Here is a 56,937-nt window from a genome sequence, read left to right on the forward strand (position 1 = left end):
CAAGGAAACGCGAAAAACCCCAAAAACCAAAAAAAAACGGGCAACCCACCTAAGAGCCACCCGTCCTCACCAGGCGCTTAACGCGCCCTACAAAACCCGCATCAAGCAGCCAACAACCCATGCGGGTCGATCACAAACTTACGCGGCGCGCCACCATCAAACTTCTTGTACCCTTCAGGCGCCTCATCCAGCGAAATCACCGAAACATTAACGATCTTGGCAATCGGCAAGCGATCAAACAAAATCGCCTGCATCAGGTTACGGTTGTACTTAAGCACGGGCGTCTGCCCGGTATGAAACGTATGCGACTTCGCCCAACCCAACCCAAAGCGAATGCTCAAGCTCCCATGCTGAGCAGCAACGTCCTTAGCACCCGGATCGTCAGTCACATAAAGCCCCGGAATACCGATCATTCCCGCAGGCCGCGTAATCTCCATGAGCGAATTGAGCACCGTAGCCGGCGCCTCTTCCGAGTGCCCGGAAGCCCCATGCCCATGCGCCTCGAAGCCCACACAATCCACCGCGCAATCGATCTCCGGCTTACCGAGAATCTGCTCGATCTGCTCCCCTAGCGAAGCATCTTTAGAGAGATCCACAACTTCAAAACCCATCGCCTTCGCATGCGCGAGACGTTCCGCATTGATATCGCCGACGATCGTGCAAGCCGCGCCAAGCAGACGCGCCGAGGCCGCCGCCGCCATCCCCACCGGTCCCGCGCCCGCGATATAAACCGTGGAGCCCGGCTTCACGCCCGCCGTCACCGCGCCGTGATAGCCGGTGGGCAGAATATCGGAGAGGCAGGTCAGATCGCGGATCTTCGACATCGCCTGATCCTTGTCCGGGAATTTCAGCAGATTGAAATCGGCATACGGCACGAGCACGTACTCGGCCTGGCCGCCAATCCAGCCGCCCATGTCCACATAGCCATAAGCGCCGCCCGCACGCGACGGATTCACGTTCAGGCACACGCCCGTATGCTGCTCGCGGCACATCGCGCAGCGGCCGCAGGCCACGTTGAACGGCACCGAAACCAGGTCGCCGAGCTTTAGCGTTTCGACGTCCTTACCAATCTCGACCACTTCGCCCGTGATCTCGTGGCCCAGCACGAGGCCGACCGGCGCCGTGGTCCGGCCGCGCACCATATGCTGGTCGGAGCCGCAGATATTCGTGCTGACCACCTTGAGAATCACGCCATGGCCGATCGCGCGTCCGGTCGGATCGACCATCTTCGGATAGTCGATCTTTTGCACTTCGACTTTGCCCGGCCCTTGATACACGACTCCACGATTGCTGCTCATCACTTTGTCTCCTGGTGAGTTGACGCTGCGGCGCGCACAGCGATAGAAGGAGCGTAGCCCTCCATGTACACCCTGCGATGTGCAAAAGCCGACGCACGCTTGTCGTGCGCCGACATCGGCGGGTCGCATAAGCGCAAAGGCGAGCGCAGGTGCGGCGCTAGGCGCGCGCCGTCGCGCTCCACTGCAGATAGTCGGCGCGCGTCCAGTCGAGCGACACGCCGATGCGCCGCGTGCCGGGCCGGATCTTCGGCTTGTGGACCTCGATCGTGAGCGAGTCCAGCGCGGGCCACTCGCGAAACGAAAGCGCCGCAATATCGGCCACCAGCGTTTCGAGCAGCCGCGTATGCGGCTTCCTCGCGAGAAACTCGGCAATGCGCGTGCAATAGCTCTCGTAGTCGATCCAGTCGCTCTCTTCTTTCGGCATGGACCGGTAGCCGAGCTGCGCATCGATCACGAGCGGCTGCGGCTGCCCGTGCTCATGCGGATGAATGCCGATGCGCGCGGGCACGCTCAAGCCCTCGACGAACACGCTCCAGCCGCGCCCGCGCGAGGGCGTTGCATCGAGCGCCGGGTGCGAGCCCAGCGCCCGATCGAACGTTCCGTCGACGATCTTCATGATGCGAGCGACGCCGCGGCGTCGAGCAGGATGCGGCAGAAGTAGTCGGCGAAGCTGCGGCGCACCACGATCTCGAAGCGGTTATCGCCCGTGGGGATCAGCACGATTGCGGCCTTGAAGAACACGCTCTGCGCGCATTGCCCCTCTTTGAACAGGCGCGGGTGCAGGTCGAGCGGGCAGCCGCGCGAGAGCACCTCGCGCGAGGCGGCGCCATCGATCTCCACCACGGTGTAGCCGCTGCCCACGTCCACGGCCGCCGCGTAGCTTTCGCCGAACGCGGGAGCGAGCTTCGCTTCGAGCACGCCAACCTGCACGGGCGCGTTCGAGCGCACGAGCCATTCGTCGGGGCCGAGCCACAGCACGTCATGGCCGTCGCCGCGCGCCACCGTGTTGGGCTGCGCGGGCGGCTGGCAGCCGACCACCTGGGCGAACGCGTCGACGAAGGCGGGGTCGCTCAGGTCGCCACGCACGTTCACGAGATCGCGAAACGGCAGCTCGCGCATCGTGAATGCCTTCGATCCGCGGGCCTCCTGGGCCTTGATGAGACCGGCCACGCCGACGAAAGGCGACTCGAGCTGCACTGCTACCGTACGCTCCGCAAGGGGCACCGGATCCATCGTTTCATTCAACATGCTGACGCACCCCTTCAGTGTCATAGAAAATCGGGCTGGCGATCTTCGCCTTCACGCGCCGGCCATCGGCCAGCGAGATCACCACGTGCTCGCCGGTCTTGTTCAGACCGCCCTTCACCACAGCCAGCGCAATCGAGCGGTCGAGAATCGGGCTGTAGTAGCTCGACGTCACGTGGCCCAGCATCGGCGTGGTGCCGTCCGCCTTCTGTTGCGCGTTGACGTCCACGATCTGGCCGCCTTCGGGCAGCACGAACTTCGCATCATCGGTCAGCAGTCCGACGAATTGCTTGCGCCCTTCCTTCGCGGTGTCCGAGCGCTTGAGCGAGCGCCGGCCCAGGAAGTCCTTGGTCTGCGAAACGAGGCCGCCCATGCCCAGGTCGAACGGCGTGATCGAACCGTCGGTGTCCTGGCCCACGATGATGTAGCCCTTCTCCGCACGCAGCACGTGCATCGTTTCCGTGCCGTAGGGCGTGATGTCGAACTCGGCGCCCGCGGCCATCAGCGCTTCCCACACCGCGCGGCCCGCATTGGCCGGCACGTTCACTTCGTAGGCCAGCTCGCCCGAGAAGCTGATGCGCATGACGCGCGACTTCACGCCCGCCACCGTGCCGTTGCGATACGACATGAACGGGAACGCGGCGTTGTCGAAGTCGATGTCCTTGCACACCTTCTGCAGGACCTTGCGGCTCTTCGGGCCCACCACGGCGAAGGTCGCCCAGTGATCGGTCACGGAGGCGAGACGCACCTTCATGTCCGGCCATTCCGTTTGCAGCCAGCGCTCGAGCCACGTGAGCACGCGCGCCGCGCCGCCGGTCGTGGTCGTCATCATGTAGTGCTGCGGTCCGAGGCGCACGGTCACGCCGTCGTCGAACACCATGCCGTTCTCGTCGAGCATCAGGCCATAGCGGCACTTGCCCACTTCGAGCTTGAGCCACGGATTCGTGTAGACCCAGTTCAGCAGCTTCGCGGCGTCCGGTCCCTGAATGTCGATCTTGCCGAGCGTCGAGGCATCGAGGATACCGACACTATTCCGGACTGCGAGGCATTCGCGCTTGAGCGCCGCGTGCATGTCCTCGCCCTTCTTCGGGTAGTACCAGGGGCGCTTCCAGTTGCCCACGTCCTCGAACAGCGCGCCATGCGCCTCGTGCCATTCGTGAATACAGGTCTTGCGGATCGGGTCGAGGAAGTCGCCCAGTTCGCGGCCCGCCACGGTGCCGAACGTCACGGGCGTGTAGTTCGGGCGGAACGTGGTCGTGCCGGTTTCGGGAATCGTCTTGCCGAGCGCGTCCGCGAGAATCGCCATGCCGCTGATGTTGCCGAGCTTGCCCTGGTCGGTGCCGAAGCCCATCGCCGTATAGCGCTTCACGTGCTCGACCGATTCGAAGCCTTCGCGCGCCGCCAGCAAAATGTCCGATGCCGCCACGTCGTTCTGGAAGTCGACGAACTGCTTCGGCCCACGCGGCGCGGCCTTGCGGCTGCCCACGAGCCACAGCGGCTGCAACGGCGTTTCGGTGATCTCGGCGGCCTTGGGCACCGGCGGGCGCGTCGTCGCGAAGCCGAGCGACTTCGTGGCGTCGATGCCCGCATCGACGGCTTGCGTGAGGCCGCGCGCGAGGCTGAATTCGCCCACCGCCGCGCCCACGCTCACTTCCTGCTGCATGCGCTTGCCCGGCATGAAGCAGGCCTTCGCGTCGTTCCAGTGCGCCTTGCCGCCCGACTGCGCGAACAGGTGCAGCACGGGGCTGAAGCCGCCCGACATCGCCACCAGATCGCAGGGCAGGTCGGCCTGCTTCGCGCCGGTCTGCCCGTTCGTGTACGCGACCACCTCGACCGAGCTCACGCGCAGCTTGCCACGCGCGGCCATGATGGCGGCGTTGTTCATGATCTTCACGCCCTGGCGGCGCGCGGCCTCCTGCAAAGCCCCCTTGCCCTGCGCACGCGAATCGACCACGGTCACGTTCGCGCCGCATGCCTTCAGGTCGAGCGCGCAGCGATAACCCGCGTCGTTGTTCGCGAACACCACGGCATTGCGGCCCGGCAGCACGCCATAGCGGTGAATATAGGTGGAGACCGCCGAGGCCATCATGATGCCCGGCAGGTCGTTATTGCCGAACACGATCGGCCGCTCGTGCGCGCCCGTCGCGAGAATCACGCGCTTCGCGCGGATCTTCCAGAGCAGCTCACGCGTGCCCTTGCGCGTCGAGACCGGCAGATGCTCGGTCAGGCGCTGCGTGACGGTCACGAGATTGTGATCCTGATAGCCGAAGGCCGTGCTGCGCGAAAGGACCTTCACGTCCGGCATCGCGGCGAGCTCCGCCTCGATCTTCTCGACCCACTGGATCGCCGAGCGGCCATCGATCTCCGACTTGCACGCCAGCAGGCTGCCGCCCAGTTCGCGCTGGTCGTCGACGAGAATCACGCGCGCGCCGGCGAGGCCCGCCGTATGCGCCGCGAGCAGGCCCGTGGGGCCGCCGCCGATCACGAGCACGTCGCAATGCGCGAAGCACTTGTCGTAGCGGTCGCCGTCGCGCACTTCGGGCGCCTTGCCCAGACCCGCGGCCTCGCGAATCTTCTCCTCGTACTTCGGCCACCACTTGCGCGGCCACATGAAGGTCTTGTAGTAGAAGCCCGCGGGCAGGAAGCGCGAGAACTTCTGGTTCACGGCCATGCGGTCGTGCTCGAGGCTCGGCTCCGCATTCACGCTGGTCGCGACGAGCCCCTGATAGAGCTCGACTTCGGTGGCACGCGCGTTCGGCACGGTGTAGGCGCCGCGCTCGAGCTGCACGACGGCATTCGGCTCGGCCACGTCGGCCGTCACGATGCCGCGCGGGCGGTGGTACTTGAAGCTGCGCGCGACGAAGTGCACGTCGTTGGCGAGCAGCGCCGAGGCGAGCGTGTCGCCCTGGTAGCCCTGATAGGTGCGCCCGTTGAACGTGAAAGTCAGCGGAATCGCGCGGTTGATGCGCCCGCCGGCGCCGAGTCGGTTCTTCTGGCTCATCGCTGCTTGCTCCCTTGCGTGCCCGGCTTTGCGCCTTGCTGTACGCCGTTTTGTACTTTCGCCTGTGCGTTCACGGACGAACCGGCTTTGCCAAATGTTTCGTAACCCTGAATTTCGTAAGAGACCGTATCGCGCGTCACCATGAACCAGCGGCGGCAGCCCTGCGTATGCAGCCACTGCTCCTTGTGCACGCCGCGCGGGTTATCGCGCATGAACAGGTATTCGCCCCATTCGCGGTCGCTCATCGCGTCCGAGTCGAGCGGACGCGCGATTTCCGCCTCGCCCCCGCAGGTGAATTCGATTTCGGCGCGCGGCCCGCACCATGGGCATTCGATCAGCAACATGTGGTGTTCTCCTCTTTACGGTGCGTTAGTGCGCCACGGCGGCCGCGCCGTGTTCGTCGATCAGATGGCCGGTATAGAAGCGGTCCAGCGAGAACGGCGCATTGAGCGGATGCGGCTCGTCGTTCGCGATGGTGTGGGCAAACGTCCAGCCCGAGCCCGGCGTGGCCTTGAAGCCGCCGGTGCCCCAGCCGCAGTTGAAATAGAGGCCCTTCACGTCGGTCTTGCTGATGATCGGGCAGGCGTCGGGCGAGACGTCGACAATGCCGCCCCACTGGCGATTCATGCGCACGCGCGAAAACACCGGGAACATTTCGACGATGGCCTGCAGCGTGCCTTCGATGATGTGGTAGCTGCCGCGCTGGCCAAAGCCCGTGTACTGGTCCACGCCCGCGCCGATCACGAGGTCGCCCTTGTCGGACTGGCTGATGTACGCATGCACCGCGTTGGACATGATGACCGAGTTGACCACGGGCTTGATCGGCTCCGAAACCAGCGCCTGGAGCGGATGGCTTTCGATCGGCAGGCGCACGCCGGCCATGTCGGCGAGCGTCGTGGTGTTGCCCGCGGCCACCACGGCGACCTTCTTCGCCTTGATGAAGCCCTTTACGGTATCCACGCCGGTCACGCGGCCGCCGTCGCGGCGAATGCCCGTTACCTGGCAGTTCTGAATGATGTCCACACCGTGGCGGTCCGCGCCGCGCGCGAAGCCCCAGGCCACCGCATCGTGGCGCGCCACGCCGGCACGGCGCTGAATGGACGCGCCCAGCACCGGATAGCGGCTGTTCAGGTTGATCGTGGGCTCGATCTCCTTGATCTGCTCGGGCGTGAGGAACTCGGCGTCCACGCCGTTCAGGCGGTTCGCGTTCACACGGCGCTCGGTGTCGCGCACGTCCTGCAGCGTGTGCGCGAGATTCATCACGCCGCGCTGGCTGAACATCACGTTGTAGTTGAGATCCTGCGAGAGCCCTTCCCAGAGCTTCATCGCCTTCTCGTAAAGCGCCGCCGACTCGTCCCACAGATAGTTCGAGCGCACGATGGTGGTGTTGCGCGCCGTATTGCCGCCGCCGATCCAGCCCTTCTCCAGAATCGCGACGTTTTTCACGCCGTGCTCTTTCGCGAGGTAGTACGCGGTCGCGAGACCATGCCCGCCGCCGCCGACGATCACGACGTCGTACTCCTTCTTCGGCTCAGGGCTCCTCCACTGCCGCTCCCAGTTCTCGTGATACGACAACCCGTTGCGGAACAGACTGAATATCGAATAGCGGCTCATCTTGCGGACCCCTTGCTCGTTGCCTTGCTCGTTACCATTAGCATTCGATGACGTTCACGGCCAGACCGCCGCGCGACGTCTCCTTGTATTTCGTTTTCATGTCGGCGCCCGTCTCGCGCATCGTCTTGATGACGTTGTCGAGCGTGACGTAGTGCTGGCCGTCGCCCTTGAGCGCCATGCGCGAGGCGTTGAGCGCCTTGATCGCGCCCATCGCGTTGCGCTCGATGCACGGAATCTGCACGAGGCCACCCACCGGATCGCAGGTCATGCCCAGGTTGTGCTCCATGCCGATCTCGGCCGCGTTCTCGACCTGCGAGGGCGTGCCGCCCATCACGGCCGCGAGCGCCGCCGCCGCCATCGAGCACGCCACGCCCACCTCGCCCTGGCAGCCCACTTCGGCGCCCGAGATCGAGGCCGTTTCCTTGTAGATGATGCCGATGGCCGCAGCCGTGAGCAGGAAGTCGATGATCCCCTTCTCGTTGGCGCCCGGCACGAACTTCACGTAGTAGTGGAGCACCGCGGGAATCACGCCGGCCGCGCCGTTGGTGGGCGCCGTGACCACGCGGCCGCCCGCGGCGTTTTCCTCGTTCACGGCCATCGCGTAGAGATTGACCCAGTCGAGCATCGAAAGCGGATCGCGCAGCGACTCCTCCGAACGCGAGCGCAGATGCACCGAAAGATCGGCGGCGCGGCGCTTCACGCCCATCGGGCCCGGGAGCTCGCCGTGCATCTTGCAGCCGCGCTCCACGCAGGCCGCCATCGTCTTCCAGATACCAAGCAGTCCTTCGCGTACTTCTTCGGGCGTGCGCGCCGCACATTCGTTCGCGAGCGTCACTTCGGCGATCGAGAGGCCGCTCTCGCGGCACACGCGCAGCAGGTCGTCGCCGGTGCGGAACGGCCAGGGCATCTCGCGGCCGCTGCGCACGCCGTTCACGCGGTCGCCCTCGCGGTTCACGACGAAGCCGCCGCCCACCGAGTAATACTCTTTCTCGACCAGCAACTGGCCGTTCTCGTCGAAGGCCTGAAAGCGCATGCCGTTCGAATGAAGCGTATTCGCGCCGCCCATGGTCCGGCGAAAGAAGCCGATGCCGTCCTTCTCGTCGAAGCGGATCGAGTGCTTGCCGAGCAGCACGAGCGTTTTCTCGGCGCGAATGGCGGCGAGGCGCGGCTCGATGCGATCGGGATCGATCGTGTCGGGCAGGTTGCCTTCGAGACCGAGCAGCACGGCCTTGTCGGTGCCGTGGCCCTTGCCCGTCGCGCCGAGCGAGCCATAGAGCTCGACCTTCACGCGCCGCACGAAGGCGAGCAGATTGGCGTCCTCGATATGGGATGCGAAGCGGCACGCGGCGACCATGGGGCCGACCGTATGCGAGCTCGACGGACCGATCCCGATCTTGAACAGGTCGAAGACGCTGACGTTCATCTGACTTCCCTCACCTCTGGTTAAAGCGTGGAATGGGCTGGAATAGCTTGAAACTGCTGGGCTGACGTTAGACGCAAGTAAATCAAAAACGCCACCGCGTCAGATAGAACAAAAACGCCATTGCCGTTGGATGGCCCCGCCAGCGGGACTTTCGGGCCGTTCGCAAACGCGTTTTGACGATGGTTCGCGGCCAAAAAACACAAGTCGGCGGGACAGCGGCTCAGGCCGTCCCGCCGACGTTCCAGGGGATTTGCTGCGGCGCAGCGCGAGCAAGCGCACCGCGAAAGCCGGGGTGGAACCCGGCTGGACTTAGAACGAATGGCGCATGCCGATGCGCACGTCGGCCTGCGTGGTGGTCGAAGACGGCGTGAAGCTGTAGCCGATCACGGCGTCCACGCCCTGCGAGGCCTTGAGCCAGTCACCCGAGAGATAGACTTCGGTGCGCTTCGAGAGCAGGTAGTGCAAACCCGCAGAGAGCTGGTTCCAGTGATGACCGTCGAAATGCGTGTACTGGTAGCCGCCGATCAGGCTCACGTCGGGCGTGACCTGCCAGTCCGCGCCGCCTTCGCCCACCTGCATGTGCTCGCTCTGGCCGAACGCCTTGATCTGCGTGTAGGTGAAGTCGCCCATCAGCGTGACGGGGCCGATCACGTAGCTCGCGCCCACGCCGAACGCGCCCTGCTTGTCCACCGGAAACGCCGAGTTCGCATAGAGGTCGGTGACGGCGCCCGTGGCCGGGTCCACGCTCACGGTGGGCCTGCCGAAGAACGAATGCACGCCGATCATCGCGTACGGGTCGAACGCATAGATGCCCGACGGGTTGTTCAACTGCGTGTACGCCGTGCCCGCCGAGAAACCGCCGTTCTGGTATTGCGCGCCCACGCTCCACGCGCTGCCCGTATGAAACTCGCCCGGCGTATTGCTGAACGAGTACATGCCGCCGAACTGGAAGCCGCCATAGGTGTTCGACGTGAATTTCACGGCGTTTTGCAGATGGTCGCCGTTCATGCGGTCGAAGTCGCCCTGGTTGATGGCGTAGCCGCTCGCCCATGCGGTGACGTTGTACTGATACACCATGTCCTGCGTCATGTCGGACTGGTTGCCGAACGTGAGCGTGCCCCAATCGTTCTGGAGACCTACATAGGCTGCTCTGCCGAACAGCGAGCCGCCATTGGCGAGTTCGCCGTTGCCTACGTGAAAGCCGCTTTCGAGTTCGAAGATGGCCTTGTTGCCGCCGCCAAGGTCTTCGGTGCCCTTGATGCCCCAGCGGTTCGCATACGAAATGCCGTCGTCGAACTTCACCTGGTGCGAGCCGCCCGCGTTGGTCGCGTAGGTCACGCCCGCATCGATGATCCCGTACATCGTCACGCTGCTCTGGGCTTCGCTCTGGGTGGAGAGCGTGGCCAACGCGAGCGCGATGCCAGTCAGTGCCGCCGCTTTCACTTTCTTCATGGTGTGGGTCTCTCTTGCCTTGCGTTACGGTTGATGGGCCGCATAAAGCACGGATCCAGCGCGTGCGAAGCCGTGGAGGAAACGCACGCTTTATGCGGATCGTGAGAACGTACAAATCCAGATTTCGGGCCGCTTGTACGAACACGACGCGTACTTGGGGAAAAGCGCCGCCCCGCCATCATTGCGTTTTTCTTGATTGATCGTTCAATAAAAAACGACTAGAGTAGGGACCTTCCAGAAGCGCCTTGAAAGAATCGCCATGCCCAAGATCGGAATGCGCGACGTCCGTCGCGCCCAGCTCATTGATGCGACCCTGCAATCGATCGACCAGTCCGGACTCTCGGGCACGACGCTTGCCACGGTCGCGCAGCACGCGAATATCTCCACGGGGATCGTCAGTCACTATTTCGGCGGCAAGGATGGCCTGCTCGAGGCCACCATGCGCCATATCCTGCGCGATCTCTGGGAAGCCACCATGCGCCGCCGCACGGCGGCGAAGGACGAGCCGCGCGCGCGTTTGCGCGCCATCGTCGCCGCGAATTTCGACGTCTCGCAGGTGAATACGCCGGTGATGAAGACCTGGCTTGCGTTCTGGGCCGAGAGCATGCATCAGCCCGCGCTGCGCCGCCTGCAGCGCGTGAATACGCGGCGGCTCTATTCGAACCTGTGCGCGGAGTTCGAGAAGGTCTTGCCGCGCGCGGCGTCGCGGCGCGCCGCCAGCGGTCTCGCCGCGATGATCGACGGCTTGTGGCTGCGCGGCACGTTGACCGGCGAGCCGTTCGACACCAAGGCCGCCCTGCGCGTCGCCAACGAATACATCGATCTGATGCTCGAAACGCGCGCGAAGGCGCGCTCGAGCAAGTCCGCCTAGCCCGGAGTCACCACCATGTCTGTTTATCCGCTCGAACGCCTCTTCATCGATGGCGCCTTCACCGACGCCACCAGCGGCGAGACCTTCGAAACGCGCGACCCCGCCACGGGCGAAACGCTCGCGACCGTGCAGCAGGCCAGCGCCGCCGACATCGAGCGCGCCGTGCAATCGGCGCGCGCGGGCCAGCGCGTCTGGGCCGCCATGACCGCCATGGAGCGCTCGCGCATCCTGCGCCGCGCGGTCGAGTTGCTGCGCGCGCGCAACGACGAACTGGCCGCGCTCGAAACGCGCGACACCGGCAAGCCCATTGCGGAAACGAGCGCCGTGGACATCGTCACCGGCGCCGACGTGATCGAGTACTACGCCGGCCTCGCCACCGCGATCGAAGGCCAGCAGATTCCGTTGCGCACCGATTCGTTCGTCTATACGCGGCGCGAGCCGCTGGGCGTGACGGCCGGCATCGGCGCATGGAATTACCCCATCCAGATCGCGTGCTGGAAGTCGGCGCCCGCGCTGGCCGCCGGCAACGCGATGATCTTCAAGCCGAGCGAGGTCACGCCGCTCTCGGCCTCGAAGCTCGCCGAAATCTATCTCGAGGCCGGCGTGCCGCCTGGCGTATTCAACGTCGTGCAAGGCGATGCGCGCGTGGGCGCAATGCTGAGCACGCACCCCGGCATCGAGAAAATCTCGTTTACGGGCGGCGTGGAAACGGGCAAGAAAGTCATGGCCGCGGCCGGCGGATCGTCGCTGAAGGAAGTGACGATGGAGCTCGGCGGCAAGTCGCCGTTGATCGTATTCGAAGACGCCAATGTCGACCGCGCCGCCGACATTGCGGTCACGGCCAACTTCTTCAGCTCGGGCCAGGTCTGCACCAACGGCACACGCGTATTCGTGCACGAGTCGGTGCTGCCGGCGTTCGAGGCCTGCGTGCTCGAACGCGTCGCGCGCATCCGCGTCGGCCATCCCGGCGACCCCGCCACCAACTTCGGCCCGCTCGCGAGCGCGGCGCAGCTCGACAAGGTGCTCGGCTACATCGAGAGCGGCAAGCAGGAAGGCGCACGGCTCGTCGCGGGCGGCGCGCGCATAGTGGAAGGCGAATTCGCGCGCGGCCAGTACGTGCAGCCGACCGTATTCTCCGCTTGCCGCGACGACATGAAGATCGTGCGCGAGGAAATCTTCGGCCCGGTCATGAGTATCCTGTCGTTTGCTGAGGAATCCGAAGTCATCGCGCGCGCCAACGACACGATCTACGGTCTTGCCGCCGGTGTCGTCACCGAGAACCTGTCGCGCGCGCATCGCGTGATTCACCGGCTCGAAGCGGGCATCTGCTGGATCAACACCTGGGGCGAGTCGCCCGCCGAAATGCCCGTGGGCGGCTACAAGCAATCGGGCGTGGGACGCGAGAACGGTATCACGACGCTCGAGCACTACACGCGCATCAAATCGGTTCAGGTCGAACTGGGACCGTATCGGCCCGCGTTTTAAGGCATTTCGAGGGAATTTGAGGGGACACGGCATGGCAGCGCAAGAGTACGACTACATCATCATCGGCGCGGGATCGGCGGGCAACGTGCTCGCCACGCGGCTTACCGAGGATCGCGACGTCACGGTCCTGCTGCTGGAAGCGGGCGGTCCCGACTACCGCTTCGACTTCCGCACGCAGATGCCGGCCGCGCTCGCGTATCCGTTGCAAGGCCGCCGCTACAACTGGGCCTACGAAACCGACCCCGAGCCGTTCATGAACAACCGGCGCATGGAGTGCGGGCGCGGCAAGGGTCTCGGCGGCTCTTCGCTCATCAACGGCATGTGCTATATCCGCGGCAACGCGCTCGACTACGACGGCTGGGCCGAGCGCAAAGGGCTGGAAAACTGGAGCTATCTGGATTGCCTGCCCTACTTCCGCAAGGCGGAAACGCGCGACGTGGGCGCGAACGACTATCACGGCGGCGACGGCCCGGTGCACGTGACCACGAGCAAGCCCGGCGTAAACCCGCTGTTCGAAGCGATGGTGGAGGCCGGCGTGCAGGCGGGCTACCCGCGCACCGATGACCTCAACGGCTACCGCCAGGAAGGCTTCGGGCCGATGGACCGCACGGTGACGGCCAAGGGCCGGCGCGCGAGCACCGCGCGCGGCTACCTGGACCAGGCGAAGCAGCGGCCCAACCTCGACATCGTCACGCACGCGACCACGGACCGGATCCTGTTCAGTGGCAAGCGCGCGAACGGCGTGGTCTTTCTCGACGGCAGCGCCCAGGTGACGCGCTACGCGCGCCGCGAAGTGCTGGTGTGCGCGGGCGCGATCGCCTCGCCGCAGCTTCTGCAGCGCTCGGGCGTGGGCCCCGGCGCGTGGCTGCGCGAGCTCGACATTCCGGTCGTGCTCGATCTTCCCGGTGTGGGACAGAATCTTCAGGACCACCTGGAAATGTACATGCAGTACGAGTGCAAGGAACCGGTGTCGCTCTACCCTGCGCTGCTCACGCGCAATCAGCCCGCCATCGGGCTCGAATGGATGCTGCGCGGCACCGGCATCGGCGCGAGCAATCATTTCGAGGCGGGCGGCTTCATCCGCACGCGCGACGACGATCCGTGGCCCAACATCCAGTATCACTTCCTGCCCGTTGCGATCAATTACAACGGCACCAATGCGATCAAAATGCACGGCTTCCAGGCGCACGTCGGGTCGATGCGCTCGCCCAGCCGCGGCCGCGTGAAACTGCGCTCGCGCGACCCGCGCCAGCATCCCTCGATTCTCTTCAACTACATGGCCGAGGCGCTCGACTGGCGCGAGTTCCGCGACTCCATTCGCATCACGCGCGAGATCATCGCGCAGCCGGCGCTCGACCGCTTCCGCGGGCGCGAGCTGAGCCCCGGCGCCGAACTCCAGACCGACGCGCAGATCGACGCCTTCGTGCGCAACCGCGCGGAGACGGCCTATCACCCGTCGTGCTCGTGCGCGATGGGCTACGACGACATGGCTGTCGTGGACGGCGAAGGCCGCGTGCATGGTATCGAGGGATTGCGCGTGGTGGATGCTTCGATCATGCCGCGCATCACCACCGGCAATCTCAACGCGCCGACGATCATGCTCGCGGAGAAGATTGCCGATCGTATTCGCGGGCGAAATGCGCTCGCGCGCTCGACGGCGCCGTATTACGTGGCGAATGGCGCGCCGGCGCGCGGTGGGGATTTGCCGTTGCGGCCGGCGGGCGGCGAGCGGAGGAAAGCGCGCGCGGTGTCGTAATCGTCAGAAATCTATCGGAGACCTGAGTAATCAGGTGTCCGTTGCGGGCCGGAATCGAAGCGCGGCTCGAAGTACAGCGCGGAGATTCCGGCCCGTTTGTGTTTATATGAGTGAAATCCGCAGAGTTTTCCCGCATGCCGCTGCGTACTTGCGCAGCGTCGCCAGCGAAGGCGAATGCTTTTCGCTCGCGAGCGACGATTCCAGGCGGGATACCGCGGATGTAGTGGTGCCCATGCGCTCGGCCACTTGCGCTTGTGTGAGACCCGCTTGCTTGCGGGCGGTGAGCAGCGCATCCAGCGCGGTGAACTCTTCTTCGAGCGCGTCATAGGCGGCCCTGAACTCCGGGTCCTGCATCATCCGCTCAGTGTCGGCTTTCGTGTGCGGTACGGGGTCGTACCGATCTTCGAGGTCGCTACGCCCCCTCGCCTTAGCCATTGTCCAACACCTCCTTCAAGCGTTTGCGGGCAACTCGCAATTCGGCAGCCGGTGTTTCCTGCGTTTTCTTGACGAACGAATGCAGGACGACGATGCGCTGACCCACTTGTGTGCAATAGAAAACTCGTCCGATGCCCTCACGACCGCGCGGGCGCAGCTCGAACAGTCCACCACCCATAGCGCGAGAGTGGGGCATCCTCAGATCAGCACCGAACTTTTCCAGAATGCCCAGCAGCCGCCAGTAGTCGGCTCGAATGCCGATCGGCAAAGAAAACACCTCGTTCTTTACGCGCTCGCTATAGTACGCGATCGTCCACATACCGTCCAAATATTAGCAAATTTGCGAAATTCCAGCAAGTCTGCCTGAGAACTGCCTGTCCAACCATGAGCACGCACAAGGAAGAAGCGAACGCCTGCCACCGGACGTCAAGCACACAAAAACAAAACGGCGTCACGCAGCACCCAGAAATCCGGACACCCGCATGACGCCGCAAAACCAACCACCAAACCAAACCCGCCCGTTACGCCCTCGCCGCCAGATAATGCGAAACCGCAATCGTGAGCGCAGCCCCAATCAACGCAACATAAGGCAACCTGTCGCGCCACTTGCTACGCACAGGAATCTCCACTTCCATATCGAGCGCACTACCCGCAGGAAAATGCCCACGATCCTGCCAGTAGTGGCGATAAGCAAACACCGGCACGATCAGCAGCATCGCGATCAACCCATCGCGCAGCGTATTCTCGCCCTGCAGATTCGCCCCCGCGCCAACAAACACGAGATTCGCATAACCGCACAGCGCGCCAAGCCCCAACAACCAAGTCGGGCACCGAAACGGCCGATCCCAGGCCGGACGATCCATGCGATGAATCCAGCCCGATTGCAGATTGAGAAACACGAACAGCATGTAGCAAACGTTCGAGATAGACAGCACCGTCATGTAGTCGGACATCGCGAGCAACACGAGGTTGAAGCCCAGATCGGTCCACATGGCCGCGGTCGGCGCGCCATGCTCGTTCACGCGCGAAAGATAGCGCGGCAGCCAGCCATCCACCGAAGCCTGATAGAGCGTGCGCGAAGACCCCATCATCGAAGTCATCACGATCAGCAGGATCGAGAGCATCAGCATCACGACGATCGCGTTGCCGACCCATGCGCCGCCGCCCACGATGGACGCCATCGCCATGCCAACGCCGGTGCCATCGCCAATGCGCGGATCGAGCATCGCCTGCATCCCGAGCGAGCCCTGGAACGCGAGCGGCACGAGCGTCATCACGATCAGGCAGAGCGCGCCCGACCAGAAGATCGCGCGCGCGGTGTCGCGGCGCGGATCGCGGAACTCACGCGTGTAGCAGACGGCGGTCTCGAAGCCATACGAGGCCCAGCCGGCCATGAACATGGCGCCCAGCGCCATCACCACGCCCTGCCCGTTCCATGCGCCGAAGAACGAGGCGCTCGGATTGCCCTGCGCATCGTGGCCGAGCGGCAGCAGCGGGAACAGATGTTTCGCGGGCACGTCGCCGGTCACGAACGGCACGAGGCCGACGATCAGGAGCGGCGTGAGCGAGGCGATGCCAAGAATCTTCTGCGTTTTAGCGGCCTTCGATGCGCCGCTATGTTGAAGCCGGAACGTGATGAGCAGGAACGCGGCCGCAATCATGAAGGTCGCGTTGATGCGCAGCGTGAGTCCGGGCTTGATGAAGTCCAGATTCGCGAGCGTCCAGTGCCATTGCAGAATGGCCGCATCGGGCGAGAACAGCGTGGCGAGCGCGTAGTTCGCGGCCAGCCCGCAGCCGAGCGCGAGCATGGGCGACCAGGCGAGCCAGTTGCACCAGACGGAGACCGGCGCAATCATCTTGCCGTAACGCACCCAGCCGATCGCGCCGTACACCGACGCGCCACCCGACTTGTGCGGAAATAGCCCGGAAATCTCGGCGTAGGTGGCGCTCTGCATGAGGCCCATCGTGATCGATGCGATCCAGATGGCCCACGCCGGCTGGCCTATCGTTGCGCATACGCCGCCAATCGTGAAGAGCACACCCGCCGGTACGCCGCTCGTGACCCAAAATGCGTCTTTCCATGTGAGGCCACGCTGCAGCGCATGGCCGTGGTCGCCTCGGGCGGTCTCCTCGCCGCCGCGCGTACGTATTCCAGCTTGCTCCATCCATTTCCTCCTGAGATCTAACGCTAAACAACCAAAAACACCGCGCCTATAGGGGCCATCAGGGATCGTCAAAAACGGCCGGAGATGACGCGGGCGCGGCGAGCGCGCAAGCCGCGTGCCTGCCACGGCGCGCCGGTCTCCTCCGAGGCGCGCGGGCAGGCGTCATGCATGCGGGGCGATGCGCGAATCAACGCAGCGAATCAGTGCACGCCCAGGTAGGCGCGCACGGCCGGCAGGCCGGGCTTGCCGTCGAGCGTCGTCACGCCGGCGAGCCACTTGTCGAGCATTTGCGGGTTCGACTTGAGCCAGTCGGCGGCCGCTTTGTTGGGGTCTTCCTTGGCGGCGATGGGCACCATCAGGTGGTTCTCGATGGCCGTGGTGAATTGCAGGTTCGAGACGAATTTCGCCACGTTCGGGCAGCGCGCGCTGTAATCAGGCGGTTCCGCGGTCATGACTTTCGCCGCGCCGTAGTTAGGTCCGAAAACGTCGTCGCCGCCCGAGAGATAGTCGATCTTCATCTGCACGTTCATCGGATGCGGCTCCCAGCCGAGGAACACGATCCACTGCTTCTCGCGCTCGGCGCGATTCACCTGCACGAGCATGCCGGCCTCGCTCGACTCCACGAGCTTGAACTTGCCGAGGCCGTACTGGTTCGAGCTGATCATCTTCTGGATCAGCTGGTTGCCGTCGTTGCCGGGTTCGATGCCGTAGATCTTGCCCTGCAATTTATCGGCGTACTTCGCGATGTCCTGGAACGAGTGCAGGCCGCCCTGGTACACGTAGTCGGGCACCGCGAGCGTGTATTTCGCGCCGGTGAGATTGGGCGTAGTCAGCACCTTGATCGAGCCCGATTTCGTGAACGGGGCGATGATCGGGTCCATCGTCGGCGACCAGTAGCCGAGGAACACGTCGATCTGTTTGCTCTTCAGACCCGCGAAGGTGATCGGCACGGACGCGATGGTCTTCGTGGGCTCATAGCCGAGGCCGGCGAGTATCGTGGACGCTACCCCCGTGGTCGCCGCGATGTCGGTCCAGCCGACGTCGGCGAAGCGCACCGCCTTGCATTCAGCGGGGTCCGCCGCATAAGCGCTGGAGCAGGCGGCTGCCGCGAACAGCAGCGCGCAGGCTTGCAGGGTCTGGAATCGGCACATCTTCGTCTCCTCGAGGATTGCACAGCGTCGATTGGTTGGGTTCCGCACGTCAAGGGATGGCGGCAAGCTTCGCGAACGGACGGCGGCCGGCCCGGCGCAACGCGCGCGTGCCCTTCTTTTCCCGCCTCGCTGGGGCGACTGTCGACGCGGCTCCAGCGAGGGTTGTGGCGACGACGCGCATCCCATGACCAATAGTCGGCTGGCAAAAAGCCAGGCAACGTAGCAATTGCGACGGGCACTTGCGCAGAAGCGACAACCTACCGCCACCAGGTCCGCGCGACAAGGTTTTAAGTTAATTGAACGATCAATATAGGCTAGGGAAGGACCTGGGATCGAGGTCGTCCGCGCGGCAGCGGGAATGCGCGCACACGCGTGCCCGCGCGCCATCGCATGATGACTTTCAGAGTAATTTCATTCGCATGACTGGAGATTTCGGTCGCTTTCGACTTGATTACACTCTAAGCCGCTTTGGCCTTCCTGCGCGGCGCGCCTTCGGCCATCTCCAGAAACGCGCCCAGCGCGCTGGAAACATGGCCATCGCGCCGCCGGATGAACAAGGTCTGCATGCGCGCCAGCTCCGCGGGCAAGCGATGCACGCTGACCTTGCCCGCGGCGGCCGCTTGCTCGACCACGCCATGCGGCAGCAAGGTCACGCCCACGCCTGCCGCCACGCAGCTCAGAATCGCATCGAGGGAGCCAAACTCCAGCGGCCTCGCCACGACGAGGCCGCGCCCATAGAGAAATGCCTCGAGCCGCTGCCGATACGAACAACCGAACTGGAAAACCACGGTCTTGAGATCGGCGATCTTCGCCAGTGCTTTTAATGAGGACACCGCAGGACTGGCAACGAGCACCAGATCCTCGGTAAAGACGCGCTTCTGCTCGATCTCGGGATGCTCGACAGGACCGGCGACAAACGCGCCGTCGAGCTTGCATTCAACCACGTCGCGCACGAGCTTGCCCGTGTTGCCGGAACTCACCACGAGCCGCACTTGCGGCCATTTGCGGGCGAAGTCGGCGAGAAGCGGAGAAAGCCGCAGCGCCATGGTGGTCTCCAGCGAGCCGAGCATCAGCGTACCGGCCGGTGCGCCATCGTCGCGCGCAGCCGCGCGAGCGTCTTCGACCAGCTTCGCGATGCGCCCCACGAACGGCACCATGCGCTGGCCCGCGGGCGTGGTCACAACGCCGCGTGCGTGACGCTCGAACAGCGCGAGCCCCACGTCCTCCTCCAGCGCACGAATGCGCGCCGTGACGTTGGACTGCACGGTGTTGAGCTCGACCGCGGCCTTGTTCATACTGCCGAGGCGCGCCACGGCCTCGAACGTCTTCAGGTCAGTCAGATCCATGGGCGCCACCTTGAGCGTAGACGAATCGAGCTTAGCATGTATCGAAAATACAGATTGCTGCTATCGAAACAAATCAGTTCTGGAGATCGACATTCGCGCGTAGTCTGTACTCATTCACCCCAACGGAGCAAACCGGCATGAGCACCTCCATTCTTCGCGTGAGCGGCAATGAACAGGCTGACAAGGGCAGCGCACTGGAAGCGCTGGTGGCGTTCTATCGCGCCTTCAACGCGGGCGATCTCGATGCGCTCGCCGCCAACTGGGCCCCGAACGAGCGGCCGAGCATGGACAATCCCATCGGCGGCATCCGGCGCGGCTGGCCCGCCATTCGCGCCGGTTATCAGGCGCTATTCGAAGGGCCGGCGCGCGTGCAGGTGGCGTTTCACGACTTCACATCGGAAGGCGGCGACGACTGGCACCTGTTCGTCGGCCGCGAGGAGGGAACGTGCGTGCTGCCCGATCGCACGATCCCCTTGCGCATTCGCACGACGCGCTGGTTCGCGAAGATCGATGGCGTATGGCGGCAGCTTCATCACCATGGCTCGATCGAGGAGCCGGCGCTGCTCGCCGAGTATCAGACCGCGATTTTCGGCGCACCGCTCGATGCGCCGCTGGCCTGAGGTTCAAAGGACCTGCCCAGACACAATCGGCAGGCCCCACCCCGAGCTTAGAACCACTGGCCGTTGACGGCGCCGGGCGCGAGCGAGACGCCGCGCAGCACCTCGCCGATCAAGCGCAGCTACCGTACAGGGACTTCGTGAAGGATTTGTTGCAGGGGCACAGATGTTTTTTCCGCACTCACAAGTAATGAGGATGTCTATGTATTTGGCAATCGCTTTGGCTCGGTCCGGCATACGAAAACCGAAAGTCATGCACAATAGCCCCATGCAGACCCCAGACCTTGAACGCCTTGTCACCCTCGCCATGCCCTTCGGCAAATACAAAGGCCGGCTTATCGCCGACCTGCCCGGGCATTACCTCAACTGGTTCGCCCGCGAAGGGTTTCCGCCGGGCGAACTCGGCCGGCTGCTCGCGCTGATGCACGAGATGGACCATAACGGCCTGAGGTCCTTGCTCGATCCGCTGCGCAAGCGCGGATAACGTCGATCAGCGCCATTGCCACCGCGCGTCGTTCCGGCATCCCGCATCAGCCCGGATGAACCACGTCAGAACACGATGGTTGTCCGCACGCCAAGGACGGCTTCGTCGCCAATGCGCTGCGACCGGTTATCCGGATTAGGGATGCCGCCGGACGGGCGGAAAAAGTACTGGAAGTCCGCCTGCATTTGCCACCACGGCGTGACCTGATACTGATACGTCGCCTCCAGCACGGTCTCGGCGCTGCGTGACGGATAGCCCGCCGCGTACAGCGCCTGGTCGTTCGCGAATTCCTGTGCGTGCGAGCCGATATGCGCATAGCCGACCGCGAACCCCACGACGTCGTTGTCGCGGCCCTTGAACGGCGCCTTGAGCGTCACACCGGCGTTCATGGCGAAATCGACCTGGTTACGGTCGCCCGGTGCACCCATGACGCGTGCGAACACGCCCACCGACTGCGGGCTGTCCGCACTCGGGCGCCAGACCATCTGGTCGGCGACTGCGTAGATGCTGTAGTCGCCGTGATGGCTCGCCGGGGTGCCCGTGCTCGCCGGATTGGCGAGCGACAGGCCGGTGTTGTCGACGCCCTGGTCGGCAAAGCGGTTGCTGTTGTACCAGAAGCCCAGCTTGTAGGTGCCGGGCAGCCCCGCCGGCTTCGGGTCGGACGGGTTGGAGGGTGGCGGGTTGATCGCGTACTGCACTTCACCAATCACGAGTGCGCCGTTGTGCAGATTGAAGTTCGTGCCGCTCGCATTGAGCTTCTGCGGATCGCCGGCGCCCGGTGCCGGGTTGCCATCGAATACCCCGCCCAGCACGGTGATGGCATCCGTTGGGGTGGCGCGCACGCGGATGCCGAGCGACGAAAGCGGGTAGGCCGGACCGCCCGCGGGCAGGTCGGTCGACGGCAGGACCGGCCAGCCGAAGGTTGCGTTCATGAACGCGCCTGCATACTGGCTGACGATGAATTCCTGGTCGAGACTCTGCTGGCCGACTTTCACGTCGACCTTGCCGCCCAGCAGCGACTGCTGGTACCACAGTTCCCACAGCCGGGTGGAGGCCTCCGCTTCCAGACCGGTCGCGGTTTGCAGCGTGTCCAGGTTGCGTGTGCTCAGATTGGTGCCGTGAATCTGGAATGCGGACACATTGAAGGTTCCGCCCGGCAGTCCAAATGCCTTCTGCGTATCGAGGCCGAGGCTCATCTCGGTCACGCCGTCGTAAGCGCCACCCCGCTGGATACCGCCCGAGACGTTGTTCATATATTCGCTGGTTTCCTGCAGGCCGAATGTCACGCCGTAATTGCCGAGCCAGGGGCGCAGTCCGCCCATGTCACCCAGCAGGTTCGAGCGCTCCCAGAAGCCTGTCGGCGCGGCGGCCGCCTGGTCCTGCGATGCAGCCGCGGCGGGTTGCGGTGCCGGCGCCGCGTCCGCGCGGGGCGTCTGCTGCGTTTCAGCCGACGATTGGGCAAACGCCGCGGGCGCGCTGGCGAAAGCGAGCATCAGGGCGAGCGAAAGCGGCGTGCCAGTCGTGAGCAGCCTGTTTTTGAAATTCTTCTTCATGACGGTCAGGCAATGAAATGAGTGTGGGGAAAAACGGGGCGCGCATCGAGATATCACACGCAGTCAACGCGGGAACGTGACGGCAAGCGCGCTTTACGCGAACCACCAGGACAGCGGTAACGCACGATCCATCTCGTCGCCAGCGCGGCTGGTGGCAATGACGACTGCGAGCGCGACACCGGCGACGAGCACGAGGACGGTATAGCCGCATGGTGTGAGCGCGCGGCCTGTCCAGCTCACGCGAAATGCGGCGCGTGCTGCGAGCGCGGCCGTCTTCGCGAGTTGCTGAATTGCAAGGGCGCGGCGTGCAGGAGGCGCGCCACGACAGACAACGATAAAAGATTTGAACGACATGACTCACCCCCGTCGGGCCCAAACGCAATGGACGACGAACGAATACGCGACGGCCCCTCGCAAGCGGCGTTGCGAAAGACGGTCGAAACAGAGGGAGCGTGCTGCGTGCGGACCGGCGAGGAGCCTGTCACGGAGGGAGCGCGCTAACCCGACTCAGCGAGTTAGCGGCAAAAGGAGCGGGCCCTGTGGCCCTTTGCGGCTATCTCGCGGTCATATTGCCGGCGCGGGCCGGCATCGGACTTCCACTACTAGAGCATGTGTCCACGAGGGACTCCTTTCGATGAGACGGGCGCATTGTATTCGCCACGTCCAAAAAACCGCAAGAAAAAAAACATCTATGCAATCGCCGTGCGAAAGATCCGTCGAATGACTGCCATGGCCGCCCGCCGCAGCGCTCGCGCGACGCATCCCCTTTGCATTGCGCGCCGGTCGCAAGCCTTTCTTTTTCCCTTCGCCATCAGGCAGATGAAAGACTCAAGCCCACCATTGCGTGCCGCATTGCCCGCTTGCCAGATACTTTGGCTCTGCTTAGGAAAACGTGTTGACTCGCATTTTATCCGTCACTAGAATGCGCCCATCTTCACCACCGGGGGCCCACGCCGTGGACTCTTGCAGTAGTCGATCTTCGATCTGTTTTTCTGCCTGACCGGCCTGACGTCCGCGCCCCTTCTTACGCCGCCGTCCCGCCATCAGGCAGACGGTGCGCGCCGTAGTCTCATTCCCGTGCACCCTTTGAATTAGCGCCATCCGGATGCCGCGCTCGTGCGCGCACGCTGTTCGCGTGCTCTCGCGTTCGCCTTCATCCGCTGGCACCGTGTCGCGAGCCGTTGCTTGCGGCTGCGTTCGTGCGCGTGCGCCGTAGACAGTGCGCATGGGTCGACACGCGTGTTGCCAACGTACGCTTTGCCGGAAAAGGCGATTCACGGGGCGGCGCCCCCCGCGCATGATGGCGTCTCAGGCTTTCCAGAAACCCCTTTATCAGGCAGAAAATAATGTCGACTCCAACCAAACTTGCTTCGGGCCGTGGCGCGCCGCTCGAACGCAGCGCCGTGCTCGATGACGCGCACCTCGGCGATATCCAGGGCGCACTCGGCACAATCGCCCGCCACGATAGCGCCCCGCGCACCACATGGTGGGCGCGCTTTCGCACCCTGCTCGCGATTCTCGGCCCCGGCCTGATCGTGATGGTGGGCGATAACGATGCCGGTGCATTCGGTACTTATACGCAGGCGGGACAAAACTATGGCACGACGCTTCTGTGGACCATGCTGCTGCTGGTCCCGGTGCTGTACGTCAATCAGGAAATGGTGCTGCGCCTCGGCGCAGTGACGGGCGTGGGTCACGCGCGACTCATCTTCGAGCGTTTCGGCAAGTTCTGGGGCGCCTTCAGCGCGATCGACCTGTTTCTGCTGAATGCGCTGACGATCGTCACCGAGTTCATCGGCATCACATTCGTGCTCGACTTCTTCGGTATCCAGAAGATTTTTGGCGTCTGCATCGCCGCGGCGCTGACGATGGCGGCGGTGAGCACGGGCAACTTCAGACGCTTCGAGCGCTTTGCGGTCGGGTTGTGTCTGCTGAGCCTGCTGCTCGTACCGGTCCTGGTTTCGATTCACCCGCCCGTCGGCCAGATGGCGCGCGACTTCTTCGTCCCGAACTGGCCCTCGCACGCGAAGCTCTCGGACGTGATGCTGCTCGTGATCGGCATCGTCGGTACGACGGTGGCGCCGTGGCAGTTGTTCTTCCAGCAGAGCTATGTGGTGGACAAGCGCATTACGCCGCGCTTCATGAAATACGAGAAGGCGGATCTGTGGATCGGCATCGTGTTCGTGCTGATCGGCGCGGTGGCCATGATCGGCTTCTGCGCGCAACTGTATGCGGGCAAGCCGGAGTTCGGCAACTTCACCGACGCGGGCGGGGTGATCGCCGGCCTCCAGAAATATGCCGGTCACACTGCCGCCGTGCTGTTTGCGATCGCGCTGTTCGACGCGGCGATTATCGGTGCGGCGGCGGTGTCGCTTTCAACCGCGTATGCGGTTGGCGACGTGTTCCGGATTCGCCACTCCCTGCATCGCGGCGTATCGGATGCGAAGGGCTTTTACGTGGTGTATTTCGGTATTGTCGCGGTGGCTGCGGCACTGGTTCTGATCCCGGGCAGCCCGCTTGGCCTGCTCACCGAAGCGGTGCAGACGCTTGCCGGCGTGCTGCTGCCGAGCGCGACGGTGTTTCTGCTGCTGCTGTGCAACGACAAGGCCGTGCTCGGGCCGTGGGTGAACTCGAAGAAGCTCAACTTCTTCACTGGCGCTGTGATCTGGGTGCTGGTGATGCTGTCGGTCATCCTGACCGCCTCGGTGATGTACCCGGACATGTCGGGCGAAACGATTATCGACATGCTGCTGGGCGGCACGGTGCTCGCCATCGTTGGCTTCGCGATAACGCTCGGTATGCGCAAGTTGCGCCGCGATCCGGCCGAAAGCGCGACGGTGCAGGCGTGGCCGAAGCATGCACGCGACACCTGGCGCATGCCCCCGCTCGCCGAACTGCCCGCGCCAAACCTCACGCTCGCCAAGCGTGTCTGGATGGGTGTGCTGCGCGGCTATTTGCTGATCGCCGTGGGCCTCGTTATCGTGAAGGTGGTGCAGATGACGCTGCTCAAGTAACTCGCGCCGCGGCGGCCAGCAGTACGGTCCGGCAAACCGCGCGCACGCCATCGTTGCGCTCCGCGGCGCAGGACCATTGCGCGCAATGGTCCTGCGCTGGAGGCACGCCCAGGTATCTGCCCTGTGACCACCAAACTAAGCCTGCCGGTAATAAAGATTCTGCGGATGCCTCGCCTCCGCGAAAAAGAACCACCGCTCAGCCACGAGGCCCGCATACTGAATCGCCGCGGCCGCACACAGCAAAGCCAGCGACGCCCCCACCGGCCGCACATTCGCCCCAAACGCCACGAGCACGAAAGGCACGGCAAACGCGGCAATGAGAAACGTCCACTTGATCCGCTTGAGCGTGCGCGGCGTCTTGCCGTGGAAGAACTCGCGCAGATTGAATGCGCCGGCCGTGAAGCCGCGCGACTTCTGCTCGACGCGCGCGCCGCGAATGCCGGTCGCGCTCTGCACCGTCGATTTGGGCCGCAGCCGCGCATTGCGCACGAGCGAGGCGACACGCGAGGCGCAGCCGCCCAGCGTCAGCAGACAGGCCAGCGCCGCAAGCGGCCCCAGCAGGCCAGGCGCGAGCCACGCGGCGCACACCGTCGCAAGCGTGAAGCCCGAAGCACAGCCGAGCAGCGCGAAATTGACGAGCGTGAGCGGCGTCGCCCATTCCTGAAGGAAGCGCAGGCACGCGTAGATCATGCCCGTGCAGACGAACAGCAGCCCGCTCGCCACCACGGCCACGGCGCCGATCGCGAGCGTATGCGGCAGGCCGCACCAGTGCGCGACGCCGTAGGCGAACGTGCAGGCGAGGAACAGCGGAAGGCACAGACATTCGCGCGAGAGCCACGACGTGCGCCACATCGCGATGGCGCGCCATGCGCGCTCGGGATGCCCGAGATGGAAGAACGACGCCACGAGCCCCGCCGCGCCGAGCAGGCACGAAAGCGCCGCCCCTACCACGTAGAAAAGCGGCGGCACCGCCGCCCCATCGACGAGGCCAAGCTGGGCCGCCGCCTCCACGCCCACGAGCGCGATCACGAGGCCCTGCGCCGCGCCGCTCAAGGTGGTGAGAAACACCACGGAAAATGCCGGATTCATGTTTGCTCCCTGGTCCGTGGAGTGGGTTATTGCGCCGGGGCGCGCGACGCGATCGAGGCGAGATGCAGCTCGCCGCGTTCGACCTGCGATTCGAGCGATGCCGATGCGCCTTCGGCGGCGTCGCCGTTGCACGAACACGATCCGCCGCCGCACGACGAGACCTTCTGGCGCGGCAGATAGTGATTGGCGGGCCGCGTGCCCCATTCGGGCATGAGCTGATAGCCGCCGCGCTCGCGGATCGCCTTCGACACCACCGAGTCCGGGTCGTGAATGTCGCCGAACAGGCGCGCCGAGGTCGGGCACGCCAGCACGCATGCGGGCTTGCGGTCGCGCTCGGGCAGCGCCTCGTTATGGATGCGGTCGGTGCACAGTGTGCACTTCGTCATCTCCTTGCGCTCTTCGTCCAGTTCGCGCGCGCCATAGGGGCAAGCCCACGAGCAGTACTTGCAGCCGATGCAGCGGTCGTAGTCGACCAGCACGAGGCCGTCTTCCTTGCGCTTGTAGCTTGCCCCGGTCGGACAGACCGGCACGCACGGCGGATCTTCGCAGTGCAGGCAGGACTTCGGGAAATGAATCGTGTCGGTGAGCGGATATTCGCCGGCTTCGAAGGTCTGCACGCGGTTGAAGAACGTGCCGGTGGGGTCCGCGTCGTAAGGGCGGATATCCGCGAGGCTGCCCGCCTCGCCCGACGTGTTCCACTCCTTGCAGCTCGTCACGCACGCGTGGCAGCCCACGCACACGTTCAGATCGATTACGAGCGCCATCTGTGTCATAGCGTGCTCCTCACATCAATGGTCTTGAGTGGCTTTGCGCAGCCGCCGCGCGAACTCGCCGCGTCCCGCGAAATAGGTCTGCACGACGCGCTGGAGCATCGCGGCCGGCCCCGTGCCCGTGATGCCGGGCAACGCCTGCATGGGCGCGAACTGCGGCAGCGTGTGGTCGGCGTCGTGCTCGGCGGGATAGATGCGCACGCGCACGTCGTACCACGCGGCCTGCCCCGTGATGGGATCGGAGTTCGAGACGCGGCCATTGCGCTGCGCCTCCGGTATTTCGTCCGAGATCAGGTGATTGAGCAGGAAGCCGCGCTGCGATTCGTTCGCGTCCGGGCCGAGATTCCACGCGCCCGCCGCCTTGCCGATCGCATTCCACGTCCACACCGTGCCCGGCTCCACCGCTTCGCTATAGCGCGCGAGGCAGCGCACCTTGCCCCATTGCGATTCCACGTAGATCCACGCGCCGTCTGCGATGCCCTGCGCGGCGGCCGTGCGCGGATTCATATATAGATAGTTCTCCCCATGAATCTGGCGCAGCCACGCGTTCTGCGAATCCCACGAGTGATACATCGCCATCGGCCGCTGCGTGACCGCCGCGAGCGGGTACTTCGCGTGATCGGTGGCGGCGTGCTCAAGCGGCTCGTGATAGAACGGCAGCGGATCGAAATACCGCTCCACGCGCGCGCGCAAATGGTCCGGCGGCTGGCGCCCCTGGGTCTTGCCTTGGGCGGCAAGGCGAAACTTCTGCATCACGTCCGAATAGAGCGCGATGATGATCGGCGTATTGAACTTGCGAAAGCCTTTTTCGACGGCGAAGTCCAGATACGGCCCGTTGCAGTTGCGCATGTACTGCAGGCCCTCGGGCAGCGTGTAGTGGTAGACGCAGTTGTGCTTGGCGTATTCCTCCCACTGGCGCGGATTGGGCTCGCCCACGAGCGCGTCCTTGCCGTCCTTGCCGCGCCAGCCGATCAGGAAGCCCACGCCCGAACCAGGCGCCGTCTGGTGATTGACGATGAAGTCAGGGTAGTCGCGATACTTGCGCTCGCCCTCCGGCGTCATGAAAGCGGGCAGCTTGAGGCGGCCCGCAAGCTCGACCAGCACTTCCTGGAAGGGCTTGCACTCGCCCGTGGGCGGCACCACGGGCACGCGCACGGAATCCACGGGACCGTCGAACTCCGAGATCGGGCGGTCGAGCATCGACATCGCGTCATGGCGTTCGAGGTAGGTCGTATCGGGCAGAATCAGATCGGCAAAAGCCGTCATCTCCGACTGGAACGCATCGCACACCACGAGGAACGGAATCTTGTACTCGCCGTTCTCGTGCTTGTCCGCGAGCATCTTGCGGACTTCGACGGTATTCATCGACGAATTCCACGCCATGTTCGCCATGAAGATCAGCAGCGTGTCGATCGGATAGGGGTCGCCGCGCCACGCGTTCGTGATCACGCTGTGCATGAGGCCGTGCACGGCAAGCGGATACTCCCACGAGAACGCCTTGTCGATGCGCACCGGGCCGCCGTTTTCGTCGATGAACAGGTCCTCGGGCGCCGAGGGCCAGCCGAGCGGGCCGTTGGCGAGCGGCGTGTTCGGCTTGACGTCTTCGGGTTTGTTAGGCGGTTTCGCCGAGGGCGGCACGGCGCGCGGATACGGCGACTTGTGGCGAAAGCCGCCCGGCCGGTCGATCGTGCCCATCAGCGACATCAGCACGGCCAGCGCGCGGATCGACTGAAAGCCGTTCGAATGCGCCGCGAGGCCGCGCATCGCGTGAAAGGCGATCGGCACGCCCGTGACGGTCTCGTGCGTTTCGCCCCAGGCGTCGGTCCAGCGGATCGGCAGCGTGATCTTCTGGTCGCGCGCCACCTCGGCCATTTCGCGCGCGAGCCTGCGGATCGTATCGGCGGGAATGCCGGTGATTTCCGCGGCCCATTCGGGCGTGCAATCGGCCATGCGCTCGCGCAGCAGGGTAAACGAGGGCGCGACGCTCGTGCCGTCTTCCAGCGTGTAGCGCCCTTCGAGCGCGGGGCGCGCGCCCGGCGTATGGTGCGGCACGGCGCGCTGCGTCTCCAGATCCCACCACAGGTGATTCTGCGGGAACAGCGCGTTGCGCTCCTCCACGCCGGGGTCGCGCACGAACAGGCCGTAGGCGTCGCTTTCCGTGCGCATGTCGAGCAGTTCCGCGCCGTTCGTGTAGCGCGCGACGAACTCGTGATCGTAGGCGCCGGTCTCGATCAGCTCGTGCATTAGCGCCATGAAGAGCGCGCCGTCCGTGCCGGGGCGAATCGGCACCCATTCGTCGGCAATGGCCGCGTAGCCCGTGCGCACCGGGTTGATGGCGATAAAGCGGCCGCCCGCGCGCTTGAACTTCGAGATCGCAATCTTCAGCGGATTCGAGTGATGGTCCTCGGCCGTGCCGATCATGAAGAACAGCTTCGCGTGGTCGAGGTCGGGGCCGCCGAACTCCCAGAACGAGCCGCCCATCGTGTAGATCATGCCCGCCGCCATGTTCGCGGAACAGAACCCGCCGTGCGCCGCATAGTTAGGCGTGCCGAACTGTTTGGCGAACAGGCCCGTCAGGGCCTGCATCTGGTCGCGTCCGGTGAAGAGCGCGAACTGCCTGGGATCGGTGGCGCGCAGGTGGGCGAGGCGCTTTTCGAGCATGTCGAACGCCACGTCCCACGACACCGGCTCGAATTGTGCGGTGCCGCGCTCGGCGCCGCGCTTGCGCACGAGCGGCTGCGTGAGCCGCGCGGGCGAGTACTGCTTCATGATCCCCGACGAGCCTTTCGCGCAGATTACGCCCTGATTGAGCGGATGCTCGGGGTTGCCATCGATGTAGCGGACCTCGCCGTCACGCAAATGGACGCGAATACCGCATCGGCAGGCGCACATATAGCAGGTCGTGGTCTTGACCTCGAGCTGCTCGTTTTGGGTGCGGGCCTTGTGCTCCATCGTTCCTCCCGGACCGCCTGCGATGGGGGCGGCATGTGTGTGTTTGCCCTCTCATCGTATAAACCCCATCAACATAATAAAAGTCGCCATTGGCGATCTGTTTTATCGGCCGGCCTTATGGTTCGGCTTTGTTCTGTTATTACCTCGCGCAGAGAGGCTTTCGTTAGCCTGACTGAGCGGCTGCAACACCACGCTCGGGGATCGTCCACGAACGGGTTTGCTACGCGCAAACAGCCAAACCCTATCGCGAGGTGAAATCATGGTTGACGGTGGCGGCGGCGTGAATGCTTCGAGCTCGTGTCGTCCTGATCTGGACTCCAGCGGACCAGATCGAGACGCCTCAGACCGTTGGCTTCGTCTACGGCGACGACGGCCGCTTTCACGACGCCAACGATGCCAACCGCACGCTCGGCGTGGATAGCCAAGGCAATCTGAAACTGGGCAGGCGCCCCGACGATCCCGCCTCGCTCAACGGCGTGTTCCGCTACGAACGGCCGGCTGGTTCACGCGGAGGACAACAAGTACCTGTCACGCGGGGGCAATCAGTCGGCGCTCTGCGTGAGCGCGGGCGACGAGGGGGACTATTCGACGTGGGCGATGAAGGACGGCAACGGCGCGAGGGTGACGCCGCCTTCGGTTCCGGGGGCGAGGGCGCCCACGACGTGGGACGGCAACGAGAGCCGCATTGCGGACCCGGGCAAGGCGGCGGCGTGGCTGGACAAGACGCATGCGGCGTGGCTGTTTCAGGACGGGTACTACGCGGTGCCGGCGGGCGCGGATACGCTGGAGATCCGGCGGCTCGACGGCGCGCCGGTCGGGCGCCTGCGCACCGACAAGACCACGGGCAAGGCACAGTGGACACCGGAGCAGCCGACGCCGAATTCGGTGTTCCGCGTACCCGACGCCATCTGGGACTGGGTGAAGCGCGACGAGGCGTCGGTCAACGGCGCCGCCGCCAGGCCGCCAGCGATGTGACGCCCGGCAGGCGAGCCTCGCGCACGCAGGCCACATGCAGGCCATTCGGGCGCGCCGCAAGCCCGCGCATGCATCGCGTGAACGGCGAGCGGCGCGCCCATCACGGTCTCATGCGCCGGGCTGGCCGCGCCGTTCGAGCTCCTCTAGCAGGATGGGCGCGCCAAGGCTCATGCTGTGGATGCCGAGCGTCACCACGCCCTGCAGCACGGCCACAATTTCCTCGGGCGTCGCGCCCACGTCGAGCGCGCGCCGTATGTGCCGGCGCACGCCCGGCGCGTACATGTGGGTGCATGCGGCGTTCACGGCAATGGAAATGAACTCGATGGTTTTGGCATCGAGCACCTTGTGCGGCTCCACGGCCAGCGCCATGAATTTTTCGGTCCATGCCGCGTCGAGCTGGGCAAAGGGATCCCAAAGCGGATTCCAGGCGCCGCTTTCATGCATTGCGTCGCAAACCGGCGTGGCCGAAGCTTCGGGGCGGGTATCGAAGGTCATGCGGAGGTCCTCTCTCTTCAAGGCGTGAGCATTCCGGCGCATGTGCACGGGCATGGCACGCGCGCCGGGTTTTCTTCGTGAAGCGCCGGCTGGATGTCTGCCGGAGAACTATTCGCCCCTGTTCGCCTCTATTGGCCGATCGGCCGCTGCACCGAGAGCCGGTTCGTCACCGACTTCACGCCGGGCACGGCCCTGGCGACCTCGGCCACGGTATCGATCTGGCTGGCCTCGGTCACGGTGCCGTTGAGCGTCACGGCGCCGTTTCTCGCCACGATGCTGATGCTGCCCGCGTCGATCTCCTTGTGCTTCGCGAGCGCGGCATACACCTTGCGGCTCAGCGCACGGTTGGCCTTGCGCACCTCCTTCGGCGTGGAGGCCGCCGGCGCGGCCATCGCCCCGGACGACTCGCCGGGCGACGCTTCGCCACCCTGCGCCCAGGCCCCGGCGCACGCGCCGCCCAGCAGCGCGCAGATCGACGCCATCGCGCAGATACGAAGGAATCCTTTGTTATTCATGGAAGCACTCCTGTTGGTCCGTCGCAAGGTCAGAAGGTATGGCGAATGCCGAGCATCGCCGCCGTGGTCGAGACGCCGGGCGCAACGGGCTCGCCATAGGTGATCGTCTGGTTCATGGTGCCGCGGTTCGCGACGTAGCCCACCTGGGCGTAGAGCAGCGTGCGCTTGGACACGCTGTATTCCGCCCCCAGTGCGTATTCGGTCGAATGATTGGCCGAGTCGTTGCGATCCTTCAGATAATAGACGCCCGAGGTGATCTTGAAGAAGGGATTGAACGCGTAGCCGATGCCGCCCGAGATCATTTCGATGTCCGCGTGGCCCGTGTTCGACGGATTCTTGCCGAGGCCATACGAGGCCGACACCGAGAGCCCATGGAACGTGTACTTCGCGCCGAAATAGTAGAAGCGGTTGTTGTCGAGGCCGGTCGCGCTCGCGGTGGCCGGCAGGTTCGTGTCGTGCCCGTTGTAGTAGACCGCGGCCAGGTTCAGGCCGTAGTTGGAATACTTGAGCACGGCCGATTCGCGCGTGCCGCCCTGGAACTGCCCCGGCACGCCGCCCGGCGCATATTCGAGCCCCAGCGAGGCGCCGTAGAACTTGGGCGTCTGATAGACGAGCGCGTTGCTGTCGTACAGCGCGCCCACCGGCACGTTGGTGTTGGTGCCGCCCCAGCCCGCCGCCTGGTTCACTCCGAGCCACGCGCTCAGGATGCTGCCGAAGTACTGCGCGGCGCGCACGTCGGTTTCGGCCATCGCGTAGATCATGGGCGTGAACTGGCGCCCCGCGTCGAACGAGCCGAACGGCCCCGAAACGCCGATGGTCGTCTGCTGGTTGAGCACGGCCGTGGCGCCCGTGGTGTCCGCGAGACCGAGCTTGCCGGTGCCGCTGTTGAACACGCCTTGCAGGCGGAAATTGACCTTGTAGCCGCCGCCGATGTCCTCGGTGCCCCGGATGCCCCAGAAGCTCGAATAGATGCCCGCGTCCTTCAACGCGTAGACGTGGCCCAGATTCTTCGCGCCCGTGGCGAACGAGGCCGCCGACGTCCTCTGGTAGAACAGGCCCGTATCGATGGCGCCATACAGCGTCACCGACGATTGCGCGTGCGCCGCGCCGGCCATGACCGCGAGTGCGGCCACGACGCTCCACTTCAGTTTCATGCTGTCTCCTCCAAACTATTGTCAAGGCCGCTGGTTTCCGCTGGTTTCCTTTCGGCCCGCTGTCTTGCTTCCTCGTCTTCAACGGCTTGCTGGCTTCTCGTTGTTATGTTGTTTTTTGTGCCGCTATCACGTCACCTCTGGCGTCACCTCCGGCGTCACCGCTCAGGCGTCGTGCTGCACGGCTGCCGTGCGCGCGAGGTCGGCCGGATACCGGCGCTTGCCGAGCGCGAACAGCAGCGCGGCGCCGAGCGCCGCGAGCGGGATCCATTGCAGCGCCACGTGCAGGCCCATGCGGTCCGCGATCATACCTGCGATGACGGGGCCCGCGGCAAGCCCGAGCAGGTTGTTGGCGAGCGCCCAGAGCGCCATGGCCGTCGCGTGAATCGAGGGCGGCGTGAGCTCGGCCACCAGCGCGCCGGTCGGGCCGCACACGCCCGAGGCGAGAAACATGCCCGCGCCGATCAGCACGAGCTGCAACGGCCCCGGCGGCAGATGGAACGCCGAGGCGAGCGCCACGAACACCAGCGCACAATACGTCACGGCCATCGTCCATTTGCGGGCCGCGTGGCGGCGGCTGATGCGATCGGTCAGCACCCCGCACACGATCATGCCGATACCCGATATCAGCACGAAGGCGGCGGCCAGCACGCTCGCGCGGTCGAGCCGCATCGCATAGGCGCGCACGAGATAGCTCGGCAGCCACGCGAACAGCGCGCCGGGAAGAATCAGTTGCACGCCGCAGCCCAGATACGCGAACACGACCGCCTTCGACGCGAACAGCGCCTGCGCGAGGCCGCGCGGAGTGAAGCGGGGCCGCGTGTCGCGCGCGTTGCCGCGTGCCGCGAGCGCGCGTTCGGGCGCGAGGCGCCGCTCGGTCACCACGAGGCGATAGATCGCGGCGAGCACGAGTCCGAATACCGCCATGGTGGCGAACGACCAGCGCCAGCCGAAGCGCGCGGCCACGATGCCGCTCAAGGCCATCCCCAGCATGGAGCCGAACGCGCCGCCCGCGAGGAACGAGCCCGAGAGCGTGGCGCGCAGGTGGGCCGGGAATACGCTGAACACGACGGCGAGGCCAACGCTCCCATAAGCCGCCTCACCCACGCCCACGAAGAAGCGCGCCGCGAACATCTGCCCATAGTTCGCCGATACCGCGCAGCCGAGCGTGGCGAAGCTCCAGAGCACGGCCATGAGGATCAGGCTGCGCACGCGCCCCCAGCGGTCCGCGAGCAGCGAAAGCGGGAAGGTCATGAGCCCGACCATCACCGCGACCACACTGCTAAGCGATCCTAACCGGGTATCGGTGAGCAGCCATTGCGCCTTGAGCAGCGGGAAAACGGCGTTGAGCACCTGGCGCGACATATAGTCGGCGAGCAGCAGGCCGAAGGTCAGTGCGAAGACACACCAGGCATAGGCCCGGGATACGGTTGGTGCGCCCGCGTGGGCATCTCCCAGCGCGGCAGTCGCTTGCATTCCCACTTTCGTCTCCTTGAATATTCGTTGGCGCCGGCGTGATGGACGCTCGCCATGGGCGGGCATGATCGCCGGTACGCCGGGCAAGCGCATTACGCGTCGCGGCGCATCAGGCTGAAGTTCTGCCCGGTCGGTCCGGGCTCGGGCTGGGCGGCGAGGAACACCGCGAGCGGCACGACGTCCTCGGGCGCCTTGGCCCATTCGCCTTCGAAGGTGTTCTGCGCCATCGCGCCGGTCATCGCGCGCTGCCCGAGACCGGAGCCCACGGCGACGATCTTGCCCGCGCCGCGCCGCTTGAGCGCGGGAATCGCCGCCCGCGCGCAGTGATAGGCGCCCACGAGGTTCACCTCGATCGTGCTGCGCCACGTTTGCGGGTCGCTCGTCTCGATGGGTTGCTTGCCACCGCCCACACCCGCGTTGATGACGACGATGTCGAGGCCGCCGAACGCCGCGCCGTGCCGCGCATAGGCGAGCGCAATGGCCCGGCCGGTTCCTCGGCCCGCACCGGTCACGATGGCGACCTTGCCGCGTAGCGGCGATTCTTGCGTCTGCATATATGTCTCCGAATATTTTTTATTTCGACATCCTTATTTTTACCGCGTCAGACTTTTCAGCCTGTTTGCGCCTGCGCTTCACCCACGCGCGCGCGCAGCACCGCGCGCAGGTCCTCGCCGTATCCGGTCAGCGCGCCGCTCGGGCGTCGCCCAGGATTCGATCGCGGGAGTGAGAATGCCGCCTGGGCAGACGGCGTTGACGTTGATGCGCAGGTCCGCGAGCTCCCACGCGAGATGGCGCGTGAGCCCCGTGACCGCGTGCTTCGAAGCGGTGTACTCGACGCTGCTGAAGAACGCCATGCGCATGCCCGCAATCGAATCGATGTTGACGATCTTGCCCTTGCCGCGCGCGGTCATGGCGGGCAGCACCGCCTGGCAGCAGAACAGGATGCCCTTGGCGTTCACGTCCATCACGCGGTCCCAGTTTTCCTCGGTGACGTCGCGCATGAACGAAGCCGTGCCGCCCACGCCCGCGTGGTTCACGAGGATGTCGATGGCGCCGAACGCCGCCTGCGTTTGCGCGGCCATCGCCTGCGCATCGGCCTGCTTCGAGACGTCCGCGCGGATCGCCACCGCTTGCGCGTCCGACGAGACCAGCGCCGCGGCCACGCGCTCGGCCGCTTCGAAGTCGCGGTCCACGACCGCGATCCGTGCGCCCTCGCGCGCCATCACGCGCGCGATGCCCTCTCCAGCGCCGCGGCCGGCTCCGGTCACGATTGCTGCCTTTCCTTTCAGCTCCATCGCGGTCTCCTCGCGAGAACTGCAGTGGGTCCGGCGCCCGCTCGCGCGCCATGAAGCGAGGCGCGCGGGCGGCCGTGGTTCAAACGCGGCGCAAGGTCTCCGACGCGTCGTGCGGCGCGCCTTGCTTCGATGCTGCGTTCGTCATGTCGCTGGCCGACTCATTGGCCACCTCGCGCGCTGCCGCGGGCCGCACGAGCGCGGCGATCAGATCGTCGGCGCCGGGCCATTCTCCGAACCCGCTGGCCGGATTCAAATGCCCGACATTGCCGAGATCGACCACCTCGCTGCGCCACGCACGCGCGAGTTCGAGCACGCGTTCGTAGCGGGCGAGCGGGTCGTTGCGGCTCGCCGCGACGATCGAGGCGAACGGCAGCGGCGCGCGCGGCACCGGCAGCCATCCGCTCGCGTCGAGCGCTTCGAGCGTTGGATAGCCCTCGGGCATCGCCTGCTCGAAGTCCGGCGGCGCCGCCAGCAGCGCGCCCGCAATCGCGCGTGGGTAACGGCTCGCCCAATGCGCGACCATCACGCAGCCGCCGCTGTGCGCGACGACGATCACGGGCGTCTCGATGCGCGCGACCACGGCCTCGATGGCCTCGACGCGCGCCGCGCAATCGAGGTCGGCGCGGCCCATGGGCGGCACGGCGGCCACGGGCCGGTGCTGCGCGCGCAGGCGGCCTTCGAGCAGCGTCTGCCAGTGCTGCGCGACGTGGTCGCGCAACCCCGGAACGATGACGACGGTGGGTTCGCGGCGCATGACGCTCACGCCGCCGACTTCACGAGGCCGAGACCCGCGGCCTTGCGGTTCGGCAAATAGCCATTTGCGGCCAGCGTTTCATCGATGTCCTTATAAAATTCGCCGATGCGGTAAATCGCGCGCGCCTCCTTGCCCGAGGCGACCTCGCGGCCCAGTTCGCGCGCCACGCGCACGCACTGCTCGATCTGCTCGACCGAGGTCATGCGCTGGCCGTGCTGGCCGATGATGGTGTCCTCGATGCCGCAGCGCGGATGCAGCCCCATCGACATCGCCATCATGTTGAACGGCAGCACGTTCTTGAGCAGCGACTCGGCCGTGAGCGTGCAGCCCTGCGGCGCGCGATGCACGAAGTTGAAGAAGTTGAACGGGTTCGGGCCGTCGAAGCCGCCGCCAATGCCGATCCACGTGAGATTGAGCGGCCCGCGGTAGACGCCCTTGCGCACGATGCGCTCGAGCGTCTCCAGCGCGTGCATGCCGGTGAGCTGGAAGTGCGGCTGGATGCCCGAGGCCTGCAGGCGGCGCAGATGCTCTTCGAGCCACTGCGGCCCGGCGGGCACCGTCATTTCGCTGTACGCGGCCTGCAGCGCCGGGTTCGCGAGCGACGTGCCTTCGAGATACTCGGGGTAGAGCAGCTCCATGATGTTCATCTGCGTGGTGTTGATCGCCACGGTCACCTGGTCGGGCTTCGGCTCGAGTTCCGCGAGCATGTGGCGCGTGTCGTCGGAGAGCCACTTCGCGGCCTGGCCATCGTCTTCGGGTGCGAACGAGATCGAGCCGCCCACCTGGATGATCATGTCCGGCACCGCGGCGCGCACGCCCGCAATCAGTTCGTTGAACCTGGAAAGCCGCTTGGAGCCCTTGCCGTCCAGCTCGCGCACGTGCAAGTGCAGCACCGTCGCGCCCGCGTTGTAGCAGTCCACGGCTTTTTGCACCTGCTCTTCCATGGTGACGGCAATGTCCTCGGGGAAGTCTTCGGGCATCCACTCCGGGCCATACGGCGCGACCGTGATCACCACCTTCTCCATGTTCTCCGGGTGCAGCGAGTCGTCGAAAAATTGCATGTCTTCCTCCAGTGTCGGGTTCTGATGTGGGGTCGCGACTGGGTAGTGCTCGGGTAGCGTTTGGGTCGCAACCGGGCCGCCGCCATCGAATCAATAAGGCACGTCGCCGATGATTCCCGCGCGCTCCATCTTGCGATGGCACGGCGGGTAGTCCATGACCGCGTAATGCTGGGTGCTGCGGTTGTCCCAGATCGCCACGCTGTCCGGGCGCCAGCGCCAGCGCACCTGGTACTCGGGGATGTACGCCTGGCTGATGAGGTACTGGAGCAGTTGCGCCGCGCCCGGGTTGCCGTCCTGGCCGAAGCGCACGCGCGCGGGCGTGTGATAGTTCACGAAGTGCGTCGTGAAGCCGTTCACGAACAGCACTTTCTCGCCCGTTTCCGGATGCGTGCGCACCACGGGATGCTCGGCGTCCGGATACTGCGCCTTCAAGGCGAGGCGCTTTTCGATCGGCATCACCGCGCCGAAGCTCGCCTGAATGCTGTGGCTCGCGCGCAGGTCGGCGATCTGCTCCTTCACGTGCGGCGGCAGGTTCTCGTAGGCCAGCGCCATGTTGGCCCACATGGTGTCGCCGCCCACCGGCGGGCACTCCACGCAGCGCAGCACCGCGCCCATCGGCGGCGCCGCGCGCCAGGTGGCGTCGGTGTGCCACGCGTTCTCGTAGCGGTCGTTCGGATGCTCGGGCGTCTTGTAGATCTGCACGAGGCCCGGATGCTCGGGGTGGCTGCCCGCCACCGGATGATCCTCCAGTTCTCCGAAACGTTTCGCGAAGGCCACGTGCTCGGCGCGCGTGATGCGCTGCTCGCGCAGGAACAGCACCTTGTGCTCGAGGAGCGCCGCCTTGATCGCTTCGAACAGGCCGTCGTCATGCACCGCGTCGCCGAGATGCACGCCCACCAGTTCGGCGCCGATGGCGCAGGTCAGTTGCTCGACTCTCATGATGGCGGCCTCAGATCGTGAAGACGGAGGAGCCCGTCGTCTTGCGCGCCTCGATATCGCGGTGCGCCTGCACGGCGTCCTGCAGCGCATAGCGCTGGTTGATCTCGATCTTGATGCGCCCGGCCGCGACGTGGCCGAAGATCTCCTCGGCGAGCGCGGCCTTCTCCACGGGGTCGGCGATATAGTCGGCGAGCGCGGGGCGCGTGACGTAGAGCGAGCCCTTCATCGCGAGGATCTGCGGCTCGAACGCGGGCGCCTTGCCCGAGGCCGTGCCCACGCATACGAGCAGGCCGCGGCGCTTGAGCGAGTCGAGCGAGGCCATGAAGGTGTCCTGGCCCACGCTGTCGTAGACCACGGAGACGCCCACGCCATCGGTCAATTCGCGCACGCGCTTCGCGACGTCTTCGCTGCGGTAGAGGATCACGTGATCGCAGCCATGCGCGCGGGCGATGGCGGCTTTCTCCTCGGTCGACACCGTGCCGATCACCGTGAGCCCGAGCAGCTTCGCCCACTGGCAGACGATCAGGCCCACGCCGCCCGCCGCCGCGTGCACGAGGATCGTCTCGCCGGCCTGCAGCGGCCAGATGCGGCGCATGAGGTAGGCCGAGGTGAGGCCGCGCATCGTCATGGCCGCCGCGGTCTCGCAGGCGATGGCGTCGGGCAGCTTGATGAGCGGCGCCGCCGGAATCAGCCGCTCGGTGCTATAGGCGCCCAGCGTGTTCACGAAGCCGGTGTAGGTGACGCGGTCGCCCGGCACCACGTGGGTCACGCCCGCGCCCACCGCCTCCACCACGCCCGCCGCCTCCACGCCCATGCCCGCGGGCAGCGGCACCGGATAGAGACCGCTGCGGAAATACGTGTCCGCGAAATTGAGGCCGACTGCTTCGTGCCGCAGCCGCACCTCGCCCGGACCGGGCGCGCCCACGTCCACCTGTTCCCAGCGCATCACTTCGGGCGCGCCGGTCTCGTGGAACCTGATCGCATGTGCCATCTTCTGTCTCCCTGGTGTTCCTGTTAATGCTGCTATTGCTGCTCGACCCTTGTTTCCGGGTCCGGCGGCGCGCTTGCTGCGCCGCGCGGGGCCCCGTTGCATCCGGCTATCGTGTCTGAATCCATCCTAGGACGGGGTTGCGCGCAATGCGCCCTCCTTGCAGGAGGGGGAGGCTCGTGTTTCGCCCTGCCTGGTGCCTGTCCCGCTGCTTACCCCCGCTTCTCACCTGATTGTCAGGAAGTGTCCCGCCGTGCCTATAATCGGCGGATCGATGCTCGCCGTGCATGGCATGCCACGCGGCGCGGCCTCGCGCTGCGCAACCGCTACGCGCTTCGTCGATCGCTTCGCTCGATCACCTCGCCGGCACGCAAGCCGCCCCCACGCCCTATTTCGATTCATCCGATGACTTCCGCGAGCCACGGCGCACCGCCCGCGTTTTCCGAACTCACGCTCAAGACCACGCCGCCGCGCGCGCCGCGCCATCTGCTCGCGCGCGAGCGCCTGAATCTCGACAGCGAGCCCGTGCGCAACCAGAGCGCCGTCGTCGTGCAGGCGCCGCCCGGCTTCGGCAAGACGCTGCTGCTCGCGCAATGGCGCCGCGAGCATCTCGCGCGCGGCGCCGCCGTCGCCTGGGTGTCGGCCGATGCGCACGACGACCCGCAGCGCTTCCTGCACAGCCTCGTGCTCGCGGTGCGCGTGGGCGGCGCGCGGCCCGAGTTCGGCCGCACGCTGCTCGAAGGCACCTTCGCCGCGCCCGGCGACACCGAGGGCCTGACCGCCTGGCTCGCCGAGGTCTCGCAGGCGGCGCTCGATCTCGTGCTCATCGTCGACGAAGCCGAGCGCCTCTCGCCCACGGGCAGCGCGGCGCTGGTCTATCTGCTTCACAATGCGCCCGCGAACCTGCGCATCGTCGTGGCCGCGCGCAGCGGCTTCGAGGCCGCCGTCGACGAATTGAGCGCCTACGGCCAGTGCGTCTGCCTCGGCCCCGAGGCGCTGCGCTTTCGTCTTGCCGAAACGCTGGCGCTCGTGCGCCGGCGCTTCGGCGAGCGCGTGGACACCGATAGCTGCGCGCGCCTGCACGAGCTCACCGACGGCTGGCCGCTCGGCCTGCAGCTCGCGCTCGCCGCGATGGAGAAGAGCGGCGACCCGCGCGGCGTGATCGACGCGATGTCGGGACAGCCGGGCGTCGAGGGCGAGCATCTGGTCGGCAGCCTGCTCGCGCGGCTCGCGCCCGACGACCTCGCGTTCCTCACGCGCCTCGCGCTCGTCGACACGCTGCATCCCGACCTGTGCCGCGCGCTGCTCGACGACGCGCAAGCGCCGGCGCAATTCGCGCGGCTCATGCGCGACACGCCCATCTTCATGGTCAGCGACGGCAGCGACTGGTGCCGGCTGCATACGCTCGCACGCGCGGCGCTGGGCGCGCGTCTCGCCGAGCTGCCGCCCGACGAGCTCGCCGGCCTGCACCGGCGCGCGATGCACTGGCTCGCCGCGCATGGCATTCACGAAGAGGCGGCGCGCCACGCGCATGCAGCCGGCGAGCGCGGCGTGGCGTTCGAACTCGCGGGCCGCTCGCTCTATGGCGCGGTCATGCAGGGGCGCCTCGCCGCCGCGCTCGAATGGCTCGAACTGCTGCCCGCGGCGGAGCTCGACCGGCAGCCGGACCTGCGCCTCGCCGTCGCCTGGGCGCTCGCGCTCGGCGAGCGTCACGCGCAAGCCGGGCAGCTCGTGGCGCCGATGGCCGAGGCGCCCGACTGCGCGCCCGAGCGGCGCTACGAATGCGCACTGATCCTGAGCGGTGCGGCCTGGTACGCCGACGAACCCGACCGCTTCCTCGCGCTGCTCGCGCCGTGGCACGAGCCGCCGCCGCTCGGGGAGCCGCGCCAGATCCAGACGCACGCGAACCGCCTCGCGATGGCCGCGCTGCTGCAGGGCGAGGCCGCCCAGGCGCGCCGCCATCTGCAGCTCGCGCCGCGCGGCGAGTTCGGCAAGGCGCACCGCTACGTTGCGCACTGGGGCGAGTTCGTGCACGGCTTGAGCTACCTGAGCGAAGGCCAGGCCGTGCTCGCCGAGACCGTGCTGCGCCCCGCGCTGACGAGCGCCGAAGCCGAGCTGGGCCGCCGCCATCCGCTGCCCTGCATGCTCGCGGCCGTGCTGGCGGCCGCCCTCTTCGAGCGCGGCTGCGTGGACGAGGCCGATGCGCTGCTCGCCAACCGGCTCGACGTGCTCGAACGTTCCGGCACCGCCGAGACTTCGCTGCTCGGCTATCTGTACGCGGCGCGCGTGGCGCAGGCCCAGGGCGTGGAGCGGCGCGCGCTCGACCTGCTCGAAGCGATGCACGCCGCCGGCACGGCGCGCGCGCTGCCGCGCCTGTCCATCGCGAGCCTCGCGGAGCGCGTGCGCATCCACGCGGGCCACGCACACGCCGAGACGTGCCGCGCGCTGAGCGCGCAGCTCGACGCACTCGTCGAGCAGTCCGAAGCATCGCACGGGCCGCTCTGGCATCGCGACGTCGCGCGGCGCCAGGCCATCACGCATGCCTACGCGGCGCTGGCCCGGCACGATTGGGCGCAGGCGCTCGAACCGCTCGCCCGCGCCCAGACGCTCGCCGACGAGATGAAGCTCGGGCGCGAGCGCATCGAGATCATGGGACTGCGCGCGCTCGCCCGCAAACACCAGGGCGAAGACGGCCTGCCGCTGCTGCGCGAAGCGATCGGGCTCACCGGCACCTATGGCCTCGCGCGCGTTTTCGCCGACGCGCATCCGGCGCTGGCCGACTGGGTGCGCGGCCTGGCGGCGCAAGACGGCGGCGAGCATGCCGCCATCGCGGCGGCGGCGCCCGCGCGCACGGCTCGCGGCGCCGGGCCTCTCCCACGCGTGCCGGGCGCGCCCCGCGCGGTGCCGAGCATGGTGCTCACGCCCAAGGAGCGCGAAGTCCTCGAATTGCTGGCGCGCAATCTCTCGAACAAGGAGATCGCGCAGGCAATCGGGGTGGGTGAGGTCACCGCCAAGTGGCATGTGAAGAACCTGTTCGGCAAACTGAGCGCGAGCTCGCGCAAGCATGCGGTGCTGCGCGCTCAATTGCTGGGGTTGCTGGAAAGCGCTGATTAAACGTCGATGATGCGCGTCGGTCGTCCGATACGTTGAACGGCTGGCGTGCGCTCGATCTTCATGAATCCGGCGCCCGCATGACTCGCATTGTGTGAAATGCGCGGCCCGCGTGCTTGACCCTGCGCGCCACCGCCTGACGCGCAACGACATGCGCCCGCGCTCATGGTTATTCCGCACAGACGGCGCGCCGGCGCAACGGTACCCTCGATACGCTCGGCAAGCGGCCTCTGCCCATGCGAGCGTCATCGAAGCCCTCCTTGCGACCCCATGCCCATCCTCGTTCGAAGCGCGTCCCTGACCAAGTATTCGGAAATTGCCCGCCACGCGGGCATCGATCCCGTGCGCGCGCTGCGCGAAGCGGGGCTCGATCCGTCCTGCCTCACGACGCCGGATCTGCGCATTCCCGAGTCGAGTCTCGCGCGCGTGTTCGAAGTCTCGCTGGCGGGCAGCGCCGGGCGGGCCGAATGCCGCTCGCTTGGCGCGCGCATCGGCGAGGCATGGCGGCTTTCCGACTTCGGCTCGCTGAGCCTTCTGCTCCAGCATCAGCCCACGCTGCGCGCGGCGCTCGCGCGCGTCGAGCCCTACCGGCATCTGCTGAGCGATTCGGTCTCGGTTCAGGTCGAGGAAGTCGAGGACACCGCGGTGCTGCACGTCGCGCTCGTGACCGCGCGCCCGGACCCGGGGCCGGAGCTCGTGGAGCTGACCGTCGGCGCGGTGCTGAGTCTCGTTCGTGCGATGCTCGGCGCCCAATACGCGCCGCGCGCCGTGCATTTCGCCCACGCGGCGCCCAGGCGTCTTGAGGTGCACCGGCGTTTCTTCGGAGCACGAATCGAATTCGACAGCGAGTTCGACGGCATCGTGCTCGCGCGCCGCGACCTCGACCGCACGAATCCGTTCGCCGATCCCCATCTCGCGCGCTACGCACAGGAACTGCTCGATCTGCAGCCGCGCTATGGCGAGGCGTCGCTCGCCGACAACGTGCGCCGCGCGATCCATCTCCTGCTGCCACGCGGCGCGGGCGCGATCGAGCCCGTGAGCGAGCGCCTCGGCCTCGCGCCGCGCACGCTGCAGCGCCAGCTCGAACAACGCGGCGAGAAGTTCTCGGCGCTCGTGAACGAAGTACGGGCGTCGCTGGCGATACGGTATCTGGCGCAGCCGCGTCATTCGGTGTCCGATATCAGCGACCGGCTGGGGTTTTCCGAGCCCAGCGCGTTTTCGCGCTGGTTCAGCGCGGAATTCGGCCAGCCGCCCAGCCGCTGGCGCACCGCGCATCTCGAGCGCGATCACGGCGGACACTGAGCGCAACGCCACGGCGCGCACGGCCTGATGCGGGGCGGGGCGTGACGTCGTCGTTCAAGCCGTGTCGAGCGTAATCATCAGTTGTCCTTTCAACGTCCTTATCGGCAGAACGCTGAGACACAATTGCCCTGCCCCCGGCGTGCAACCCGTGGCCAGGTCGAAGCGCAGTCCGTGCGCGGGACAGGTGAGCAGCGTGCCGTCCAGGCGTCCGTTGGCCAGCGACGCACCGTTGTGCGGGCAACTATTTTCGATTGCGTGCAAGCGGCCGGCCACGTTGAAAACCACCACGCTGCGCCCGTCGATGAACACGAGCTTGCGCTGGCCCTCGTCCAGGCCGTCCGCCGCGCCGATTGCCACTTCATGCATGATGGTGCGCCTCCGCCATTGTCGACGTTGCCGATGTCGCCGGCATGGCTGACGCATGCCGCTGCGCGACGGCCCGCAACACCGCGCCATAGCGGCGCTTGCCTAGCGCAAAAGCGAAAGCGGCCACGAGCGCCACGAGCGGAGCCACCTGCAACGCGCCGACGAGGCCGATGCGGTCCGCGATGAAGCCCGTGACGAGCGGCCCCGGCGCGAGTCCGATCAGGTTGTTCACGAGCGTGAGCGTGGCGAACGCCGGGGAATGAATCGACTCGGGGGTGAGATTGGCGACCATCGCGCCAGCGGGCCCCGACGTGCCCGCCACGACGAAGATGCCGCCGCCGAGCAGAACGAGTTGCAGCGGGCCGGGGCTCGCGTAAAAGCCGGCGCCGAGCAGCGCGAACGACAGCAGCGAAAACGCGATCGCCATCGTCCACTTGCGCTCGGGCGCGTGCCGGCTCGCGCGGTCCGTGAGCGCGCCGCACACGATCATGCCGGTCCCGCCGAGCAGCACGAACACGGCCGCCGCCACCGCCGCGCGGTCGGGCGGCAGCGCGTAGTAGCGGTTCAGGAAGCTCGGCATCCAGGCCACCACGGCGCCCATGATGAAGAGCTGCAGGCCGCTGCCGAGATAGGCGCAGATCACCGAAACCGTCGAGAAGAGGCCCGAGAACACGCTGCGCAAGTCGAGTCGTCCGGCCTCCCGGGCCGCGCCACGAGCGTGCGCGTGAGGGCGCGCGCCACGGTCGTGCGCGATGCGCGCCTCTGTGACGACGAGGCGAAACGCGAGCACGAGCGCGAAGCCGAGGCACGCCATGGCGCCGAACGCGGCGCGCCAGCCCAGATGCACCGCGAGCACGCCGCCCAACGCCATGCCCAGCACCGAGCCGAACGCGCCGCCCGCCATGAAGGCGCCAGTGAGCGTCGAGCGCAGGCGCGCCGGGAAAATGCTGAGGATCAGCGCGACGCCTACGCTCCCGTATGCCGCCTCGCCCAGCCCCACGAAGGCGCGCGCGAGCAGCATCGCGCCGTAGCTGGCCGCGGCCGCGCAGCCGAGCGTGGCGAGACTCCAGAGCGCCGCCATGAGGACGATGCTGCGCACGCGGCCCCAGCGGTCGGCGATCACGGAGAGCGGGAACGTCAGCACGCCAACCATGAGCGCGACGATGCTGCTCAACGAGCCCAGACGCGTATCGGAGAGCCCCCATGTCGCCTTGAGGAGCGGAAAGACCGCGTTGAGCACCTGGCGCGACATGTAATCGGACAGCAGCAGCGCGAAAGTCAGCGCGAACACGACCCATGCGTAGGTTCGCGGGGAAGCGTCGGCCGGGTCATGCGCGTGCGGGGCGGCTTTGATGGCCTTGATAGTCTTGATGGAATGCGTATGCAACTCTGTCTCCTTCGATATTCGGCTGCTCAGGCGCGCGCGGCGGTGTTGTCGATAGTCGCGACCGCCACCGCGGTCACGAGGGCCGCCTCGATCTCGCGCCAGTCGTCTTCGCGCAGATAGCGCTGCGCGGCGGGCACGATCACGCCCTCCTTGCGCCCGAAGTATTCCCAGACGAACTGGGCGTAATCGCTCAGCGCGCCGTCGAGGCGTGCGGGCCGCGCGTTGCCCGAGGACACGGCGGCGACGGCGTGCGCGAGCTCCGCGAAAAGCGCCGTGCCGCGCCGGTGCTGCCGCGCGAGCTCGCCGAGCTCGGCATCGACCACGCTCGTGCGTCTGCGCAGCAGCGTGGACAGCAAGCAGGCATCGCCGGGGCCCAGGCGGGGCGTTCGCAGGGCGTCGAGCCGTGAAAGGATCGGCTCGATGTGGGCTTGGTCGGGTGTCCCGGCGCTCGCTGGCGCGCCGGGTACGGCGGCAGGTCCGCGATGGGCCAGCCCACGATGGGCCAGCCCGGAATGGGCCAGCCCGGAATGGGCCAGCCCGGAATGGGCCAGCCCCTCGCACAGCGCACCGGCCGTGACGCGATGGGCGAGGTAGAGCGCCGCCACCACGCGCTCCGCGGCTGGGCTGCGCCGCACGGCGCAACCGAGCACCGGCACGTCCGGGGCCGCAAACATGGCGGCGGAAGAATCGGCATCGGCCTCGCCCATGCCGTCGCGCGCCGCAAGCGCCTGCGCCGCGATGCAAACGAGATCGCAGCCCCGCGTGCCGGTGGCGTTCGCCAGCATGTGCGGCGCGGCAGTCCCGGTCGCATGCGCAGACTCGCACGGCACGCCCAGCGCCCGCGCCGCCGCCTCGGCCTTCGCGGTGACCATATCGGCGCTCATCTCCCGCGCGCGGTCCTGCGACTCCCGCGCGAGGTGCGCGAACGTGATGCGCGCACCGACCGAGCGCGCCAGCGCAACCGCATGGGCCACCGTGTCGATACCGGCATCGGAATCGTCCACGAGAACGAGAAAATGGCGATACATGGTCTCCGACTCACCCAAATCCGGCAGGCGCCCAACGCGGGCCGCGCCGTCACGACATCGATTCCATCCACCGGGAGCGCCTGTGGCGCCGCTCGCATACGGCCTCGCCTGTCTTGAAAAGAATGGTAGCGGCGCGGCGCGCGACCGCCCCCCTCGACGCGGGGGGGCTTGACGCGGGCCGCCCGTCCAGCCGATGCTTTCATCCCGCATCCCTGCGCCGGCCAGCCCGCCACGCTGGTCGACCGATTCGATCCTGCCCGCCAGATGCCTCCCTCAGTACCGCCTTCCGTGCCTCCTTCCGTGCCCCCGTCCGTCTCCCCCTCGGCCCCGAGCGCCCCGGCCGCCAGCGAGTTCGTCCTGAAAACGGTCGCGCCGCGCGAGCCCGCGCACCTGTTCACGCGCTCGCGGCTGGGCGCCGCGAGCGCCGCCGTGCGCGAACGCCAGGCGGTGCTGGTGCAGGCGAGCGCGGGCTTCGGCAAGACTTCGTTGCTGGCGCTCTGGCGGCGCGAGCATCTCGCCCACGGCACCGCCGTCGCCTGGTTTTCGGCCGACGAGCGCGACGACGCGCAGCGTCTCGTGCCCGGCCTCGTGCAGGCGGTCCGCACGGCCTGCGCGCGGCCGGCCTTCGCGCGCCATCTGACCGATGGCGCGGTAGGCGCAGCGGGCGCGGCGCACGAGCTCGAAGGCGTGACGGCGTGGCTCGCGGAGGTGGCGCAGCTTTCGTTCGAGCTGGTGCTGATCGTCGACGAAGCGGAGCGGCTGCCCGCCTCCGGCGTGCGCGCGCTCGCCTATATCCTGCACAACGCGCCGCCGAACCTGCGCACGGTCGTGGCGGCGCGGCACGGGCTCGACACGCCGCTCGCCGATCTGCTCGCCTATGGCCAGTGCGTGCTGGTGGACGCCGAAGCGCTGCGCTTCCGGATCGACGAAACCATCGCGCTCGCGGCCGCGCGCTTCGGCGAGCGCATGGACGCCGACGCCGGCGCGCGCCTCTTCGAGCTTTGCGAAGGCTGGCCACTGGGCCTGCAGCTGGCGCTGGCCGCGATGGAGCGCGCGAGCGATCCGCGCCAGATCGTCGAGGCGCCGGAAGGCGCGTCCGGTGAACTGCGCGAGCGCCTGCTGCAAGCGCTTTTTGCCCGACTCGCGCCTGACGACGTCGAGTTTCTGGAGCACATCAGCATCGTCGACACGCTCCATCCGGCACTGTGCGCCGCCCTGACCGGCGAGCCGCAGGCGGCGGAACGACTCGTGCGTCTCGCGCGCGACACGCCCATGTTCACGGCCGCCGATGGCGACGAATGGCTCCAGATGCATGCGCTCGTGCGCGACGTGCTGCGCGCTCGGCTTGCACAATCGCCGCAGGCTCCCCTGCAATCCCCCTCGCAACTCCAAGCCGAATTGCACGCGCGCGCCGCCGCCTGGCTCGCGGCGCAAGGCATGACCGAGCGGGCGGCGCGCCATGCGCACGCGGCGGGGCAACATCGTCTTGCGTTCGAGCTCGCGGAGCGCAGCCTGCTGGACGCCGTGCGCCAGGGCCATCTGAGCGCCATGCTCGAATGGCTCGAACTGCTGCCCGAGGCGCAGCTCGAAGCACGCCCGCGCCTGCGGCTTGCCGCGGCGTGGGCGCTTGCGCTCGGCGAGCGCCACCGCGAAGCCGGGCAGCAGGTCGAGCGCGTGCTCGCGGCTCCGGGCGTCGATGCCGAATTGCGCTACGAATGCGCGCTGATCCTGAGCGCCGCCGCGTATTTCGCCGACGACATCGACCGCTGCGTCGCGCTGTTCGAGCCGTGGGTGGACGCGGCGCCGAGCGCGCGTCCGTGGCTCGCCCAGGTGCACGCGAACCGGCTCGGCGCGCGTGCGCTGGCACTGGGCGAACCCGCCCAGGCCCGGCAATTCCAGCAGCGCGTGCCGCGCGCGCCGCAAGGGTCCGCGCAGGCGCAATCAGACTACGTCGGGCGCTGGGGCGCTTTCGTGGTCGGGTTCAGCTACTTCTGGGAGGGGCAGCTCCAACTGGCCGAAGCCGTGCTGATACCGGCGCTCGCCAGCGCAGACGCGGATCTCGGCCGCCGCCATCCGCTCAGCGCCATGCTGGCCACCGTGTGCGCGACGCTCGCCTACGAAGCCGACCGCATCGACGAGGCGGCGGCGCTGCTCGCCAACCGGCTCGACGTGCTGGAGCGCAGCGGGACGCCCGACACCGTGATCCTCGCCTGGCGCACGGCGGCGCGCATCGCCGCGGCGCATGGCGCCGAGCACCGGGCGCTCGATCTGCTCGAATCGCTGCATGCGCTCGGCGTGACGCGGCGGCTGCCGCGCCTGTCCATGGCCAGTCTCGCCGAGCAGGTGCGCATGCACGCGAACTACTATCGCGTGCAGACCTGCGAGGCGCTCATGGAGCGCATCGGCGAGCTCGCGCGGCACGAAAGCGCGCCGCAACAGCCGCAGCGGCCACTATGGCGACGCCAGATCCTGCTGCTCCAGGCACTCGCCCAGGCGAGCGCCGCCATCGCCGCGCGCCGCTGGCCGCAGGCGCTCGACGCGCTCGATGAGGCCGCGCGGCTCGCCGGCGCCATGAAGCGCCGGGGCGACGGCATAGAGATCATGGCGCTGCGCGCCTACGCGCTGGAGCAAACCGGTGCGGGCGGCCGCGCGCTGCTGCTCGAGGCCAGCGATCTTGCGCAGACCTTTCATCTCGTCCGCACGCTTTCCGATCTGCACCCGGCCGTGGTCGACTGGGCGCGGCGCACGCTCGAAAGCACGCCCGGCGCAGCCGCGCGCAGCCCGAACCCGATCGCCGCGCCACGCGCGATCCGCGCGGCGCCGCAAACGCGCGCGGTGTCGGGCGTCGTGCTCACGCCCAAGGAGCGCGAAATCCTCGAATTGCTCGGACGCTCGCTCTCGAACAAGGAAATCGCGCTCGCGCTGGGCGTGGGCGAGGAAACCATCAAGTGGCATCTGAAGAATCTGTTCGGCAAGCTCGACGCGAGTTCGCGCAAGCACGCCGTGCGTCGCGCGCTCATGCTCGGGCTGCTCGAAGCCGCGGAGTAGCACGGTTCATCCGTTCACACGGATAGCGGGCCGCGACGCCACACAGAACGCAAGGGGCCGCAAGCGCCACGGCCAACGCGTGGCATAATCGTCGCTCTCTTCACCGCCGTTTTTCCTTTGCGCCGTGCGCCGGTTCCATCTCAAGCTGGTCAGTCTATTGGGGACGCTCGCGATCCTGATGACCACGCTTGCGCCGGTGATTTCGCATCTGCTCGCGGCCAGCACGGCACAAGCCACGCAAGCGCTGGGGGCACAAGCGGCAGCGCCGATGATGTCCGGGCATTGCGACATGCCGTCGATGCGCGGCGCGATGGCCGCCACCCAAGCCACGCACGGCCACAGCGCCAACGCGCACGGCTCCCCCGGCGACATGCAGGATTGCGGCTATTGCAACCTGTTCGCCCATTTGCCGGCTGCGCCCGGTGTGCCGGTTCCGCTCCTGCTCGCCACGCGCCTCGAGCATGCGCGCGTCGTCGCGCGCTTCGCGCGCCTCACGCGCGCGGAGCCGCTGACCTTCGCGCTCGCGCGCGCCCCACCTTCCGCCTGACCTGATCGTTGCCGCGTTCGCGGCTCCATGCGGTGACCTCTGCGCCGGCTTGCCGGCCACGTCGCCGCGCGTTCGCGCGCGCCTGCCGATACCCATCCGCGGCGCGCGCCACCTTCGATTCAGGACACCTCATGATTGATTTTTCGCCGCGCAGGCGGAACGGCCCGCTCACGCGCGCGCTGCAAAGGCAGCGAACGATGCGCGCGATGCAAAAGCAACGCACGACCCGCCTCGCCGCTTCGCTCGGCTGCGCCTTGCTGGGCGCGCTGCTCGCCTCACCGGCCGCGCACGCGCATGCGATCGCGGGCGACCGCGTCTTTCCCGCGACGATGGCCGTCGACGACCCCGGCGTCGGCGACGAGGCCGACTTCCAGTTCGGGCATCAACGCGTGCCCGGCGACGCGGGCGACCAGAGCATCAACTCGTTCGATGTCGAGTACGACAAACTCATCACGCCGCGCCTCGCGTTCTCGGTCGACGGAAGCTACGTCATGCAGAACAATCCCACCGCGCGCGGCTTCGACAACTTCGGCGTCGGGCTCAAGTACCTGCTCTACGTGAACGATGCGCACGAGTTCATGACCTCGGTGGGCGTGGACGCCGATCTCGGCGGCACCGGCAGCCGCGCCATCGGCGACAGCTACTCGACCATTTCGCCCACCGTCTATGCGGGCAAGGGCATGGGCGACCTGCCCGATTCGCTCGCGTGGCTGCGCCCCGTCGCCATCACCGGCGAACTGGGGCCGTCGCTCACCACGGGCAGCGGCCAGCCGAACGCGTTCAACTACGCCTTCACGTTCCAGTACAGCCTGCCCTATCTGCAGCAGCACGTGCACGATCTCGGCCTGCCGCAGCCGTTTTCGAATCTGATCCCGCTCGTGGAAGTGCCGCTCTCGCGCAGCCAGGGGCAAACGACCGGCACGGTCAATCCGGGCTTCATCTGGATAAACCGCTATGGCCAGCTCGGCATCGAGGCGCAGATTCCGGTCAACCGCGCCAGCGGCTCGCACGTGGGCATCCTGGTCCAGGCGCACATCTTCTTCGACGACGTCGCGCCGAACAGCATCGGCAAGCCGCTCTTCCAGTAATCGCTTTTCGGAGTTCCATCATGATGAAATTCGCCACGCTTCCCCGCTCTTTTCGCCTTGCCGCCGGTGCGCTCGCGCTCGCCGGCGCGCAACTGGCCTGGGCTCACGCGTATCCGACGCACCAGCAGCCATCGGCCGGCTCGACCGTGACGACGGCGCAAAACGCGGTCGTCATCGACTTCGACGATGCGCTCGAACCGGCCTTCAGCTCGATCAACGTGACCGATGCGGCGGGCAAGTCGGTGATCCGCGAGAAGGCCACGGTCGATCCGGCCAACAGCAAGCGCATGTCGGTGGCGCTCGATCCGCTCAGCGCGGGCCAGTACGCGGTCACGTGGATCGCCGTGGCCGCCGACGGCCATCGCACGACGGGCCATTACAGCTTCACGGTGAAGTAAGGCGCGCTCGGGCGTCATGGCGCGATGGCGCGCCGGTTCCGGACGCGCGAGCGCCTGGCGTTGGATAATGGCGCTCACCCCCGCCACCGGCGGCCGCCCATCCGGTTTCGATCGCGAGACAGGAACGCCCATGACCCCATCCGAGCAAATCGACGCGTTGATCGCCAGCATCACCGACTGGCGCGGCGCGACCTTCGCCGCCGTGCGCAAGACCGTCCTCGAAGCGGACAAGGAGATCGTCGAGGAATGGAAGTGGATGGGCAGCCCGGTGTGGTCTCGCGACGGCATCATCGCGGTCGCCAATGCGCATAAGGGCAAGGTGAAGCTCACGTTCCAGTACGGCGCGAGCCTGCCCGATCCCGACAAGCTGTTCAACGCCGGACTCGAAGGCAACGCGCGGCGCGCGATCGACTTCTTCGAGGGCGACAAGGTCAATGCGCGCGCGCTGAAGGCGCTCGTTCGCGCGGCGATCGAATTCAACCAGCTCAAGAAAGCGAAGAAGACGAAGAAAGCGCCGGCGTCCTGAGCGCGTGGCCCTTTACCTTTAACGGCTTTAGCGCCTTACCCCTGCCGCTCCAGCTGCAACGCGCGTTCGATGATCTTGTCGATCGCGCTGAACAGCACCTCCCGTTCTTGCGCCGTAATGGCGTCCAGCAGGAACGCCTCGCGCGCCTGAACCATCGGCACGATCTTCTTGTAGAGCTTGCGCGCGGCCTGGGTTGGACGCACGATGCGCGCCCGCCCGTCTTCGGGGTCCGGAATCCGCTCGATCAACGCCGCACTTTCCATTCGCGCCAGTGCGCGGCTCACCTGCATTTTGTCCAGCGTCGTGTGCGCGATCAGATCCGTGGTTTTCATCTGGTCGTCTCCCGCGACGGCCACCAGCACGCGCCATTCATCGCGCGACAAACCAAAACGCTCCGAATAAACGGGCGCGACTGCGCGGCTCACGGCATCGGCGAGACGAGCGGCGCGATAGGGAAGAAACTTGAGAAGATCCATGCCACAAATCGTAACACAGGTTATTTGTGCGCAAGGAAATGGGAGAAATTATCCCCGCTTGCGGAATTCCCTCGGGTTTTCACCGATGACGCGCTTGCGTCCGCGCTCTACTATCCGTCCGCATATAGTAACCATTGTTACCATATGCCGATCTATCCATGAGGAGATGCGAAGTGAAAATCGACCGGATCCACCACGTTGCGTACCGCTGCAAAGATGCCAAAGAAACCGTCGAATGGTACGGAAAGCACCTCAATATGGGGTTCATTCTCGCCATCGCCGAAGATCGCGTTCCCTCGACGAAAGCGCCGGATCCCTACATGCACATTTTTCTCGATGCAGGCGGCGGGAGTGTGCTGGCGTTTTTCGAAATCCCCAATTCGCCGCCGATGGGACGCGACACCAATACGCCCGAATGGGTTCAGCACATCGCATTCAAGGTCGATAGCGAAGCCACGCTGCTCAAGACCAAGGCGAATCTCGAGGAAGCCGGCATCAAGGTGATTGGCGTGACCAACCACGCGATCTTCAAGTCGATCTACTTTTTCGATCCGAGCGGCCACCGCATCGAACTGGCTGCCGATTGCGCGTCGCCCGAGCAGATGAAGCAACTCGACGACGTCAAATGGGAAATGCTCGAGGAATGGTCGCAAACGAAGCGCGCGCCCAAACACGCGGCATGGATGCATGCCGACGAGTTCACGGGCTGATTCACAGGCCGATCGGAAAGCAAAGACATGGAGGCCGGGACAAGGCTCATCACGAGCGCAGGCGTCCGGCACTTCCCCGCTCTAGAACAGGCGCGGCGTCCCTACCCAGACGACGACCGCTTCCTTGTCCCCGTTATTGCTCCAGCTATGCGGCACGGTCGACTGGTAATGCGCCGAGTCGCCCTTGTTCAGCAGGAATTCCTTGCCTTCGAGCTCCAGCGACACCGCGCCGTCGATCACGTAGAGGAATTCCTCGCCCGCGTGCGTGGTGACCTCCGAGCGCTTCTGCCCCACGGGCATGCGCACGAGAATCGACTCGAGCTGGCGGCCGCCTGCCGTATTCGTGAGCCGCGCAAACAGGTTCGCCGAATCCGCAAAGCCGAAGAACTCCAGTTGCTCGCCGCGCTTGACCGAACGCTCCTCCGAGGGCGTCTCGACGAAATACTGCATCGTCACGCCCAGCGCCCGCGCGATGCCCGAGAGCGAAGTCAGCGACGGCGAAGCCAGGCCGCGCTCCACCTGCGAGAGGAACGGCTTCGAAATACCGGCCGCCGTGGCCGTCTGATCGAGCGTCCGGTTGAGCCGCTGGCGCTGCGCGCGGATCTTTTCCCCGAGCGCGAGCGCCGCCGGGTCCTGCTTTCCTTCTATAGAAGCCATGTCGGACGCGTGAATTATCATCAAAATTTGTTTGATTATAGTAAACCTAGTTTGATACCCTTGCGCCCTGCTGGATTTTCATTTATATGATCCGGCACCGGAAAAGCGCGCCAGCGAGACCCGCAAGCGCCCTGGCCGGAGCAACGTCAAGAAATATCTAAATCTGGTGCCTGCGCGATCCGCATACCAGTTCAGGAGGAGGCATGAAATCAATGGGCGCCATAAGCGCCGTCAACGCAAGCGGCGCAACATCCGGCGTAGGTTGCCGCCCGCTTCACACGCTTTTCGCGTGTCTTCGCCACCTTCGCAGCAAATTGAGGTCACAATGAATTCACCGGTTTCCAGGACGAAATCGTTCTCGACAATTTTTCTGATCGAGATGTGGGAGCGCTTCGGCTACTACGGCATGGCGGCGCTGCTCGTTCTGTTCATGGTCCAGCGCGTGGGCTTCACGGAAGAGCATGCGACCCTCACGTGGGGCGCATTCGCGGCGCTCGTCTATGCGTCGCCGGCAATCGGGGGCTGGATCGGCGACCGCGTGCTCGGCGCGCGCCGCTCGATGGTGATCGGCGCGGCCATTCTGCTCGCGGGCTATTTCCTGCTCGCGCTGCCGAACGACAGCGTCACGCTCATGTATGCGGCGCTCGGCGTGATCGTGGTCGGCAACGGGCTCTTCAAGTCGAACGCGGCCAATCTCGTGCGCCGCATCTATGAAGGCGACGAATCGCGCATCGACGCCGCGTTCACGATCTACTACATGGCGGTCAATATCGGCTCGATGTTCTCGATGCTGCTCACGCCGTGGATCAAGGACCAATGGGGCTGGCACACCGCATTCGCGGTCTGCTGCGGCGGCATGGCGCTCGGCATCGTCAACTTCTTCCTCATGCATCGCACGCTCGCGCAGATCGGCTCGATGCCGGACGCGGAGCCCGTGCAATGGAAGCGCCTCGCGGCGGTTCTGCTCGGCGCCGTCGCGCTCGGCGCGGGCACGCTCATCGTGCTCCGGGACAAGCAGCTCGCCGTGGCGTGCGTCTACACGGCGGCCGCGGCCATCCTCGCGATCTTCGGCTGGATGCTCGTGACCTGCGAGCGCCAGGAGCGCGCGGGCCTCACCGCCGCGCTGATCCTCACGCTCCAGGTGATCCTGTTCTTCATCTTCTATCAGCAGATGTCGACCTCGCTCACGCTGTTCGCGCTGCATAACGTCGACCCCGCGTTCAACCTGTTCGGCTCGACGCTGTTTAGCTGGAGCGCCGCGCAGTTCCAGGCGCTCAATCCCATCTGGATCATGGTGATGAGCCCGATCCTCGCCGCGATCTACACGAGCCTCGCGCGCCGCGGCGGCGACGTGCCGGTTGCCGCCAAATATGCGCTCGGTTTTGTCGTGGTGGCGGCGGGCTTCTTCGTGTTCGCGGCGAGCGGCCGCTACGCCGTGGATGGCCGCGTCTCGTCGTGGTTCATGGTGGCGGGCTACGGCCTCTACTCGCTCGGCGAGCTGCTCGTGAGCGGCCTCGGCCTCGCGATGATCGCGCGCTACGTGCCCGCCCGCATGAGCGGCTTCATGATGGGCGCGTACTTCGTAGCCACGGGCGTGTCGCAATACCTGGGCAGCGTGGTCGCCACGTACGCGAAGATGCCCGAAGGCAATCTCTCGCCGCTCGCATCGCTGCCGCTCTACGAGAAGCTCTTCAACGGCCTCGGCTGGCTCGCGGCGGCCGGCGCGCTGCTCGCGATCCTGTTGCTGCCGCTGATGGGCCGCCTCTCGCGCGCACACCAGCAACGCAGCGAGCAGGCCGAAGGCGCTGCTGCGGCCCAGGCAAACCAGCTCGCAACCGCCGAGTAAACCTGCGCCGGGGCTGCGCGGCCGTAACGCCAACCGTTACAGTGGCCGTTCCGCCGCCCGCTCCGGCTCTTGCCTGGCGCATCGCGCCGCCAGCGCATCTCCAGGGGCGCCGCTGTCCTGCTTCACACGGATAGTTCGCGCGCCCCGCATCATGCTTCCTGTTATGCCATCGCCGATTCTGTCCGACGTGCTTTGACGCATCGGCAGGCGGCGGTGCATGCCGCAAAGTTCACATTCCCATCCGCAAGACCCGGCGAGCATTCAACCCGGCACGTTGATCGGTCAATCGAGCAAGCGCGGCTAGGTCCACAACGGCCAACGTGAGCGATCATAAGCACATCGCCGCTCAGAATGCTCCAGCCCATGCAAGCTCACACCGACGCCACGCGCGCCTATACGAAGCGTTTCGACGCCGTTCTCGCCCATATCGATACGAACCTCGAAGGCGACCTGTCGGTTGAGACGCTGAGCCGCGTCGCCAACTTTTCGCGGTTCCATTTCCATCGCCAGTTCGCGGCCTACGTGGGGGTGCCCGTTGCGCGCTACGTGCAACTGATGCGCTTGCGCCGCGCGGCCCACCGGCTCGCCGCACAGGATGCCTGCACGGTGCTCGACGCCGCGTTCGACGCCGGCTTCGACAGCCCCGAAGCCTTCAGCCGCGCATTCAAGCGCGCATTCGGCCTCGCGCCCAGCGCGTTCCGGCGGCAGCCAAACTGGCAAATATGGAGTGCGAACTTTGTTGTTCCTTATCTTTCGAGGAAGCTCACCATGCAAGTTCGAATCATCGATTTTTCCCGGACGCGCGTTGCCGCGCTCGAACACCGCGGCCCAGCCGGGCTCGTGAACGAGAGCGTGCGCAAGTTCATCGACTGGCGCAAGCAAAGCGGACAATCGCCGGTCGAGAGCAGCCGCACCTTCGGCATCCCGCGCGGCAACCCGGACACGACGCCGGCCGAAGATTTTCGCTTCGATATTTGCGGGGAAATTCACGAAAGCGTCGCGCCGAATGCGAGCGGCGTGCGCGAGCTCGTGATTCCTGATGGACGATGCGCCGTGATTCGGCATGTCGGATCGTCC

The 56,937-nt window shown here is 66.3% G+C and carries 50 protein-coding genes (1 of these 50 only partly in view); 17 read left to right on the forward strand and 33 right to left on the reverse strand.

Going from position 1 to position 56,937, the window contains the following annotated elements:
* Positions 1-101: 101 nt before the first annotated feature.
* From fdhA to U5775_RS28215, 8 genes are all read right to left on the reverse strand, one after another.
* A complete protein-coding gene (gene fdhA, locus U5775_RS28180) occupies positions 102-1,298 on the reverse strand; it encodes a formaldehyde dehydrogenase, glutathione-independent (RefSeq protein ID WP_322061466.1) in 1,197 nt (398 codons plus the stop codon).
* Between the two features lie 157 nt (positions 1,299-1,455).
* Entirely contained in the window at positions 1,456-1,914 is a 459-nt protein-coding gene (locus U5775_RS28185; RefSeq protein WP_322061392.1) for a dihydroneopterin aldolase, read from the reverse strand.
* Positions 1,911-2,546 (reverse strand): sarcosine oxidase subunit gamma, encoded by a 636-nt coding sequence (locus U5775_RS28190; RefSeq protein WP_322061393.1) that lies wholly within the window; start codon positions 2,544-2,546, stop codon positions 1,911-1,913. The genes U5775_RS28185 and U5775_RS28190 overlap by 4 nt, the downstream gene beginning before the upstream one ends.
* Complete coding sequence (locus tag U5775_RS28195) at positions 2,536-5,544, reverse strand: sarcosine oxidase subunit alpha family protein (RefSeq protein WP_322061394.1); 3,009 nt, start codon at positions 5,542-5,544, stop codon at positions 2,536-2,538. Before U5775_RS28195 ends, U5775_RS28190 begins: the two co-directional genes overlap by 11 nt.
* Entirely contained in the window at positions 5,541-5,888 is a 348-nt protein-coding gene (locus tag U5775_RS28200) for a sarcosine oxidase subunit delta (RefSeq protein ID WP_322061395.1), read from the reverse strand. The genes U5775_RS28195 and U5775_RS28200 overlap by 4 nt, the downstream gene beginning before the upstream one ends.
* Positions 5,889-5,913: 25 nt before the next feature.
* Entirely contained in the window at positions 5,914-7,158 is a 1,245-nt protein-coding gene (locus tag U5775_RS28205; protein ID WP_322061396.1) for a sarcosine oxidase subunit beta family protein, read from the reverse strand.
* A gap of 37 nt (positions 7,159-7,195) precedes the next feature.
* Positions 7,196-8,581, reverse strand: coding sequence for an L-serine ammonia-lyase (locus U5775_RS28210; RefSeq protein WP_322061397.1), 1,386 nt, complete (start codon positions 8,579-8,581; stop codon positions 7,196-7,198).
* A gap of 309 nt (positions 8,582-8,890) precedes the next feature.
* Positions 8,891-10,033 (reverse strand): porin, encoded by a 1,143-nt coding sequence (locus tag U5775_RS28215; RefSeq protein WP_322061398.1) that lies wholly within the window; start codon positions 10,031-10,033, stop codon positions 8,891-8,893.
* Positions 10,034-10,292: 259 nt separating this feature from the next.
* On the opposite strand from U5775_RS28215, the gene betI reads away from it, so the two are divergent.
* The 3 genes from betI to betA are packed head-to-tail and all read left to right on the forward strand — an operon-like array spanning position 10,293 to position 14,145.
* Complete coding sequence (betI, locus tag U5775_RS28220) at positions 10,293-10,904, forward strand: transcriptional regulator BetI (RefSeq protein WP_322061399.1); 612 nt, start codon at positions 10,293-10,295, stop codon at positions 10,902-10,904.
* A 15-nt stretch (positions 10,905-10,919) separates the two neighbouring features.
* A complete protein-coding gene (betB, locus tag U5775_RS28225; RefSeq protein ID WP_322061400.1) occupies positions 10,920-12,389 on the forward strand; it encodes a betaine-aldehyde dehydrogenase in 1,470 nt (489 codons plus the stop codon).
* Between the two features lie 31 nt (positions 12,390-12,420).
* Positions 12,421-14,145 carry a choline dehydrogenase gene (gene betA / locus U5775_RS28230; RefSeq protein ID WP_322061401.1) on the forward strand — a complete coding sequence of 575 codons (1,725 nt, stop codon included), beginning with the start codon at positions 12,421-12,423 and terminating at the stop codon, positions 14,143-14,145.
* A gap of 102 nt (positions 14,146-14,247) precedes the next feature.
* Here betA and U5775_RS28235 read toward each other — a convergent pair whose 3' ends face one another.
* The 5 genes from U5775_RS28235 to U5775_RS28255 form a co-directional block, all read right to left on the reverse strand.
* Positions 14,248-14,580: a helix-turn-helix transcriptional regulator gene (locus U5775_RS28235; protein WP_322061402.1), complete on the reverse strand. Its 333-nt coding sequence runs from the start codon at positions 14,578-14,580 to the stop codon at positions 14,248-14,250.
* Positions 14,573-14,899, reverse strand: coding sequence for a type II toxin-antitoxin system RelE/ParE family toxin (locus U5775_RS28240; protein WP_415913674.1), 327 nt, complete (start codon positions 14,897-14,899; stop codon positions 14,573-14,575). The genes U5775_RS28235 and U5775_RS28240 overlap by 8 nt, the downstream gene beginning before the upstream one ends.
* A gap of 202 nt (positions 14,900-15,101) precedes the next feature.
* The gene (locus U5775_RS28245) at positions 15,102-16,745 is read right to left on the reverse strand and encodes an APC family permease (protein WP_322061404.1); all 1,644 of its coding nucleotides are present in this window, start codon (positions 16,743-16,745) and stop codon (positions 15,102-15,104) included.
* Positions 16,746-16,945: 200 nt separating this feature from the next.
* On the reverse strand, positions 16,946-17,896 hold the full coding sequence (locus U5775_RS28250; RefSeq protein ID WP_322061405.1) for a choline ABC transporter substrate-binding protein: 951 nt from the start codon (positions 17,894-17,896) through the stop codon (positions 16,946-16,948).
* 458 nt (positions 17,897-18,354) lie between these two features.
* Positions 18,355-19,242, reverse strand: a complete 888-nt coding sequence (locus U5775_RS28255; RefSeq protein ID WP_322061406.1) for a LysR family transcriptional regulator — start codon at positions 19,240-19,242, stop codon at positions 18,355-18,357.
* 137 nt (positions 19,243-19,379) lie between these two features.
* Here U5775_RS28255 and U5775_RS28260 point away from each other — a divergent pair, with 137 nt between their 5' ends.
* Both U5775_RS28260 and U5775_RS28265 read left to right on the forward strand, forming a co-directional pair.
* A complete protein-coding gene (locus U5775_RS28260) occupies positions 19,380-19,862 on the forward strand; it encodes a YybH family protein (RefSeq protein WP_322061407.1) in 483 nt (160 codons plus the stop codon).
* A 265-nt stretch (positions 19,863-20,127) separates the two neighbouring features.
* On the forward strand, positions 20,128-20,343 hold the full coding sequence (locus U5775_RS28265) for a DUF3820 family protein (RefSeq protein ID WP_322061408.1): 216 nt from the start codon (positions 20,128-20,130) through the stop codon (positions 20,341-20,343).
* 65 nt (positions 20,344-20,408) lie between these two features.
* Here the strand turns inward: U5775_RS28265 and U5775_RS28270 are convergent, their stop codons facing one another.
* Entirely contained in the window at positions 20,409-21,896 is a 1,488-nt protein-coding gene (locus tag U5775_RS28270) for a carbohydrate porin (RefSeq protein WP_322061409.1), read from the reverse strand.
* A gap of 93 nt (positions 21,897-21,989) precedes the next feature.
* A complete protein-coding gene (locus U5775_RS28275; RefSeq protein WP_322061410.1) occupies positions 21,990-22,250 on the reverse strand; it encodes a hypothetical protein in 261 nt (86 codons plus the stop codon).
* Between the two features lie 992 nt (positions 22,251-23,242).
* Here U5775_RS28275 and U5775_RS28280 point away from each other — a divergent pair.
* The gene (locus tag U5775_RS28280) at positions 23,243-24,910 is read left to right on the forward strand and encodes an NRAMP family divalent metal transporter (protein ID WP_322061411.1); all 1,668 of its coding nucleotides are present in this window, start codon (positions 23,243-23,245) and stop codon (positions 24,908-24,910) included.
* A gap of 135 nt (positions 24,911-25,045) precedes the next feature.
* On the opposite strand, the gene U5775_RS28285 is transcribed toward U5775_RS28280, so the two are convergent.
* From U5775_RS28285 to U5775_RS28295, 3 genes are read right to left on the reverse strand one after another with little or no spacing between them, the layout of a single operon-like run.
* The gene (locus U5775_RS28285) at positions 25,046-25,999 is read right to left on the reverse strand and encodes a dimethyl sulfoxide reductase anchor subunit family protein (protein ID WP_322061412.1); all 954 of its coding nucleotides are present in this window, start codon (positions 25,997-25,999) and stop codon (positions 25,046-25,048) included.
* 26 nt (positions 26,000-26,025) lie between these two features.
* Complete coding sequence (locus U5775_RS28290; protein WP_322061413.1) at positions 26,026-26,772, reverse strand: 4Fe-4S dicluster domain-containing protein; 747 nt, start codon at positions 26,770-26,772, stop codon at positions 26,026-26,028.
* Between the two features lie 15 nt (positions 26,773-26,787).
* The gene (locus tag U5775_RS28295) at positions 26,788-29,721 is read right to left on the reverse strand and encodes a molybdopterin oxidoreductase family protein (protein ID WP_322061414.1); all 2,934 of its coding nucleotides are present in this window, start codon (positions 29,719-29,721) and stop codon (positions 26,788-26,790) included.
* Positions 29,722-30,279: 558 nt separating this feature from the next.
* Here U5775_RS28295 and U5775_RS28300 point away from each other — a divergent pair.
* Positions 30,280-30,696: a hypothetical protein gene (locus tag U5775_RS28300; protein ID WP_322061415.1), complete on the forward strand. Its 417-nt coding sequence runs from the start codon at positions 30,280-30,282 to the stop codon at positions 30,694-30,696.
* A 108-nt stretch (positions 30,697-30,804) separates the two neighbouring features.
* Here the strand turns inward: U5775_RS28300 and U5775_RS28305 are convergent, their stop codons facing one another.
* The 10 genes from U5775_RS28305 to U5775_RS28350 all read right to left on the reverse strand — a co-directional run bounded on the left by U5775_RS28305 (position 30,805) and on the right by U5775_RS28350 (position 39,373).
* Positions 30,805-31,191 (reverse strand): carboxymuconolactone decarboxylase family protein, encoded by a 387-nt coding sequence (locus U5775_RS28305; protein ID WP_322061416.1) that lies wholly within the window; start codon positions 31,189-31,191, stop codon positions 30,805-30,807.
* A gap of 128 nt (positions 31,192-31,319) precedes the next feature.
* Positions 31,320-31,706: a BON domain-containing protein gene (locus tag U5775_RS28310; RefSeq protein ID WP_322061417.1), complete on the reverse strand. Its 387-nt coding sequence runs from the start codon at positions 31,704-31,706 to the stop codon at positions 31,320-31,322.
* 29 nt (positions 31,707-31,735) lie between these two features.
* Positions 31,736-32,860 carry a porin gene (locus tag U5775_RS28315; protein WP_322061418.1) on the reverse strand — a complete coding sequence of 375 codons (1,125 nt, stop codon included), beginning with the start codon at positions 32,858-32,860 and terminating at the stop codon, positions 31,736-31,738.
* 162 nt (positions 32,861-33,022) lie between these two features.
* Positions 33,023-34,333 carry an MFS transporter gene (locus tag U5775_RS28320; RefSeq protein WP_322061419.1) on the reverse strand — a complete coding sequence of 437 codons (1,311 nt, stop codon included), beginning with the start codon at positions 34,331-34,333 and terminating at the stop codon, positions 33,023-33,025.
* A 92-nt stretch (positions 34,334-34,425) separates the two neighbouring features.
* The gene (locus U5775_RS28325; RefSeq protein ID WP_322061420.1) at positions 34,426-34,887 is read right to left on the reverse strand and encodes an SDR family NAD(P)-dependent oxidoreductase; all 462 of its coding nucleotides are present in this window, start codon (positions 34,885-34,887) and stop codon (positions 34,426-34,428) included.
* A gap of 78 nt (positions 34,888-34,965) precedes the next feature.
* Complete coding sequence (locus tag U5775_RS28330; protein WP_322061421.1) at positions 34,966-35,628, reverse strand: SDR family NAD(P)-dependent oxidoreductase; 663 nt, start codon at positions 35,626-35,628, stop codon at positions 34,966-34,968.
* 79 nt (positions 35,629-35,707) lie between these two features.
* Positions 35,708-36,382, reverse strand: coding sequence for an RBBP9/YdeN family alpha/beta hydrolase (locus U5775_RS28335; RefSeq protein WP_322061422.1), 675 nt, complete (start codon positions 36,380-36,382; stop codon positions 35,708-35,710).
* Positions 36,383-36,387: 5 nt separating this feature from the next.
* Positions 36,388-37,443 carry a 3-keto-5-aminohexanoate cleavage protein gene (locus U5775_RS28340; protein ID WP_322061423.1) on the reverse strand — a complete coding sequence of 352 codons (1,056 nt, stop codon included), beginning with the start codon at positions 37,441-37,443 and terminating at the stop codon, positions 36,388-36,390.
* 90 nt (positions 37,444-37,533) lie between these two features.
* Complete coding sequence (locus U5775_RS28345) at positions 37,534-38,382, reverse strand: TauD/TfdA dioxygenase family protein (RefSeq protein WP_322061424.1); 849 nt, start codon at positions 38,380-38,382, stop codon at positions 37,534-37,536.
* Between the two features lie 10 nt (positions 38,383-38,392).
* Positions 38,393-39,373: a quinone oxidoreductase gene (locus tag U5775_RS28350; protein ID WP_322061425.1), complete on the reverse strand. Its 981-nt coding sequence runs from the start codon at positions 39,371-39,373 to the stop codon at positions 38,393-38,395.
* 402 nt (positions 39,374-39,775) lie between these two features.
* On the opposite strand from U5775_RS28350, the gene U5775_RS28355 reads away from it, so the two are divergent.
* Together U5775_RS28355 and U5775_RS28360 are read left to right on the forward strand one after the other, a co-directional pair.
* Positions 39,776-42,484 (forward strand): LuxR C-terminal-related transcriptional regulator, encoded by a 2,709-nt coding sequence (locus U5775_RS28355; protein WP_322061426.1) that lies wholly within the window; start codon positions 39,776-39,778, stop codon positions 42,482-42,484.
* Between the two features lie 267 nt (positions 42,485-42,751).
* On the forward strand, positions 42,752-43,783 hold the full coding sequence (locus U5775_RS28360) for an AraC family transcriptional regulator (protein WP_322061427.1): 1,032 nt from the start codon (positions 42,752-42,754) through the stop codon (positions 43,781-43,783).
* A 54-nt stretch (positions 43,784-43,837) separates the two neighbouring features.
* Here U5775_RS28360 and U5775_RS28365 read toward each other — a convergent pair whose 3' ends face one another.
* Genes U5775_RS28365 through U5775_RS28375 form a run of 3 tightly spaced genes read right to left on the reverse strand, consistent with a single transcriptional unit; the run spans position 43,838 to position 46,564 of the window.
* Positions 43,838-44,149: a Rieske (2Fe-2S) protein gene (locus U5775_RS28365; RefSeq protein ID WP_322061428.1), complete on the reverse strand. Its 312-nt coding sequence runs from the start codon at positions 44,147-44,149 to the stop codon at positions 43,838-43,840.
* Positions 44,142-45,536, reverse strand: a complete 1,395-nt coding sequence (locus U5775_RS28370; RefSeq protein WP_415913675.1) for an MFS transporter — start codon at positions 45,534-45,536, stop codon at positions 44,142-44,144. The genes U5775_RS28365 and U5775_RS28370 overlap by 8 nt, the downstream gene beginning before the upstream one ends.
* A gap of 26 nt (positions 45,537-45,562) precedes the next feature.
* Positions 45,563-46,564: a universal stress protein gene (locus tag U5775_RS28375; protein WP_322061429.1), complete on the reverse strand. Its 1,002-nt coding sequence runs from the start codon at positions 46,562-46,564 to the stop codon at positions 45,563-45,565.
* 264 nt (positions 46,565-46,828) lie between these two features.
* On the opposite strand from U5775_RS28375, the gene U5775_RS28380 reads away from it, so the two are divergent.
* The 5 genes from U5775_RS28380 to U5775_RS28400 all read left to right on the forward strand — a co-directional run bounded on the left by U5775_RS28380 (position 46,829) and on the right by U5775_RS28400 (position 52,171).
* Positions 46,829-49,612: a LuxR C-terminal-related transcriptional regulator gene (locus U5775_RS28380; protein WP_415913676.1), complete on the forward strand. Its 2,784-nt coding sequence runs from the start codon at positions 46,829-46,831 to the stop codon at positions 49,610-49,612.
* A gap of 124 nt (positions 49,613-49,736) precedes the next feature.
* Positions 49,737-50,159, forward strand: coding sequence for a DUF2946 domain-containing protein (locus tag U5775_RS28385; protein ID WP_322061431.1), 423 nt, complete (start codon positions 49,737-49,739; stop codon positions 50,157-50,159).
* 206 nt (positions 50,160-50,365) lie between these two features.
* Complete coding sequence (locus U5775_RS28390) at positions 50,366-51,247, forward strand: hypothetical protein (protein ID WP_322061432.1); 882 nt, start codon at positions 50,366-50,368, stop codon at positions 51,245-51,247.
* 23 nt (positions 51,248-51,270) lie between these two features.
* Positions 51,271-51,645 carry a copper resistance CopC family protein gene (locus tag U5775_RS28395; RefSeq protein WP_415913677.1) on the forward strand — a complete coding sequence of 125 codons (375 nt, stop codon included), beginning with the start codon at positions 51,271-51,273 and terminating at the stop codon, positions 51,643-51,645.
* A gap of 130 nt (positions 51,646-51,775) precedes the next feature.
* Positions 51,776-52,171, forward strand: a complete 396-nt coding sequence (locus tag U5775_RS28400) for a DUF1801 domain-containing protein (protein WP_322061434.1) — start codon at positions 51,776-51,778, stop codon at positions 52,169-52,171.
* Positions 52,172-52,206: 35 nt separating this feature from the next.
* Here U5775_RS28400 and U5775_RS28405 read toward each other — a convergent pair whose 3' ends face one another.
* A complete protein-coding gene (locus U5775_RS28405; protein ID WP_322061435.1) occupies positions 52,207-52,596 on the reverse strand; it encodes a MarR family winged helix-turn-helix transcriptional regulator in 390 nt (129 codons plus the stop codon).
* Positions 52,597-52,820: 224 nt separating this feature from the next.
* On the opposite strand from U5775_RS28405, the gene U5775_RS28410 reads away from it, so the two are divergent.
* The gene (locus U5775_RS28410) at positions 52,821-53,357 is read left to right on the forward strand and encodes a VOC family protein (RefSeq protein WP_322061436.1); all 537 of its coding nucleotides are present in this window, start codon (positions 52,821-52,823) and stop codon (positions 53,355-53,357) included.
* Between the two features lie 81 nt (positions 53,358-53,438).
* Here U5775_RS28410 and U5775_RS28415 read toward each other — a convergent pair whose 3' ends face one another.
* Positions 53,439-54,014 carry a helix-turn-helix domain-containing protein gene (locus U5775_RS28415; protein ID WP_322061437.1) on the reverse strand — a complete coding sequence of 192 codons (576 nt, stop codon included), beginning with the start codon at positions 54,012-54,014 and terminating at the stop codon, positions 53,439-53,441.
* Between the two features lie 325 nt (positions 54,015-54,339).
* On the opposite strand from U5775_RS28415, the gene U5775_RS28420 reads away from it, so the two are divergent.
* On the forward strand, positions 54,340-55,860 hold the full coding sequence (locus U5775_RS28420; protein ID WP_322061438.1) for an oligopeptide:H+ symporter: 1,521 nt from the start codon (positions 54,340-54,342) through the stop codon (positions 55,858-55,860).
* 363 nt (positions 55,861-56,223) lie between these two features.
* On the forward strand, positions 56,224-56,937 hold the 5' portion of the coding sequence (locus U5775_RS28425) for an AraC family transcriptional regulator (protein WP_322061439.1). It continues 159 nt past the right edge of the window; only the first 714 of its 873 coding nucleotides appear in the window; it begins with the start codon at positions 56,224-56,226; the stop codon falls past the right edge of the window.

The sequence above is a fragment of the Paraburkholderia sp. J63 genome (assembly GCF_905220245.1).
Taxonomy (GTDB): domain Bacteria; phylum Pseudomonadota; class Gammaproteobacteria; order Burkholderiales; family Burkholderiaceae; genus Paraburkholderia.

Excerpts from the sequence above, each read along its gene's own strand:
- fdhA (WP_322061466.1), bottom strand. The coding sequence starts at position 1,298 with ATGAGCAGCAATCGTGGAGTCGTGTATCAAGGGCCGGGCAAAGTCGAA.
- U5775_RS28185 (WP_322061392.1), bottom strand. The coding sequence starts at position 1,914 with ATGAAGATCGTCGACGGAACGTTCGATCGGGCGCTGGGCTCGCACCCG.
- U5775_RS28190 (WP_322061393.1), bottom strand. The coding sequence starts at position 2,546 with ATGTTGAATGAAACGATGGATCCGGTGCCCCTTGCGGAGCGTACGGTA.
- U5775_RS28195 (WP_322061394.1), bottom strand. The coding sequence starts at position 5,544 with ATGAGCCAGAAGAACCGACTCGGCGCCGGCGGGCGCATCAACCGCGCG.
- U5775_RS28200 (WP_322061395.1), bottom strand. The coding sequence starts at position 5,888 with ATGTTGCTGATCGAATGCCCATGGTGCGGGCCGCGCGCCGAAATCGAA.
- U5775_RS28205 (WP_322061396.1), bottom strand. The coding sequence starts at position 7,158 with ATGAGCCGCTATTCGATATTCAGTCTGTTCCGCAACGGGTTGTCGTAT.
- U5775_RS28210 (WP_322061397.1), bottom strand. The coding sequence starts at position 8,581 with ATGAACGTCAGCGTCTTCGACCTGTTCAAGATCGGGATCGGTCCGTCG.
- U5775_RS28215 (WP_322061398.1), bottom strand. The coding sequence starts at position 10,033 with ATGAAGAAAGTGAAAGCGGCGGCACTGACTGGCATCGCGCTCGCGTTG.
- betI (WP_322061399.1), top strand. The coding sequence starts at position 10,293 with ATGCCCAAGATCGGAATGCGCGACGTCCGTCGCGCCCAGCTCATTGAT.
- betB (WP_322061400.1), top strand. The coding sequence starts at position 10,920 with ATGTCTGTTTATCCGCTCGAACGCCTCTTCATCGATGGCGCCTTCACC.
- betA (WP_322061401.1), top strand. The coding sequence starts at position 12,421 with ATGGCAGCGCAAGAGTACGACTACATCATCATCGGCGCGGGATCGGCG.
- U5775_RS28235 (WP_322061402.1), bottom strand. The coding sequence starts at position 14,580 with ATGGCTAAGGCGAGGGGGCGTAGCGACCTCGAAGATCGGTACGACCCC.
- U5775_RS28240 (WP_415913674.1), bottom strand. The coding sequence starts at position 14,899 with ATGTGGACGATCGCGTACTATAGCGAGCGCGTAAAGAACGAGGTGTTT.
- U5775_RS28245 (WP_322061404.1), bottom strand. The coding sequence starts at position 16,745 with ATGGAGCAAGCTGGAATACGTACGCGCGGCGGCGAGGAGACCGCCCGA.
- U5775_RS28250 (WP_322061405.1), bottom strand. The coding sequence starts at position 17,896 with ATGTGCCGATTCCAGACCCTGCAAGCCTGCGCGCTGCTGTTCGCGGCA.
- U5775_RS28255 (WP_322061406.1), bottom strand. The coding sequence starts at position 19,242 with ATGGATCTGACTGACCTGAAGACGTTCGAGGCCGTGGCGCGCCTCGGC.
- U5775_RS28260 (WP_322061407.1), top strand. The coding sequence starts at position 19,380 with ATGAGCACCTCCATTCTTCGCGTGAGCGGCAATGAACAGGCTGACAAG.
- U5775_RS28265 (WP_322061408.1), top strand. The coding sequence starts at position 20,128 with ATGCAGACCCCAGACCTTGAACGCCTTGTCACCCTCGCCATGCCCTTC.
- U5775_RS28270 (WP_322061409.1), bottom strand. The coding sequence starts at position 21,896 with ATGAAGAAGAATTTCAAAAACAGGCTGCTCACGACTGGCACGCCGCTT.
- U5775_RS28275 (WP_322061410.1), bottom strand. The coding sequence starts at position 22,250 with ATGTCGTTCAAATCTTTTATCGTTGTCTGTCGTGGCGCGCCTCCTGCA.
- U5775_RS28280 (WP_322061411.1), top strand. The coding sequence starts at position 23,243 with ATGTCGACTCCAACCAAACTTGCTTCGGGCCGTGGCGCGCCGCTCGAA.
- U5775_RS28285 (WP_322061412.1), bottom strand. The coding sequence starts at position 25,999 with ATGAATCCGGCATTTTCCGTGGTGTTTCTCACCACCTTGAGCGGCGCG.
- U5775_RS28290 (WP_322061413.1), bottom strand. The coding sequence starts at position 26,772 with ATGACACAGATGGCGCTCGTAATCGATCTGAACGTGTGCGTGGGCTGC.
- U5775_RS28295 (WP_322061414.1), bottom strand. The coding sequence starts at position 29,721 with ATGGAGCACAAGGCCCGCACCCAAAACGAGCAGCTCGAGGTCAAGACC.
- U5775_RS28305 (WP_322061416.1), bottom strand. The coding sequence starts at position 31,191 with ATGACCTTCGATACCCGCCCCGAAGCTTCGGCCACGCCGGTTTGCGAC.
- U5775_RS28310 (WP_322061417.1), bottom strand. The coding sequence starts at position 31,706 with ATGAATAACAAAGGATTCCTTCGTATCTGCGCGATGGCGTCGATCTGC.
- U5775_RS28315 (WP_322061418.1), bottom strand. The coding sequence starts at position 32,860 with ATGAAACTGAAGTGGAGCGTCGTGGCCGCACTCGCGGTCATGGCCGGC.
- U5775_RS28320 (WP_322061419.1), bottom strand. The coding sequence starts at position 34,333 with ATGCAAGCGACTGCCGCGCTGGGAGATGCCCACGCGGGCGCACCAACC.
- U5775_RS28325 (WP_322061420.1), bottom strand. The coding sequence starts at position 34,887 with ATGCAGACGCAAGAATCGCCGCTACGCGGCAAGGTCGCCATCGTGACC.
- U5775_RS28330 (WP_322061421.1), bottom strand. The coding sequence starts at position 35,628 with ATGGAGCTGAAAGGAAAGGCAGCAATCGTGACCGGAGCCGGCCGCGGC.
- U5775_RS28335 (WP_322061422.1), bottom strand. The coding sequence starts at position 36,382 with ATGCGCCGCGAACCCACCGTCGTCATCGTTCCGGGGTTGCGCGACCAC.
- U5775_RS28340 (WP_322061423.1), bottom strand. The coding sequence starts at position 37,443 with ATGCAATTTTTCGACGACTCGCTGCACCCGGAGAACATGGAGAAGGTG.
- U5775_RS28345 (WP_322061424.1), bottom strand. The coding sequence starts at position 38,382 with ATGAGAGTCGAGCAACTGACCTGCGCCATCGGCGCCGAACTGGTGGGC.
- U5775_RS28350 (WP_322061425.1), bottom strand. The coding sequence starts at position 39,373 with ATGGCACATGCGATCAGGTTCCACGAGACCGGCGCGCCCGAAGTGATG.
- U5775_RS28355 (WP_322061426.1), top strand. The coding sequence starts at position 39,776 with ATGACTTCCGCGAGCCACGGCGCACCGCCCGCGTTTTCCGAACTCACG.
- U5775_RS28360 (WP_322061427.1), top strand. The coding sequence starts at position 42,752 with ATGCCCATCCTCGTTCGAAGCGCGTCCCTGACCAAGTATTCGGAAATT.
- U5775_RS28365 (WP_322061428.1), bottom strand. The coding sequence starts at position 44,149 with ATGCATGAAGTGGCAATCGGCGCGGCGGACGGCCTGGACGAGGGCCAG.
- U5775_RS28375 (WP_322061429.1), bottom strand. The coding sequence starts at position 46,564 with ATGTATCGCCATTTTCTCGTTCTCGTGGACGATTCCGATGCCGGTATC.
- U5775_RS28380 (WP_415913676.1), top strand. The coding sequence starts at position 46,829 with ATGCCTCCCTCAGTACCGCCTTCCGTGCCTCCTTCCGTGCCCCCGTCC.
- U5775_RS28390 (WP_322061432.1), top strand. The coding sequence starts at position 50,366 with ATGCAAAAGCAACGCACGACCCGCCTCGCCGCTTCGCTCGGCTGCGCC.
- U5775_RS28395 (WP_415913677.1), top strand. The coding sequence starts at position 51,271 with ATGAAATTCGCCACGCTTCCCCGCTCTTTTCGCCTTGCCGCCGGTGCG.
- U5775_RS28400 (WP_322061434.1), top strand. The coding sequence starts at position 51,776 with ATGACCCCATCCGAGCAAATCGACGCGTTGATCGCCAGCATCACCGAC.
- U5775_RS28415 (WP_322061437.1), bottom strand. The coding sequence starts at position 54,014 with ATGGCTTCTATAGAAGGAAAGCAGGACCCGGCGGCGCTCGCGCTCGGG.
- U5775_RS28420 (WP_322061438.1), top strand. The coding sequence starts at position 54,340 with ATGAATTCACCGGTTTCCAGGACGAAATCGTTCTCGACAATTTTTCTG.